This window comes from Oryzomicrobium sp., assembly GCF_036820405.1.
Classification (GTDB): Bacteria; Pseudomonadota; Gammaproteobacteria; order Burkholderiales; family Rhodocyclaceae; genus Oryzomicrobium.
Window position 1 is genome coordinate 169,252 of record NZ_DAISLS010000010.1, and the last position, 41,583, is coordinate 210,834.

32 protein-coding genes (1 of these 32 only partly in view) are annotated in these 41,583 nt (G+C 67.3%); 22 read left to right on the forward strand and 10 right to left on the reverse strand.

What is annotated here, in order from left to right; genetic code table 11:
- The 5 genes from V7Z98_RS11410 to V7Z98_RS11430 form a co-directional block, all read left to right on the forward strand.
- Nucleotides 1–637, forward strand: the 3' end of a protein-coding gene (locus V7Z98_RS11410; RefSeq protein WP_334158096.1) for a hypothetical protein. It extends 1,799 nt beyond the left edge of the window; the window shows 637 of its 2,436 coding nt (coding positions 1,800–2,436); the start codon falls outside the window, past its left edge; its stop codon occupies nucleotides 635–637.
- An 8-nt stretch (nucleotides 638–645) separates the two neighbouring features.
- Nucleotides 646–7,548: a contractile injection system tape measure protein gene (locus V7Z98_RS17885; RefSeq protein ID WP_442951836.1), complete on the forward strand. Its 6,903-nt coding sequence runs from the start codon at nucleotides 646–648 to the stop codon at nucleotides 7,546–7,548.
- The gene (locus V7Z98_RS11420) at nucleotides 7,545–8,930 is read left to right on the forward strand and encodes an ATP-binding protein (RefSeq protein ID WP_334158098.1); all 1,386 of its coding nucleotides are present in this window, start codon (nucleotides 7,545–7,547) and stop codon (nucleotides 8,928–8,930) included. Before V7Z98_RS17885 ends, V7Z98_RS11420 begins: the two co-directional genes overlap by 4 nt.
- Nucleotides 8,927–11,836 carry a hypothetical protein gene (locus V7Z98_RS11425; protein ID WP_334158099.1) on the forward strand — a complete coding sequence of 970 codons (2,910 nt, stop codon included), beginning with the start codon at nucleotides 8,927–8,929 and terminating at the stop codon, nucleotides 11,834–11,836. The genes V7Z98_RS11420 and V7Z98_RS11425 overlap by 4 nt, the downstream gene beginning before the upstream one ends.
- 72 nt (nucleotides 11,837–11,908) lie before the next feature.
- Nucleotides 11,909–12,688, forward strand: a complete 780-nt coding sequence (locus V7Z98_RS11430; RefSeq protein WP_334158101.1) for a DUF4157 domain-containing protein — start codon at nucleotides 11,909–11,911, stop codon at nucleotides 12,686–12,688.
- An 82-nt stretch (nucleotides 12,689–12,770) separates the two neighbouring features.
- Here V7Z98_RS11430 and pstB read toward each other — a convergent pair whose 3' ends face one another.
- The 4 genes from pstB to pstS form a co-directional block, all read right to left on the reverse strand.
- Nucleotides 12,771–13,553 carry a phosphate ABC transporter ATP-binding protein PstB gene (gene pstB / locus V7Z98_RS11435; RefSeq protein ID WP_293264989.1) on the reverse strand — a complete coding sequence of 261 codons (783 nt, stop codon included), beginning with the start codon at nucleotides 13,551–13,553 and terminating at the stop codon, nucleotides 12,771–12,773.
- A 21-nt stretch (nucleotides 13,554–13,574) separates the two neighbouring features.
- Nucleotides 13,575–14,417: a phosphate ABC transporter permease PstA gene (gene pstA, locus V7Z98_RS11440; protein WP_293264991.1), complete on the reverse strand. Its 843-nt coding sequence runs from the start codon at nucleotides 14,415–14,417 to the stop codon at nucleotides 13,575–13,577.
- A gap of 11 nt (nucleotides 14,418–14,428) precedes the next feature.
- A complete protein-coding gene (pstC, locus tag V7Z98_RS11445) occupies nucleotides 14,429–15,433 on the reverse strand; it encodes a phosphate ABC transporter permease PstC (RefSeq protein WP_293264993.1) in 1,005 nt (334 codons plus the stop codon).
- 72 nt (nucleotides 15,434–15,505) lie between these two features.
- On the reverse strand, nucleotides 15,506–16,546 hold the full coding sequence (gene pstS, locus V7Z98_RS11450; protein WP_293264995.1) for a phosphate ABC transporter substrate-binding protein PstS: 1,041 nt from the start codon (nucleotides 16,544–16,546) through the stop codon (nucleotides 15,506–15,508).
- Between the two features lie 623 nt (nucleotides 16,547–17,169).
- Between pstS and V7Z98_RS11455 the strand changes: the two genes are divergently transcribed.
- The 8 genes from V7Z98_RS11455 (at nucleotide 17,170) to V7Z98_RS11490 (ending at nucleotide 25,961) form a co-directional block, all read left to right on the forward strand.
- Nucleotides 17,170–19,581 (forward strand): ATP-binding protein, encoded by a 2,412-nt coding sequence (locus tag V7Z98_RS11455; protein ID WP_334158103.1) that lies wholly within the window; start codon nucleotides 17,170–17,172, stop codon nucleotides 19,579–19,581.
- 19 nt (nucleotides 19,582–19,600) lie between these two features.
- Entirely contained in the window at nucleotides 19,601–20,578 is a 978-nt protein-coding gene (locus V7Z98_RS11460; RefSeq protein ID WP_293264999.1) for a chemotaxis protein CheX, read from the forward strand.
- Nucleotides 20,579–20,635: 57 nt separating this feature from the next.
- Complete coding sequence (locus V7Z98_RS11465) at nucleotides 20,636–21,001, forward strand: response regulator (protein ID WP_293265001.1); 366 nt, start codon at nucleotides 20,636–20,638, stop codon at nucleotides 20,999–21,001.
- A gap of 3 nt (nucleotides 21,002–21,004) precedes the next feature.
- Complete coding sequence (locus V7Z98_RS11470; RefSeq protein WP_334158104.1) at nucleotides 21,005–21,802, forward strand: methyl-accepting chemotaxis protein; 798 nt, start codon at nucleotides 21,005–21,007, stop codon at nucleotides 21,800–21,802.
- The gene (locus V7Z98_RS11475; protein WP_334158106.1) at nucleotides 21,799–22,389 is read left to right on the forward strand and encodes a hypothetical protein; all 591 of its coding nucleotides are present in this window, start codon (nucleotides 21,799–21,801) and stop codon (nucleotides 22,387–22,389) included. Before V7Z98_RS11470 ends, V7Z98_RS11475 begins: the two co-directional genes overlap by 4 nt.
- Before the next feature lie 253 nt (nucleotides 22,390–22,642).
- Nucleotides 22,643–22,933: a co-chaperone GroES gene (locus tag V7Z98_RS11480; protein WP_293265007.1), complete on the forward strand. Its 291-nt coding sequence runs from the start codon at nucleotides 22,643–22,645 to the stop codon at nucleotides 22,931–22,933.
- A gap of 44 nt (nucleotides 22,934–22,977) precedes the next feature.
- Complete coding sequence (gene groL / locus V7Z98_RS11485; RefSeq protein ID WP_054621064.1) at nucleotides 22,978–24,621, forward strand: chaperonin GroEL; 1,644 nt, start codon at nucleotides 22,978–22,980, stop codon at nucleotides 24,619–24,621.
- 575 nt (nucleotides 24,622–25,196) lie between these two features.
- Nucleotides 25,197–25,961 (forward strand): sulfite exporter TauE/SafE family protein, encoded by a 765-nt coding sequence (locus tag V7Z98_RS11490; RefSeq protein WP_293265011.1) that lies wholly within the window; start codon nucleotides 25,197–25,199, stop codon nucleotides 25,959–25,961.
- Between the two features lie 198 nt (nucleotides 25,962–26,159).
- On the opposite strand, the gene V7Z98_RS11495 is transcribed toward V7Z98_RS11490, so the two are convergent.
- From V7Z98_RS11495 to V7Z98_RS11505, 3 genes are read right to left on the reverse strand one after another with little or no spacing between them, the layout of a single operon-like run.
- Nucleotides 26,160–27,497: a sensor histidine kinase gene (locus V7Z98_RS11495; RefSeq protein ID WP_334158109.1), complete on the reverse strand. Its 1,338-nt coding sequence runs from the start codon at nucleotides 27,495–27,497 to the stop codon at nucleotides 26,160–26,162.
- Nucleotides 27,498–27,505: 8 nt separating this feature from the next.
- Entirely contained in the window at nucleotides 27,506–27,670 is a 165-nt protein-coding gene (locus V7Z98_RS11500) for a hypothetical protein (protein WP_334158111.1), read from the reverse strand.
- Complete coding sequence (locus V7Z98_RS11505; RefSeq protein ID WP_334158113.1) at nucleotides 27,663–28,418, reverse strand: response regulator; 756 nt, start codon at nucleotides 28,416–28,418, stop codon at nucleotides 27,663–27,665. The genes V7Z98_RS11500 and V7Z98_RS11505 overlap by 8 nt, the downstream gene beginning before the upstream one ends.
- Before the next feature lie 52 nt (nucleotides 28,419–28,470).
- Here V7Z98_RS11505 and V7Z98_RS11510 point away from each other — a divergent pair, with 52 nt between their 5' ends.
- The 3 genes from V7Z98_RS11510 to V7Z98_RS11520 are packed head-to-tail and all read left to right on the forward strand — an operon-like array spanning nucleotide 28,471 to nucleotide 32,374.
- A complete protein-coding gene (locus V7Z98_RS11510; protein WP_334158114.1) occupies nucleotides 28,471–29,568 on the forward strand; it encodes an ABC transporter substrate-binding protein in 1,098 nt (365 codons plus the stop codon).
- 33 nt (nucleotides 29,569–29,601) lie between these two features.
- Nucleotides 29,602–31,311 carry an ABC transporter permease gene (locus tag V7Z98_RS11515; protein WP_293265017.1) on the forward strand — a complete coding sequence of 570 codons (1,710 nt, stop codon included), beginning with the start codon at nucleotides 29,602–29,604 and terminating at the stop codon, nucleotides 31,309–31,311.
- Nucleotides 31,304–32,374: an ABC transporter ATP-binding protein gene (locus V7Z98_RS11520; RefSeq protein WP_334158115.1), complete on the forward strand. Its 1,071-nt coding sequence runs from the start codon at nucleotides 31,304–31,306 to the stop codon at nucleotides 32,372–32,374. Before V7Z98_RS11515 ends, V7Z98_RS11520 begins: the two co-directional genes overlap by 8 nt.
- 112 nt (nucleotides 32,375–32,486) lie before the next feature.
- On the opposite strand, the gene V7Z98_RS11525 is transcribed toward V7Z98_RS11520, so the two are convergent.
- Together V7Z98_RS11525 and V7Z98_RS11530 are read right to left on the reverse strand one after the other, a co-directional pair.
- On the reverse strand, nucleotides 32,487–34,742 hold the full coding sequence (locus V7Z98_RS11525) for an arginine/lysine/ornithine decarboxylase (RefSeq protein ID WP_293265021.1): 2,256 nt from the start codon (nucleotides 34,740–34,742) through the stop codon (nucleotides 32,487–32,489).
- Between the two features lie 390 nt (nucleotides 34,743–35,132).
- Nucleotides 35,133–35,555: an OsmC family protein gene (locus V7Z98_RS11530; protein WP_334158116.1), complete on the reverse strand. Its 423-nt coding sequence runs from the start codon at nucleotides 35,553–35,555 to the stop codon at nucleotides 35,133–35,135.
- Nucleotides 35,556–36,083: 528 nt separating this feature from the next.
- Here V7Z98_RS11530 and rplM point away from each other — a divergent pair.
- The 5 genes from rplM to erpA all read left to right on the forward strand — a co-directional run bounded on the left by rplM (nucleotide 36,084) and on the right by erpA (nucleotide 38,748).
- Nucleotides 36,084–36,512 carry a 50S ribosomal protein L13 gene (gene rplM, locus V7Z98_RS11535; RefSeq protein ID WP_054621915.1) on the forward strand — a complete coding sequence of 143 codons (429 nt, stop codon included), beginning with the start codon at nucleotides 36,084–36,086 and terminating at the stop codon, nucleotides 36,510–36,512.
- Nucleotides 36,513–36,521: 9 nt separating this feature from the next.
- Complete coding sequence (gene rpsI / locus V7Z98_RS11540; protein ID WP_293265026.1) at nucleotides 36,522–36,914, forward strand: 30S ribosomal protein S9; 393 nt, start codon at nucleotides 36,522–36,524, stop codon at nucleotides 36,912–36,914.
- 186 nt (nucleotides 36,915–37,100) lie between these two features.
- Nucleotides 37,101–37,862 (forward strand): DUF6776 family protein, encoded by a 762-nt coding sequence (locus V7Z98_RS11545; RefSeq protein WP_334158118.1) that lies wholly within the window; start codon nucleotides 37,101–37,103, stop codon nucleotides 37,860–37,862.
- A 78-nt stretch (nucleotides 37,863–37,940) separates the two neighbouring features.
- Nucleotides 37,941–38,351, forward strand: coding sequence for a bactofilin family protein (locus V7Z98_RS11550; protein ID WP_293265030.1), 411 nt, complete (start codon nucleotides 37,941–37,943; stop codon nucleotides 38,349–38,351).
- 46 nt (nucleotides 38,352–38,397) lie between these two features.
- Nucleotides 38,398–38,748, forward strand: coding sequence for an iron-sulfur cluster insertion protein ErpA (gene erpA / locus V7Z98_RS11555; RefSeq protein WP_293265032.1), 351 nt, complete (start codon nucleotides 38,398–38,400; stop codon nucleotides 38,746–38,748).
- Between the two features lie 73 nt (nucleotides 38,749–38,821).
- Here erpA and V7Z98_RS11560 read toward each other — a convergent pair whose 3' ends face one another.
- Nucleotides 38,822–40,174 carry a M23 family metallopeptidase gene (locus V7Z98_RS11560; protein ID WP_334158120.1) on the reverse strand — a complete coding sequence of 451 codons (1,353 nt, stop codon included), beginning with the start codon at nucleotides 40,172–40,174 and terminating at the stop codon, nucleotides 38,822–38,824.
- Nucleotides 40,175–40,286: 112 nt separating this feature from the next.
- On the opposite strand from V7Z98_RS11560, the gene tyrS reads away from it, so the two are divergent.
- Nucleotides 40,287–41,489 (forward strand): tyrosine--tRNA ligase, encoded by a 1,203-nt coding sequence (tyrS, locus tag V7Z98_RS11565; protein ID WP_334158121.1) that lies wholly within the window; start codon nucleotides 40,287–40,289, stop codon nucleotides 41,487–41,489.
- The last annotated feature ends 94 nt before the right edge of the window (nucleotides 41,490–41,583 follow it).

A 41,583-nucleotide genomic window follows, 5' to 3' on the forward strand; every position in this document is an offset into this window, starting at 1 on the left:
CGTGCCCCACCTGCCGGAGTTGGCCGAGCTGCCGGGCGGCTCCGGGGATGAGGCCCCAGTGCCGCCCGTGCTATGCCGTTCCTTGTTGAACGGTGGGGGCGATCTGGGCAATTACCGCATCGTCGGCGACGATGGCGACGTGCAACTGTGCTTCGCCCTGGAAGGGGCGGAAGGGGGCTGCCTGCTTTCCCGCCATGACAGCCGGGCGGATGCGGCGCGAGTCGCCAACCGCTTTGCCCAACGGATGGCGGCGCTGGTGCATGGCAGCATCGGCTTCCATCTCGTCGAGCACCTGCTGCTGTATCCCGGGCATCCTGGAAATGGGCAGGCGGTTGCCGCGGATCGGCAGGAGTTCTACGCCTTCCGCATCAGCGCCGTGTTTCCCGCCTGGTCGCCCCGGCTGGACAACCCGGAGTTCCGCAAGCTGGTCGAGGAAAGCTTCGCCCTGTGCTGCCCGGCCCACCTTCAGGTCGACGTGTTGTGGCTCGATTTCGACCAGATGGCGATCTTCGAGGGCCTGCATGGCGATTGGCTGGCCCAGAAGCGCGAAGGCGACGCCGACAAGGCGGCCCGGGTGCTGGCCCTGTTTCTGCAACGCTGCGCCCGCAAGTCGGGCGAGCGGGGCCGGTGGATCTAGGGGGCAGGATGGGGCGCCGGCATTTCATCGACGAACTGCGCTTCGAAACCGGCATGGGGCCGGGCGTGGACGTGGACCAACCGCCCTGGAGCGACTGGCCCGGGCTGTGCCGCGACCGCCTGGCGGCCGTGATCGACAGCGTGTTCGACGGGCTGGATGTTCCCGCCGGCGCGATATGCGCGATCGACCGCCTGGAGGTCGATCTCGGTGAAGTGTCCGACCGGCTCACCCCCGATGAGCTGTGCACCCGCCTGGGGGATGCCCTGCGCCGCAGCCTGCGGGACAGGATCGCGACCCTCCTGGAAGGGAGCGAAGACGGGGCCAGGATCATCCCCGGCCATGCCGCCGAGTTCGAGCTGCTGGCCAGCTACCTGCAAAACGGCATGCTGCCCTGGAATGTCCCCGGCGACGAGCCGTTCGCGCTGGCGGCCACACTCCTGCGCCAGGCCGGACCGAACCGGCGGCGCCTGCTGGAGTTGCTGCGGCAGGACGCTGCGGTGCAGGAGCGGATGATCCGCCAGCTACAGGACCCGGAACTGGCGCAATGCCTGGCCCTGCTGTACCCCGGAAACCGGGCCGAAGGCTCGGCCCGCCACTGGGACCGGGTCGCCCAGCGAGCGGCCTCGGCGCGGCGCGGTGATACCCGCTTCCGCATCTGGCGCGAGGCGATGCGCCTGGCGATCGATGATGTGGCCGCCGTGGATGCCGCCGTGCCGGTGGCGTCCAGCGGTGTGGACGGTGTGGGAAGGTCGGAAGGGCCGAGCGGCGGCCCCACAGGCGGTGGCGCGCGGCGGGCGGGCGCAGGGGCAGGGGCCGGAAAAGCATCGATGGCGCAACCGCCCGTGCTGTCAGGGGACGGGCGTGAGGACGCCGCTTCTCGGGCCTTGGCCTTACCGTTCCGCGAGGTGGGGGCATCGTCTCCGGATGGCACCATGCCTCAGGGAGAGCCGCCATCGCCGCAGCGGGCCGCTACGAGCGGCTCCAGCCGGGAGCCAGTGGTGAAGCTGGGGACGGTGGTGGGTAGCGCTGTCCATGCCCAGGAAATGGGCAAGCCGCACAGCGGCGGCAACACGGTGCCTGGCGTCGTGAATGTCACTGCGGGCGAGAGCGCGGTTTCCCCGCCGGAGATGGCCGCCCTGTCTACGTCCCGTGCCGCGGAGGTCGTGGCACGGGAACAGGTGGATGCTTCACCGCCGCAGGGGCCAGGGGAGGTCGCACCGAGCCTTGCGGACCGTGCCGCAGATCTTCCCGTGGCCACCGGAACGGCGTGGGAGGGCGATAGCCGGCATGGTGCGCCGCTGGCACGGCCGGATGGTTCTCAAGTGGGGGCCTCCTTCATTGCCGCTGGAGAGCACGGCCAGGGCGAGGCCCTGGAGCGCCCGGCCTCCAGGGCCGTTGCTGCGCGGGAGAAAACACTGGAGTCTGGGGCGGCTCAACTCGCCACTGCCGCCGCCCCGGCCGCCAGCCGTCGAAACGATCAAGCTGATCCAGCCGGGCAGCCTGGCGACCAGGGCCCGGTAGTCGAGAGCGCCGATGTACGAGAGGAGCAGCGCACTCCTGTGGCAGAAGTGGTAGAGGCGCAGGGCGCGGAGGCATCGCCGTTTTCCGCCCCGGCGGCCTTGGGAGGGGGCCAGGGGCGGCTGGATGCGAAAGCGCTGGGGGCGCCGCTCGCGCCATCGAATCGGGGCGGAACCGATGTCCCGCAAGTGGTCGTAGGCACGACGATGGCTGTCCCCGTAGTTCCAGGACCAGAAACGGCGGCGGAGCAAGAAGCGGGGCAACCCGAAGGTCAGGGGCCTGGGCGCCCCCTCGGCATGGGCCGTGACGAGGATGGGGGCGGCGTCGCTGGCGTATCGAAAGCAGCCATTTCCGGTGGAGCGGCCCCCCTCGCCTCTGGGCAAGCCATGCCTCTGGCTGTCGCGGCGATTCTGCCCCTGACCGGATCGTCTGCCGTTGCCCGAGACGGGGCGTCCGGGGATTCCGCCGTTTCTGCATCGATGCGGCCTCTGCCGATCCACGACGTGGGCAATGAGGGGGAACTCCACCTCTCGGATGCAGGGCGCATGGCTTCGTCGGCGGAACGGGGCGCGGTGGGGAGTGGGCCTCGACAGGATTCCGCGCTGCCGATCGAGGCTGGAGCTGGGCTTGCTGCCCCGATCCTGCCTCCGTTCCAATCTCCATTCCGGCCGGCTGCACCCCAGTCGGACGTAGGCGGAGCCGGGGAGGGCGGTGCTCCGTGGCTCGCCGATTCACGGGTACAGACTCCTGGCGGCACGGGCTCCGCGTCAGCACACGACCTCGGCTCTCCGTCCGGTCATGCCTTGCCGGCTCCCTGCGTGGACGCGGCGCAGCGCCAGCGGTTTCTGGCGGCAGGAGGTGCAGCTACAGCATCCGGCCACGGGGCTGCCATGGCAAGCGCCCCGGTTCGGGCGGCGGAAGCGGGGGAGCGCGGGACGAACGCCGTTGGCGCCCGCGATGGTCAAGGATCGGTGCTGTCCGGCGAAATCGGGCGGCCCCCTGTTACCGTCCCTTCGCCTGGCGTTGAGTCGTTACCGGCGTTCAACCAAGGGGCGACGAGCACTACGCGTGGAGCGCCGTTACCGGCCAGGCCGGGCGATGGCGTCATCCCCGCAAGCCCGGCGCCGCGCGTTGCTTCCGGCGACATGGCGCTAGAAGAAGCGCCACGATCGGTCGGCGCAACCGCCAACCCGCCAGGAGCGACAACGGATGGCCTGGGGGGCGATCAAGCGCTGCTTCCCGGCGACGCCGCGATTCCCCCCGATTCTCTGCCCGGCCTTGGCCAAGGGCGCGATGGTGTGCTGCCCACGACTGGAGCTGGGTACCTGCCGGTAGGCGCCGCTGCGGCACATGGTGAGCCTGCGGTGGCGGGGGGGCAGCGCCCCGACCTTTCACCGGGCGAAGGCACTTTGCCGTCTGCGATGGGGCGCCCGAATGCCCCTGACCTCCCGATGCTCGGTGGCGCGCGCGCCATGCAAGGCGCCCCCCGAGCATGGGACGCTCCTTCTTCCGAGGGGCTGGTGAGAAAAGGGGAAGGCAAGGAGACGCGGCGGGGCGGCATGGCTGCCATGCCGGGCGATGTTGAGGGGGGCCAGGCCGCTCAGCAGCCCACGGCAAAGGTGCCCGGGGGGGCAGGCGCCGGTCCAAGGGAAGCAACCGCCGGCAACGCCGCTCCGGTGACTGCGGCCGGGCGGGGAATGCCGGAACCCGGGAGGGCGGACCGAGCGTCCGGCGGCCCTTCGTCTGGAGCCGCCGACCGCGCTGCTGCCGGTGCCGCTTTTCAAGCACCAGCGGATGAGTCCAGGCCCTTTGCACAAGGGGGCGGCGAAAAGCCGGGCGAGTCCGCCACCGGGAACGGGGGGGCGACGCCCCATGGCGATGCGCCGAGGAGTGCTCCGGCGGGAACTAGCGCGCCATCGTTTGCGCAACACGCGTTGCCCAGGACTGATGAGCACGCCACCCGACCACGGGATGTGAAGCCGCCGTCGGCAGGCGTGGCATTGCCGGGAGGGGCAGGGCGGCAATGGACCGCCCCTCTGGGCGCCGTGGAAGGGGAGGACACCCTTCCGCAGCAAGATCGGAGCACTGCTTCTGGAGCCGGGCGACCCGACGCGGCGGCTGCCGTGCCGGGTAGGGAAGTCCGTGCGCCGGAGGGGGTGGCACCTGCTGCTTCAGCGTCGATGCCGATGACGGCTCATGGTGATGTGGTGCCCACGCTACCGGAAACCTCGCTACCGGGAACCTCGCGGCCGCCTCCAGTGGAAAATCTCGGGGGTCCGAGGGAGGTTCCGGCACCTTGGCCGCCCGTGGCTGAGTCGCCGCCGGAGGACGTTGCCGCGACCGATGCGCCCGGGGCGCGACGAGACGATTCTCTCGGTGCAGCCGAGGAGCGCCTGCCCGTATTGCACGGGGAGGTGAAAGCATCGCTGGGCAGGGGAGCGAAGGAGGCGGAAGCGCGTACGGTCCCCACTCCCACGCAGGCGGGCGCGATGACGCATGGGCCAGGAAGGACGGAATCCGCGCCACCGGCCGCTACGGGCAGCTCGGAGGTTGGCTCAGAGGTTGGCTCAGAGGTTGGCGGCCATGCGCCGCCAGGGACGGCAATGCTGCTGCCGGAAGGCGGCGCGACGACCGGTTCGCCGGGGCAGCAACGCATCCCCCCTCCTGGTCCTCAGAAGGGGGATGCCGCCCTTCGACGGAACGGCGTTGAAGAACCGAATCCGAACCCTGCTTTCGGGCCGGGGCGGTCCGAAGCCGCGCCCGTATTGCCGGGCGTAACTGTGCGGGAGGTGGAAGGCTCGGCGCCTTCCGCCTCCGTGCAGGGTGCGGCGGCACGGACTGGTGCTGTGTCCGTACCCCCGGCCGGCCTGTTCCCGCCGTCGGCGGCAACGGGTGGGCCGGAGGAACCACGTCATGGGTCTCCGCCGCAGGAGCGCGCATCGCAGCCAGAGGGCGAGGCGGCGCCTGGGGAATTGGGGAGTGCCCCGCTGACGCATCGCACTGGCGGCGGGTTACGCCAGGAGGCTCCGGCCCCCGTTGCCCTGTCCCCGCTGACTTCGGCATCGGCATCAATGTCCGGCCGCGGCAGCGACAGTAAGGCGAGGCCAGGAGCGGCGTTATCGGATGTCGCGGAGCAAACCTCGCCGCATCCCGCGGCCGACGGCAAAACCGCGATGCCCTCGGGCACGCTTGCCGCCGAGGGGGACGCCTTAACGTTGCGGCCCCCATCGGACGGGACCACGGAAAGGTCCGCCGTAGCGCCGGGTGAGGAGCGGGATGAAACCTCGTCTGTGGCGGCGGGACCACGGGTCGGCCCGGCGGCGCTCATCCCCAGCGTGGGCGCCGTTGCCGCCATGGCGGGCGCTGTCGATCGACGCGGAGTGAAAGAGAAAGTGAGCCCGGCGGGTGGCGACGAAGCGGTGGAGCCGACAGCCCCGCTGTCCGTATCCGCCATGCCCGGCGATGCCGCATCGGGTACTGCGCCTGTGGAGCGCTCCATAGCGCGGCCCATGCGCAACCCCATCGGGGGGAGCGAGCGGCCTGCCGCCGTTTCTGCCGCGGATAGGGCATCCCCGGCTGGGGGAGCGGCAGAGGGGCATGGTGCCATTCCTCCTGATCCGGTTGGCAAAGGACTGTCTGCCGGGCCCGGAGTGGAAGAGAGAGTGAGCCCGGCTGACGGCGGCGGGGTGGCGGAGCCGACGGCCCCGCCGTCCGCATCCGCCATGCCAGGCGATGCCGCATCGGGTACTGCGCCTGTGGAGCGCTCCATGGCGCGGCCCATGCGAAACCCCATCGGGGGGAGCGAGCGGCCTGCCGCCGTTTCCGTCGCGGATAGGACATCCTCGGCTGGGGAGGCGGTAGAGGGGCATGGCGCCGTTCCTCCTGATCCGGTCGGTGACGGGCAATCTTTCGGGGTTGAACTTCACGCCGAGCGAAGGCTGCGGGATGCGGTACCTGGCGGTGCGCCGACGGCCAAATCCGTGGAGAGGCAGGAAGGTCAGCGCTTTACCCCGGCCGGTTCCGCCGCGTCCTTGGGAGCGGCCGCGGCGCTAGTTGGGGAAAACGCTGCACCGGCCGGTCCCCGGCAACCCCGGCAAGCGATGCCGGAAGCCGGGGCGTCCAGGGCGGAGGCGGGCCGAGGCGACGAACGCCATGCCGGCCTTACCGCAACCGCTGTAACTGCCGAAGGGCGCGCTGTCGCGCCAAGCCTGGGGCCAATCTCCTCGGCCGCTGTCTCGCCGGAGGGTGATGCGGCCATGCCGGAATCCGGTGCAGGATTGAGTGAGTCGGCCGGCGGAAACGCCACTGGGTCCGGGGTTGGAGCAGCCCCCGATTCCACCGGCCACCATCCCGCCCCATCAGCCACGTCTGCCGCTGCGCTGCCTGAACCGCTTCCAGACTGCGCCTGGATCGAGCACGCCCTGGAAAACGATCCGAACGGCCTCGAAGCCGTGCTCCTGCCCCTGCTGGAGAGCCGGGTTGGCGCGGCGCGATTGATCGAGGCGTGCCCGGATGCCCTGCTGTCCCGCCTGGCCCACTATTTCCGCGGGGCGGATTTTTCCCGGCTGCTGCCCTATGCCGAGGCGGTTACCGCGGCCAACCTGGGGATGGGCGAGGCCGAGCGCCGCCGCCGCCATTGGCGTTTCCTGCTGGGGACCTTGTTCCCGAAGGTGCGCTTCGCTTCCGCCGCGCCCTTCGTCAGCGCCTACATCGATTTCCTGGCGGCGGACTGGCCGGCGCCGGGCGATGCGCGCCAGGCCCTGCGTGCGTACCTGGAGTCGGCGGCGGCGCCGGGCATGGTGACGCGCCACATCCTGTTCTGGCTGGGGGGCAAGGGCGGCGCGTCGGCCCCCGGCGCGGTGCCATCGGCGCCGCCGGCTCCGCTGGCGGGGCGGGGCATCCAGGTGGCCAATGCCGGCCAGGTTTTGGCCTCCCCCTACCTGCCCCGGCTGTTCTCCATGCTGGGCTTGCTGGAACAGGGGCGCTTCATCGACGGCGAGCATGCCCGGCGGGCCTGCCATCTCCTCCAGTTCATGGTGGACGAGCGATGCGCTGCGCCCGAGCACGAGCTGACCCTCAACAAGCTGCTGTGCGGGCTGGAGTTGCACGAGCCCCTGGATGCCGGGATCGAGATCGACGAGCGGGAACGCTCCGCCATCGACGGCATGCTCGCCAGCATGATCGCGCACTGGAAGGCCCTGGGCGGCACCTCGGTGGCCGGGCTGCGCGAAGCCTTCCTGCAGCGCGGCGGGGGATTGTCCCGCCAGGACGACGCCTGGCGGTTGAAAGTGGAGCCAAAGACCATCGACGTGCTGATGGACCGGCTGCCCTGGGGATTTTCGGTGATCCGCCATCCGTGGATGGCGGCACCGGTAATGGTGGAGTGGCGATGACGGCCATCACGATGCAGAAACGGGAACCCCTGACCGCCTCCTGGCCCGGGGATGACAACGCGGCGATCCTGTCCGGGGAGCTGGACTGGTTCTCCAAGGTGCTCGAAACGCGCCTGACCGCCTATTTCGAGCAGCGCCCCTGGGGGCTCGACGACCTGCCCCCGCCGGACCTGACGGCGGCGCAGGGCGCCTACGCCGAACTGGTCCGGGAGCTGGACATGAGCGCCGAGGAGCGGCTGGTGCTGCTTTTGGCCCTCATCCCTCACGTTCGTCCCCAGACGCTGGACCCGCTGTTCACCCGCAACCGGGCGCTGGAGCGGGCCTTCACCGAGTTCGGCGGCTGGCCGGGGAAGAACCACGGCGGCTTTCTGCCGACCTGCGAGACGGCGCTGTTCGTTGCGGCCGGCACCGACCTGGAGCGGCGCTTCCGCATGATCCCGCTGTTCGAGAACGATCATTTCTTCGCCCGCCGGGGCATTCTGCGCCTGGAGCACGGCGAGCGGGCCGAGACCCTGTTCAGCAGCGCCCTCACCCTGAGCGGCGAATATCTGCATCTGCTCATCGCCGGCACCCGGCACAAGCCCGATTTCAGCGCCACCTTTCCGGCCAAGCTGATCACCACGCCCCTGGGGTGGCAGGACCTGGTGCTGGGGCCCCAGGTCCTCGAAGAGGTGGGACACCTCCAGACCTGGCTGGAGCGGGGGCCCGAGGTGATGCGCGAGTGGGGGCTGGAGCGCTCCGTCAAGCCGGGTTACCGGGCCCTGTTCTACGGGCCGCCGGGCACCGGCAAGACCCTGACGGCGACCCTGATCGGCGCCAGCGCCGGGGTGGACGTGTACCGCATCGACCTGTCCATGGTCGTTTCCAAGTACATCGGCGAGACCGAGAAGAACCTGGCCGGCGTTTTCGACCAGGCGGCGAACAAGAACTGGGTGCTGTTCTTCGACGAGGCCGACGCCCTGTTCGGGCGCCGCACCCAGACGTCGAATTCCAACGACCGCCACGCCAACCAGGAGGTGGCCTACCTCCTGCAACGCATCGAGGATTTCCCCGGCATGGTGGTCCTGGCCACCAACCTGCGCGCCAACATCGACGAGGCCTTTGCCCGGCGCTTCCAGTCCGCCATCTATTTCCCCCTGCCGGATGCCGAGCAGCGCCTGCGGCTGTGGCACGGCATGCTCGACCCTGCCACCCGCCTGGCGGACGACGTGGATCTGGCCCGGATCGCCGCCGACCATCCTCTGGCCGGCGGGGCCATCGCCAACGTGGCGCGCTACGCGGTGTTGCGCGCCTTGCAGCGCAAGCGGGCCCGCGTGTGCAGCGACGACCTGCTGGCGGGGATCGCCCGGGAACGCTTCAAAGAAGGAAAGTCCATCGCATGACCACGAACCGCCTGGCCCAGGCCATCGTCCTGCCACTGCTGGCCGCCGTGTGCTGCCTGCCGCTGCCGCTGGCCTCGGCACCCGATCCGGCCCGTCCCGCCGCCGCGCCTGCCGCCGCAAAACCCGCTCCCCCCGCAGGCCAGCCGGGATGCGAGGTGGGGCGCGACACCTTTGCCTACCTGACCCCGGACGACGCCCGCCAGGTCCAGATCGCCCTGGCCTACTTCGGCCTCTATGGCAACCGCATCGACGGCATCGTCGGCATCGACACCCGGGCAGGGCTGGCCGCCTATTGCGGCCAGCAGGACATGACCATCGGCCGGGATATGGCCTCCCGCCAGGCCCTGGTGGCCGAACTGCTGCGGGATGCGGCCATCGACCGGGTGTTCCACAAGTGGCGGGGCATCGTCGCCAGCCGGGCGTTCGCCATCTGGCAGACCGAGCAGAAGGACGCGGACCAGATCCCGCCCCAGATCAAATCGGGGTCGGCGGCCCAGGTGATCGACATCATCGACCGCTTCCTCAAGTACCAGCCCGCGCCCGGCACGGCCGGGCGCCAGCGCTGGCTCGACGATCAAGGCATCTCCTACCAGTTGCTGGCCGACGACTTCCAGGCCCTGGCGAGCCGGCAGGAGGCCCTGGCCGCCCTGGCGGTCATGAAGGACGCCGGCTTCCAGGAGCAGGAGGCCTTTTCCGCCCAGGTGCGCGAACTGCTCCAGGCCCAGGCCGGGGCCTGGTCGGGCGTGGTGCAGCGCTATGCCGAGTCCATGTCGGTCTTCTCCCTCACGCCCCAGGGCATGGCCCGGCTCAAGGCGGCGCGGGTGCCGGCCTACCTGCTCGACCAACTGGGGGAGCTGGAGGACCCGGGCTATCCAAGCCGGGCGGCCGTCGAAAAGGCCTTGCAGGAGGTCTTGGCCGGCATCGACCAGGAACTGGCGGCCTATCGGGCGAAGAAGCTCGCCGTGCCGGCCGGGGCGCCGAAAACGGCGGCCGCCCCCGCAGCCCCAGCAGTCCCCACCCCTGCTGCTGCCGCCGGAGATGGCGGCGCGTCCCTGCCCGGGGCCGGTGGCGGCTCGGGGCTGGCGGACGAGGTCAGCCTGCGCCTGCAAGGCAAGCCCATGGGCACGGCCAAGGAACGGGCCGATTCCCTGTCCCAGGCGTGCCAGGAGGTCATGGACGAAGCGCGGAAATGGCTTCCCCTGATCCTGGCACAGGTGGACGACAGCACCGCGTACCGGCTTTCCACCGCCTCGTGGAACCGGCTGCTGGCGGCGGCCGGCGCCGTGCCGAGCTATGCCCTGCCCATGCTCGACGGCATGGAGGGGGTGGACTATCCGCTGCGCGGCATATTCCTTTCCGCCGTCCAGGGACGCATCGGCACCGGGCTGAAGGGATACGCCAAAACGATCCAGGGCGAGGTCGCCGGCAAGCGCCTGACCCAGCTGGACGACAAATTCTTCGCCTGGCTGAAGGCCAACAAGATTCCGGAGGACCTGGCCGGGACGTTGCAACCGCTCAAGGGCCGGGATTTCGCCACCCCCCGGGATCTGCTGGCCGAGATCGACACCGTGTTCCAGGCGCAGCGCGCCAGGGTGGCGGACTATCAGGATTTCCTGGCCGACCAGGCGCGCAAGCGGCACGTGCCGGACCCGGCCAAACCGGTCGAGTGGCAGCCGGTCCCGGACTGCAAGTGCCGGCCCAAGAAGATGGAAAAGCAGGTGTACGGTTTTTATCCCTTCTGGTTGGCGGGGGAGAGCCAGTCGGTCGATTTCAGCGTGCTCAGCCGCATCGGCTATTACGCCGTGGGCTTCGACGATTCCGGCACCGTGAGCAATGCGGCCCACTGGAACGCGGCCAGCAGCCAGGTGTTCGAAACCGCGCGCAAGTACCGCACCCAGGTCGACCTGGTCGTCCGCCGCAGCGACTGGTCGTCCTGGGCGTTGCTGAACCGGGAGAAGCGGGTCGCGGCCTTCGCCGCCCTGGCAGGCGAGCTCGACCGCCTGCTATTCATCGCGCCGACGGGGGCCATGGCGGCCATCCGTCCTTACCTGAGCCTGGGCACGGACCGGCCCAGCCTGGGCAACGGCGTCACCCTGTTCTTCGAGCATTACCCGGAAGACCCGGAATTCATCGAGGACTTCAAAGGCTTCCTCGTCCAGCTCCATGGCCGGTTGGCCGGCCGAGGGCAGTTCGTGAACCTCATGCTGCCGTCGGACGCCCTGGGCCAGGGCATCTTCAACCACGCCAAACTGCTGCAATGGGCCGATCTCTACGACGCCGACGCCCGGGGCAAATATGAGGCGGACCGCATGCTGATCCTGGTGCTGCTGCGGGAGCCCACCACGGACGACAAGAAGCTACTGCGCCGCAGCCTGGAGGAAAACCTGAAGGGCGACGACCGGCGCAACCTGCAACGCATGACGGTGCCGGTGATCGTTCCCGACGGCCGCGCGCGGATCGACGACGACGTGATCTACATGGGCGACAACTTCAACGGCATCGGCTTCTGGCGGCTGCCGACGGGGACGTCCGGGCTGCCGGCGGACGAGGTGCTGAAGAACGAGTTCTACCCGACCCAAACCAACCAGAGCTCGGCGGTGTGCGGCATCGTCTGCCCCAACCGCTGGCTGTTCCGGCTGGCCTTCGACTGCTTCCTGGTGGTGTCGCTGGCCTTCCTGGTGGCCTTCGCCGGGTGCTGCGAATGCCGGGGCACCTTCCGCCGCCATTTCCTCTGGTTCCTCGGCGGCACCGTCGTGCCCCTGTTCGTCATCGGCATGGCGATGCTCTATTGCGACCCTGCCCTGGAGAGCATTGCCGAAGGCAATGGCCTGCTCTTCCTGGTGCTCCTGGGCATCATCGTCTATGCCGTATGGGACTACCAGCAGAAAAAGCAGCAGATCCCCTGACCCGGCAAGCGCTTCCTTGTCCTTTTACCACCTGTGCCATCCCATTCACGCCTCGAACCCTGGAGTAACGCCATGCGGGCCTACAGCGAAAAACCGACGACATCCTCCGTTTCTACCGAGCATGAGCGCCGCCAAGGCGACAGCCACGTTTCCGCTGGCGGCGGACGGGAGGCGGGGGCGCTCTCCGGCCTGGACGGCGCGGCGGCCAACGGCGCCCAGGCGGCGGGGCTCCAGGCTTTGCAGGCCAAGGCCGATGGGAGCCTGGCGGTAAGGCAGCTGGCCGCCCTCCAGCCGGATGGGGTGTCGCAGCGCCAGGCCGAAGAAGAGGACGAGGCCCCTATGCAGGCCAAGACCGCCCAGTTGCAGGCCGACGACGAGGAGCCGCTGCAGGGCCGCTTCGATCCGCTGCAACGAGTGGCGGCGGACGAGGACGAGGTCCAGCGCAAGGCGGCTACGGGCGCCAGTCAGGCCCCCGTAGCTACAGGTGCCGCCGGCAGGAATGAGACGGGGCTGCCCGATTCCCTGAAAACGGGGATCGAGGCCCTGTCCGGCATTTCCCTGGATTCGGTGCAGGTGCATTACAACTCCTCCCAGCCGGCCCAGCTCAATGCCTTGGCTTACGCGCAGGGCAGCGACATCCACGTCGCCCCGGGCCAGGAGCGCCACCTGCCCCACGAGGCTTGGCACGTGGTACAGCAGGCCCAGGGGCGGGTGAGCCCCACCCTGCACACCGGCGGCGTACCCGTGAATGACGAGGTGGCCCTGGAACAGGAGGCCGACGCGATGGGCGGGCGGGCCAGCCAATACAAGGGGCCGGCCGTGCAAGCGAAGCGGGGCGGGCAGGACCGGTGATCCGGAAACCCACGGGCCTCGGCCGTGAATGAAAAACGGCAGGGAATCCCCTGCCGTTTTTGTTGGGCGATGACGCGTTTTCTCAGCCGTAGCGCCCGGTGATGTAATCCTCGGTTTCCTTGCGCGACGGCTTGACGAAGATTTCGTCGGTGACGCCGAACTCGATCAGCTCGCCCAGGTACATGTAGGCGGTGAAGTCGGAAATCCGCGCCGCCTGCTGCATGTTGTGGGTGACGATGACGATGGTGAAGTCGTCCTTCAGCTCGCCCACCAGTTCCTCGATCCGGGCGGTGGAGATGGGGTCGAGGGCAGAGGTCGGTTCGTCGAGCAGCAGCACCTCGGGCTTCACGGCGATGCCCCGGGCGATGCACAGGCGTTGTTGCTGGCCGCCGGACAGGCTCATGCCGCTCTGGCTCAGCTTGTCCTTCACCTCGTCCCACAGGGCGGCCTTGCGCAGGGCCCATTCCACCCGGTCCGCCAGGTCGGCCTTGCCCAGGCGCTCGTGCAGGCCGACGCCGAAGGCGATGTTGTCGTAGATCGACATGGGGAAGGGGGTGGGCTTCTGGAACACCATGCCCACCTTGGCGCGCAGCGAGGCCACGTCCACCTTGGGGTCGAGCAGGTCGATGCCCTTGAACATCAGGGTGCCTTCGGCGCGCTGCTCGGGGTAGAGGTCGTACATGCGGTTGATGGTCCGCAGCAGAGTGGACTTGCCGCAGCCGGACGGGCCGATGAAGGCGGTGACCTTGTTCTTGGCGATGTCGAAGGTCACGTTCTTCAGGGCGTGGTACTTCCCGTAGTAGAAGTTGAAATCCTTGAACTGGATCTGCGGGACGTGTTTTTGCGAGTCGGTAGTGGTTTGCACGGTCTGGATTCCCAAAACGACTTAGTTAGTCTTTTCGGCGCGGAAAACCACCCGCGCGAGGATGTTCAACAGCAGGACACCGACGGTGATGAGCAGCACGCCGGCCCAGGCCAGGCGCTGCCAGTCCTCGAAGGGACTCATGGCGAACTTGAAGATGGTCACCGGCAGGTTGGCGATGGGCGCGTTCAGGTCCAGGCTCCAGAACTGGTTGGAGAGCGAGGTGAACAGCAGCGGCGCGGTTTCGCCGGAGATGCGCGCGATGGCCAGCAGCACGCCGGTGACGATGCCGGAACGGGCCGCCCGCAGCGTGATGCGGCGGATCACCACGTTCTTCGGTGCCCCCAGGGCGAAGGCCGCCTCGCGTAGGGAGTTGGGCACCAGTTGCAGCATGTTCTCGGTGGTGCGCACCACGATGGGCAGCACCAGCAGCGCCAGGGCGACGCCGCCGGACCAGGCGGAGAACTTGCCGGTGTGGGCCACCACCAGGGCATAGACGAACAGGCCGATGACGATGGATGGCGCCGACAGCAGCAGGTCGTTGACGAAGCGGGTGACCCGGCCGAGCAGGGTGTGGCGGCCGTATTCGCACAGGTAGATGCCGGCCAGGATGCCGATCGGCGTGCCGATCGCGGTGCCCAGCACGACCAGGATCAGGCTGCCGACGATGGCGTTGAGCAGGCCGCCTTCTTCCGCGCCCGGCGGGGGCGTCATCTGGGTGAACAGGTCGAGGGAGAGGGCGCTGAAGCCCAGGTCCAGCACCGTCCACAAGATCCAGGTCAGCCAGAACACGCCGAAGGCCATGGCCGACAGGGAGAGTCCGAGGGCCAGGCCGTTGATGGCTTTGCGTTTGACGTAGAGATTCATGGCCGTTCCCCTCATTTCTTGCCTTCACCCACGGCCAGGCGCATCAGCAGCAGCTTGGAGAGGATGAGGACGATCAGGGTGATGACGAAGAGGATCAGGCCCAGCTCCATCAGGGACGAGGTGTGCAGGCCGGGGGAGGCCTCAGCGAACTCGTTGGCCAGGGCAGAGGTGATGCTGTTGCCCGGCATGAACAGGGACGGCGAGGTGAGGAAGTTGGTGTTGCCGATGATGAAGGTCACCGCCATGGTCTCGCCCAGGGCGCGGCCCAGGCCGAGCATGACGCCGCCGATGACGCCGGACTTGGTGTAGGGCAGGACCACGCGCCAGATCACTTCCCAGGTGGTGCAACCCAGGCCGTAGGCCGATTCCTTGAGCATGGTCGGGGTCAGCTCGAAGACGTCGCGCATCACCGAGGCGATGTAGGGAATGATCATGATCGCCAGGATGATGCCGGCGCTGAGCAGGCCGATGCCCAGGGAGGGGCCGGAAAAGAGCGGGCCGATCAGGGGCAGCACCCCCAGGGTCTTGGCGATCAGGGGCTGGACGTGGGTGGCGAAGAGGGGGGCGAAGACCAGCAGGCCCCACATGCCGAAAACGATGCTGGGAATGGCGGCGAGCAGCTCGACGGCGGTGCCCAGGGGGCGGCGCAACCAGACCGGTGACAGTTCGGTGAGGAACAGGGCGATGCCGAAGCTGACGGGAACGGCGATCACCAGGGCGATCAGGGAGGTCACCAGGGTGCCGTACATGGGCACCAGGGCGCCGAAGCGCTCGGCCGGCGGGTTCCACTCGGTGCTGACCAGGAAACGGGCGCCGAAGGTTTCGATGCTGGGCCAGGAGGCCACGGCCAGGGCGATGATGATGCCGGCCAGCAAGGCCAGGGCAAGGAAAGCGAAGCCGCGGGCCATGCCGGCGAAGACCAGGTCGCCGAACTTGCTGTGCGGCTTGCGCTGCAACTCGGGTGACTCGAGGGCGGCGGTAGAGAATGCCGCGGCGGGATTGGCTGGCTGACTCATGGGAAGGGGCTCGTGTATGAACGGCGTTGGGGGCCGCAGCCCCCAACGCCGTATCGCCGATGGGGGGGCGGATTACTTCCCGGAGAACACCGGCTTGCCGGCGGTGTCACCGATGTGGTTCCACGACTGGTGGATCAGCTTGACGGTAGCGTCGGGCAGGGGCACGTACTCCATGTCCTCGGCCATCTTGTCGCCGTTCTGGTAGGACCAGGCGAAGAACTTCAGCACTTCGGCGGCCTGGGCCGGCTTGGCCTGCTGCTTGTGCATCAGGATGAAGGTGGCGCCGGTGATCGGCCAGGAGTTCTTGCCCGGCTCGTCGGTGAGGATTTCGTAGAAGGCGTTCTTGCTCCAGTCGGCGCTGGCGGCGGCGGCCTTGAAGGTGGCGTCGTCGGGGGCGACGAACACGCCGTCCTTGTTCTGCAGCTGGGCGTAGGTCAGCTTGTTCTGCTTGGCGTAGGCGTACTCGACGTAACCCAGGGAGCCCGGCAGACGCTGCACGAAGGCGGATACGCCCTCGTTGCCCTTGCCGCCCAGGCCCAGGGGCCATTGCACGGCGGTGCCTTCACCGACCTTCTGTTTCCACTCGGTGCTCACCTTGGACAGGTAGTTGGTGAAGATGAAGGTGGTGCCGGAGCCGTCGGCGCGGCGCACCACGCCGATGTCCTGGCTGGGCAGGGCCAGGCCCGGGTTCAGGGCGGCGATGGCCTTGTCGTCCCACTTGGTGATCTTGCCCAGGTAGATGTCGGCCAGCACGGCGCCGGTCAGCTTGAGTTGGCCGGGCTTGATGCCGGGAACGTTCACCACCGGCACCACGCCGCCGATCACGGTCGGGAACTGCACCAGGCCGTCCTTGTCCAGGTCGGCGGGCTTGAGGGGCATGTCGGAGGCGCCGAAGTCGACGGTCTTGGCGGTGATCTGCTTGATGCCGCCACCGGAGCCGATGGACTGGTAGTTCACCTTGTTGCCGGTGGCCTTCTGGTAAGCATCGGCCCACTTGGCGTAGATCGGGGCGGGGAAGGAGGCGCCGGCGCCGGTGATTTCGGCGGCGAAGGCGGTCTGGGCGGCAAAGGCGATGGCCGTGATGGCAGTCGTGCGCAGGGCAGTCTTGAACATGGATGCTCCGTGTGTGGGATGACCCGTGCAAAGTAGTCTGGAATTGTTACAGCGCTATTGCAAATCCGAGACATGCCCGGGCGAAGAAACCCGTGCCGTGACGTAGTGCCGCTTTTCCACAGCGGGGTCAAACCCTTGCCGGACGGGGGTTTCCGGGGCATGGACGGCAAAGGCGGGCGAGGCGGTGGCGCCAGTCAGTAAATTTCACTGAACCTGACGCGGGGCTGAGGTCTGGGTCGATCTGGCCCAGTGGGCAGCCAGCCGGGGGACGTTTCCCGGTCTCGGCTTCGCGCTGCCTGAAGATTGCCCCGAACCGCGCCGCGGCGCCTGCCCACCGGCCATTGCCGGCGACTCGCCGGTTTTCGTGACGCCGTCGTGGCGGGTCCCGCCGCCGCGGACGGGCCGGCGTGCCGGCTGCCGGAAGCGCCGGAGCGTGGGTTTGCCGCTTGGCGGTGCCGTCATCCTGCCGTCACCTACATCGCGGTTTCATGACTGTAATGCGGCTATAACTTTCGACTTAGATAATCCCGCCCGTTCTCCCGGTCATGTCCGGAATCCCCCGCAGCAGGCCTTATCGGGCCGCCGGCGGGGCCTCGCTTACCACCTCAGGCGGGTATCTCAAGATGACTATTCGAAGCCGCATCATATTGCTGGTTGCCCTGACGTTCGTCGCCCTGTCCCTGATCGGCGGCTATTCGGTGATCCAGTCCCGGTCCAACGCCAAGGAAGTGCGGGGCGTCACCGAAGGCGTGGTGACCAGCGCCCTGGCCTCGGCCGACCTGGTGTCGCTGCTCAAGGAAGTGCAGCTCACCACCATGGCCCTGGTGTCCGCCCCGGACACCACCATCGCCGCCCAGGCCCGCGACAAGCTGCTCAAGCAGCAACTGCAACTCAAGGAAAGCCTCGACTTCCAGGCCCACCAGGCCACGGGGAGCGCCCAGACCGGCCTGGTGGACCAGGCCAAGGAAAGCCTGGCCAACTACTTCGGCGAGATCGACCAGACCGCCCAGCTCAAGCTGGCCGGCCAGACCTCCCTGGCCGAGGCCAACCTGTTCGCCAACGTGGCCCAGTACCAGCGCGAGATGGAGCAGATCGTCGATGCCCTGCGCGTCGAGAAGAACCGCTCCAAGGACAGCGCCATCGCCGCCCTGAACGACAGCCTGTCGAACACGGTCACCACCATTTCCGCCGTCAGCCTGGCCACCATCCTGGCCCTGGGCGTGGTCGGCTACCTGCTCTACCGCCAGGTGGTCCTGCCCATCGGCCGCATGCAGGCGATGATGAGTGAGATCGCCGACAGCCAGGACTTCAGCCGCCGTCTGCCGGTGGGGGGCAAGGACGAGATCGGCCGCTCGATCGGTGCCTTCAACGTGATGGTGGCCAAGATCGAGGAAAGCTCCGGCCTGCTGCGCCAGAAGACCACCGACATCCAGACCATGTTGCAGCACATGCCCCAGGGCATCCTGACCATCGCTGCCGGCAACCGGGTGCATCCGGAATACTCGGCCTTCCTCGAAAGCATCCTGGAAACCGCCGACATTGCCGGCCGGGACGTGATGGAACTGGTGTTCGCCGACACCGACCTGGGGGCCGACGCCCTGTCCCAGGTGGAGGCCGCCGTCGGCGCCTGCATCGGCGAGGACGCCATGAACTTCGAGTTCAACGCCCACCTGCTGGTTGGCGAGATCGAGAAGCGGCTGGCCGGCGGCCGGACCAAGGTGCTCGACCTCAACTGGTCGCCGATCGTGGACGACAACAACACGGTGGTCCGCCTGCTGCTGTGCGTGCGCGACGTCACCGAACTGCGCCGCCTGGCCGCCGAGGCCCGGGAGCAGAAGCGCGAGCTGGAGCTGATCGGTGAAATCCTCGCCGTCAGCCAGGAGAAGTTCCACGAATTCATCGCCAGCGCCCTCAAGTTCATCGACGAGAACGAGCAGTTGATCCGCGCCACGCCCAAGCAGGACGCCGACGTGGTCGCCCAGCTGTTCCGCAACATGCACACCATCAAGGGCAACGCCCGTACCTACGGCCTGCGCCACCTGACCAACACGGTGCACGGGGCCGAGCAGATCTACGACGAGTTGCGCAAGCCGCGCCCCACCGTGGCCTGGGATTCGGCCGCCCTGCTGGAGCAACTGGCAGCGGTGCGGGCCGAGGTGGAGCAGTACGCCAAGATCAACGAGGTCAGCCTGGGCCGCAAGGGGCCCGGGCGGCGCGGCGGCGAGCGCTACCTGCTGGTGGACCGGGAGCAGATCCAGGAAACCCTGCACCGCCTGGAAAAGGTCAATCCGGGCAACCTGCACGAGCTGGTGGCGGCCCGGGACCAGGTGCAGCGCGTGCTGCGCCTGCTCGGCACCGAATCCGTGGCCCAGATCCTCTCCGGAGTGTTCGATTCCCTGCCTTCCCTGGCCAAGGAGCTGGGCAAGGTGGCACCGGTGGTGAGCATCGAGGACAACGGCTACTTCCTGCACAACCAGGTGTCCGGCGCCCTCAAGAACGTGTTCATGCACCTGGTGCGCAACGCCATGGACCACGGCATTGAAACACCCGACGTGCGCCGCGAGTCCGGCAAACCCGCCGCCGGCGAGATCACCCTGCGCCTGGCCCTGGTCGGGGACGGCCTGCAGCTGGCCCTGAGCGACGACGGCCGGGGCCTGGCCCTGGCGCGTATCCGCCGCATCGCCCTGGACAAGCAACTGATCGGTGCGGACGACGTTCTGAGCGACGAAGAGGTGGCCCAATTGATCTTCCGCCCCGGCTTCTCCACGGCCGAGGCGGTCACCGAAGTGTCCGGCCGCGGCGTCGGCATGGATGCGGTGCAAGACCTGATCCGGCGCGAGGGCGGCAAGATCGCCGTGCGCTTCCTCGACGATGCCGCCGGAGCCGACTTCCGGCGCTTCGAGACGGTGGTGACCCTGCCCGAGAAGGTTGCCGTGCGCGGCGAGGAAATCGCCGTGACGGCCGATGCGCCGGCCGGCAGCGAGGACGGGGCGGCGGCCGGTGGCTCGGCGGATGTCGCCCGTGCCATCGCCTGAGGCCGGAGGACCGCCCAGCGTGGATACCCGGACCCAGGTGGCCAGCAAGATGCTGGTGCTCGACGACGCGGGCACCTATGTGAACAGCCTCAAGGCCTTCTGCGAGGAATGCGCCCTCCTGGGCATCCGCCCCAACGTGGCCGGCAACGGCGACGTGATGGCGGTGCTGCGCGCCAACGTGGACCTGGGCGGCATCCTGCTCTACGAGAACTACGGTGGCCGGCCGGGCAACGGCCTGGTCATGGCCCGGGAGATCCACGCCCTGCGCCCCGAGCTGCCCATCTTCCTGCGCCGCGACGCCGTCTCCAGCGTCGCCGGCCTGGGGGAGCGCGACGCGGCCATGTTCCGCTGCGCCTACACCCTGGCGACCCTGCAACAGCTGCGGGAGTCCCTGGACGCCTCGATCTTCAGCCGGATCTACCCCAACGCCCTGGTGCGGGGCATTGCCGAGATCACCCGGGCCTCTTTGGAAAGCCTCTTCCACGGCTGCGAGGTGGATGCCGAGACCCCCTACCTGGTCAAGGACCGCATCATCTACGGTGAGGTGTTCACCCTGATCGCCATCGAGAGCCACTGGTGCCGGGGCTACATGATGCTGCAATCGTCCGAGGGCAGCGTGCTCGACCTGTTGCGCGGCCGGCCAGGCGGCGGGGACGGGCTCACCTTCCGCGATCTCAACGGCACCCTGGGCGAGGCCACCAACCTGATCTGGGGCGCCTTCAAGAACCGCTACGTCGGCCACGGCACGGCGGCCTCCGCGCCGCTCCAGACCCAGGTGCCCATCGTCATCAACCACCAGCGCCGCTACATCTCCTTCGGTTCGGACGATCCCCAGCTGTGCCTGAAATACACCCTGCGGCTGCGGCAGTCCCCGGACGGCCCGGGCGTGCCGGTCTACCAGCGCTTCGTCTTCAACCTGGACTGGTCCCCGGACGAGTTCAGCGAAAACCCCACGGTGGAGTCCTTCGTCGAGTCCGGCGAATTGGAACTCTTCTGACCCCGCGTTCGATCTTTTTTCCCCTTCCCGTTTGATAACCAATAACAAGGAGTTCCCATGGCCCAGGTTCTGGTCGTCGATGATTCCAGCACGGTGCGTAACGAGGTCTGCGATTTCCTCAAGAACAACGGCCTCGCCGTCACGGCAGCGGTGGACGGCAACGACGGGCTGGCCAAGCTCAAGGCCGACCCCGCCATCAAGCTGGTGTTGAGCGATGTGAACATGCCCAACATGGACGGCCTGACCATGGTCGAGAAGATCCGCGGCGACCTGAAGAACGCGGCGGTCAACGTCATCATGCTCACCACCGAGAACAGCCCGGCGATGAAGGAGCGGGGCAAGGCGGCCGGCATCAAGGGGTGGATCGTCAAACCGTTCAACGGCGCCGCCGTGATCGCCACCCTGAAGAAGCTGGTGGCCTGATCGATGGCCCTGACCACTGGCGCCACCCCGATCCTGCTGGCTCTCGCCGTATTGCTGGCGCTGCTCGCCCTGGCCAGCTGGTGGCGCGTCGCCGTCCTGCGCCGCGAGGGGAGCCGCCGGGAGGCGGCCCTGCGCCGCGAGATCGATGCCCTGGCCGGGCACATTCCCCCCGAGGTCATGGCCGGGCGGCTGGCCGATCTGCAAGGCGAGGCCGACGCCCTGCGCGAGGCCCTGGCCCGGCTGGCCGAGGCGCACGAGCAGGCCGCCCAGGAGGCGGCCCAGAGCGCCGCCGCCGAGCAGCAGGCCGTACTGGCCGAGGCCGCCGCCGGCTACGGTGCGGCCCTGGCCGACCTGCGCCAGCGGGTCGCGGCGGACCATCACGAGTTGAAAGGCGGCATCGACGCCCTGCTCGACGTGGTCAAGACCCTGGAGCGCTGGCATGACCAGATTCAGGGCATCCTGGCCAACAACCAGGCGCTGAAGCGGGAAAACGAGGAATTCGCCAACATCAACAAGAAGATCGTGATGCTGGCGCTCAACGCCTCGATCGAGGCCGCCCGGGCCGGCGAGTACGGCCGGGGCTTCGCCGTGGTGGCCGACGGGGTGCGCGACCTGGCCCTGACCTCCACCAAGCTGGCCCAGAGCTTCAAGGAAAACCTGGACAAGAGCGACCTGGTGGCCACCGCCACCTTCCTCGACCTGCAAGCCAGCAGCAACATGATCCGCACCGCCGTGTTCGGCCTGGGTGCGAGCGAGAGCCGCATTCTGTCCCATCTGTCCGAGGAGGGCGCCCTGCCATGATCACCACCGAAGCCATCGCCTCCGTCCAGTGGCTGTTCGACAAGGCCATCCGGGAAAATGCCGGGGCCGGCGCCGCCTGCGAGGTAACCGTTTCTCCCGGCCTGGGGCCGGCCATGGCGGACGATGCCCGCCGCCACCTGGTGGTGATCGGCATCTCGTCCTACCTGTTCCGCATGGTCGTCCTGTTCGACTTCGACGCGGCCCCCCGGACCCTGGACTATCTGTCCCGCCGTGCCGGCGGCGAGCCGGGGGCGCTCCAGGGGCAACTGCTCGCCGACGCCTACGGCGAGCTGGTGAACATGATCTGCGGCGCGGCCAAGCGGACCTTGCACGAGGTCTTTCCCCACACCGGCCTGTCCACCCCGTTCACCCTGGAAAGCTCCTGCGCCCGCTACGTCTGCGCCCTGGACCCGGCCCACAGCCTGACCTTCGCGGTGAATATCGGCGATCAGGGCGACGGCCAGCTTGGCTTCCGCATGACCGTCTGCCTGTGCGTGGCCCCGGGCACCACCCTGGACTTCACGGTGGCGCGCACCGCCCCCGCCAATGCGTCGTCCGACTCCTGCGGCGAGATCGAATTCTTCTGATCCGGCGCGGCCTGGACGGCCCTGGGCGGCGGCCCGGCGCAGCCCCGGGAGACATCGCCCGCATAAATAATTGGCGGGGCGCCCTTGAAAACCCCGGGGGGCGTCCCTATTATTAGCACTCGTCGCCGATGAGTGCTAACAACCTCCCGGTGACCGGCAGCCGCGGCGGGTGCGAGCTTCGCTCCCCGAGTCCGGCGGCTCCCCATTCGTGTCATCCGTGTTTATGTCCGCAACTTTGTCAGGAGCCCACTCCATGAAAATCCGTCCCTTGCACGACCGCGTGATCGTCAAGCGCGTCGAAGCCGAGCGCACCACCGCCTCCGGTATCGTCATCCCCGATTCCGCCGGCGAGAAGCCGGATCAGGGTGAAATCCTCGCCGTCGGTCCCGGCAAACGCGACGATTCCGGCAAGCTGATCGCCCTCGACGTCAAGGTCGGCGACCGCGTCCTGTTCGGCAAGTACGCCGGCCAGACCGTCAAGGTGGATGGCCAGGAACTGCTGGTCATGCGTGAAGAAGACATCATGGGCGTGGTGGAAGCCTAAGGCTTTCCGACCCCCTCACCTTTCCCAGAATTCAGGAGCAAACAATGGCTGCTAAAGAAGTCAAATTCGGTGACGTCGCCCGCGAGCGCATGGTCGCCGGCATCAACATCCTCGCCAACGCCGTCAAGGTGACCCTGGGCCCCAAGGGCCGCAACGTGGTGCTCGAGCGCTCCTTCGGCGCCCCCACCGTGACCAAGGACGGCGTGTCCGTCGCCAAGGAAATCGAACTGAAGGACAAGTTCGAGAACATGGGCGCCCAGATGGTCAAGGAAGTCGCTTCCAAGACCTCCGACGTGGCCGGTGACGGCACCACCACCGCCACCGTGCTGGCCCAGGCCATCGTCCGCGAAGGCATGAAGTACGTGGCCGCCGGCATGAACCCGATGGACCTCAAGCGCGGCATCGACAAGACCGTCGCCGCCCTGACCGACGAACTGCGCAAGATTTCCAAGCCCTGCTCCACCACCAAGGAAATCGCCCAGGTCGGCTCCATCTCCGCCAACTCCGACACCAACATCGGCGACATCATCGCCAATGCCATGGACAAGGTCGGCAAGGAAGGCGTGATCACCGTCGAAGACGGCAAGTCCCTGGACAACGAACTCGACGTCGTCGAAGGCATGCAGTTCGACCGCGGCTACCTGTCCCCCTACTTCATCAACAACCCGGACAAGCAGATTGCCGCCCTGGACAATCCCTTCGTCCTGCTGTTCGACAAGAAGATCTCCAACATCCGCGACCTGCTGCCGGTGCTCGAGCAAGTGGCCAAGGCCGGCCGCCCGCTGCTGATCATCGCCGAAGACGTGGACGGTGAAGCCCTGGCCACCCTGGTGGTGAACAACCTGCGCGGCATCCTCAAGACCTGCGCCGTCAAGGCTCCGGGCTTCGGCGACCGCCGCAAGGCCATGCTCGAAGACATCGCCATCCTGACCGGCGGTACCGTGATCGCCGAAGAAGTCGGCCTGTCCCTGGAAAAGGCCACCCTGGCCGAGCTGGGCCAAGCCAAGCGCATTGAGATCGGCAAGGAAAACACCACCATCATCGACGGCGCCGGCGATGCCGCCACCATCGAAGCTCGCGTCGGCACCATCCGCAAGCAGATCGAGGAAGCCACCTCCGACTACGACCGTGAGAAGCTGCAAGAGCGCGTGGCCAAGCTGGCCGGCGGCGTTGCCGTGATCAAGGTCGGCGCTGCCACCGAAGTCGAAATGAAGGAAAAGAAGGCTCGCGTCGAAGACGCCCTGCACGCCACCCGCGCTGCCGTTGAAGAAGGCATCGTCGCCGGCGGCGGCGTGGCTCTGCTGCGCGCCCGCGCCGCGGTGTCCGTCAAGGGTGACAACGCCGACCAGGAAGCCGGCATCAAGATCGTCCTGCGCGCCATCGAAGAGCCCCTGCGCCAGATCGTCGCCAACGCCGGTGACGAGCCCTCCGTGGTGGTCTCCAAGGTCCTGGAAGGCAAGGGCAACTTCGGCTACAACGCCGGCTCCGGCGTGTACGGCGACATGGTGGAAATGGGCGTGCTCGACCCCACCAAGGTGACCCGCACCGCCCTGCAGAACGCCGCCTCCGTGGCCGGCCTGATGCTCACCACCGACTGCATGGTCGGCGAACTGCCCGAAGACAAGCCCGCCATGCCCGGCGGCATGGGCGACATGGGTGGCATGGGCGGCATGGGCATGGGCATGTAACACCGCCAGGCCGTCCAGGACTCGTTCCTGGCGCCCTGCCGGCCGGCCGTTGGCAATTCGCCAGGGGCCGGCCCGAAAAACCCCGCACTCCGGTGCGGGGTTTTTCTTTGCTCGGCGACAACGGGACCGCCGGTGCCTGGACCAACAAGCCCTTTGAACCGCCAGTGCAACGGCGCGGGCCGGGAGCCAGGGGAGTGGGGCCTGGGCGGGCAGGGAAATACTTGAATTTTATTAATGTATTTTTCTTTGAAAATGCCAAGGTCCAATACTGGCGCGGACTTTGAATTTTTCCCAGGCTAAATACATTAATTTTTTTCATGTATTGCACAGGCAGGCATTCGGGGAGCCCGGGCGGGGCGGCGGCCGGGGCCGTGGCGCTTGGCCGGCATTGCCGCGCTGTGCGCCCTGTTCTGTCCCGGCCATGCTTCCCCCTGGCCGCGCCTGCCCGGCAGCGCGTCGCCCGTCGTTACGGCAGTCGTTCTTAGAACAGATATGGATTTGCAAATAGCGATTCCGTATAAAACCGTTATAAGCGGATCGTTTAGCATGGCCGTCATTCATCGAGGGGCGACGGCGTGGAAATCGGATTCGTGGTGGCGGGACTGGCGGTGGGCTTCGTGGTCGGCCTCACCGGCGTGGGCGGCGGCTCCCTGATGACGCCCATCCTGCTCTGGTTCGGCATCCCGCCCTCCACCGCCGTGGGCACCGACCTGCTCTACGCCGCCCTGACCAAGGCTGGCGGCGTGGCGGTGCACCACCGCCGCGGCCACGTGGACTGGCGCCTGGTCGGCTGGCTGGCCGCCGGCAGCGTTCCCGCCTCCCTGCTCACCCTGGGGCTGATTTCCCACATCGGTCCGTCCCACGCTCTGGACGGCCTGTTCCGCTTCATGCTCGGCGTGGCCCTGATCCTCACCGCCGCCGCCATCCTCGGTAAACCCTGGCTGCTGCGCCATGTGCCGACCCGCTGGCGCGACGCCCCCTTCGCCGCCATGCGCCCGGCCCTGTGGGTCACCGGCGCGGTGCTCGGCGTGCTGGTCACCTTGAGTTCGATCGGCGCCGGCGCCCTGGGCACCTTGGCCCTGTTCCTGATCCTGCCAGCCCTGCCCACCACCCGCCTGGTGGGCAGCGAGATCGCCCACGCCGTGCCCCTTACCCTGGTGGCGGGCATCGGCCACGCCGGCCTGGGGCACATCGACTGGAGCCTGCTGGTGAACCTGCTGGCCGGCTCCCTGCCCGGCATCTGGCTGGGCAGCCACCTGAGCCACCGCCTGCACGACGGCTGGCTGCGCCCCGCCCTGGCGGTGATGCTGGCCTTCATCGGCGCCCGGCTGGTGGCCTGATCTGGCCTGACGCGGCCTTTCCCCCGCGCGATTCCGGCGCGTTGGTGCGTGCTGGCGCGCCGGGGTGCGATTCACGATTCATCTATCCCTCGTTGTTCTGCCGCCCGCGGGGCCGGCGGGGCAATCTCCCCCCGTTCCGGGTGAGGCTTTCCCGCGTGCCGCTCGTTTAGAGCCGCCTAGGGCCGCCCCGGCCCGTCCTCAGGCGGCGCCGGGCAGACGGACCTCGACCCGCAGTCCCCGGCCCTGGGGGCCGTCGTCCAGGCGCACGTCGCCGCCGTGGCGGCGGGCGATGGCGCGCACGATGGCCAGGCCCAGGCCGTTGCCCGGGGCGCCGCTGCCGGCCGGTCGGTAGAAGCGGTCGAACACCCGCTCCCGCTCCGCCGCCGCAATGCCCAGCCCGCTGTCGTCCACCCGCAGTACCACGTCCCCGGCTACGGCCATGGCCGCCACCGTCACCACCCCCTCGGCCGGGGTGTAGCGCAGGGCGTTGTCGATCAGGTTGGCCACCAGTTCCCGCAGCAGCACCGTGTCGCCCGCTACCTTGCAGGGCGCCTCGCCCTCGAAACCCAGGTCGATGCGCCGGGCCAGGGCCTGGGGCAGCCAGTCGAAGGTGGTCTGGCGGGCCAGTTCGGTCAGGTCGGCCACCTGGTCCGCCGGCGGCGCCGCGTCGCTGCGCGCCAGGGTGAGCAACTGCTGCACCAGCCGGGCGGTGGCCGTGGCGGTCTGGCCGATGTCGCCGACCATGCGTTGCAGGCGCAGCGGGTCGGTTTCGCGCTGGGCCAGGTCGGCCTGGGACTTGATGATCGCCAGGGGCGTCTTCAGCTGGTGGGCGGCGTCGTCGATGAACTGGCGCTGGGCCTCGGTAAGCTGGCGCACCCGGGCGGTGTGGGCATTGACCGCCTCGACCAGGGGCATCACTTCGCTGGGCACGTTGTCGGCGGCCAGGGGCGACAGGTCGGCCGGGTCCCGGGCGGCCACGTCGCGGCGCAGCCGGCGCAGGGGGCCGAGGGCGTGCAGCACGCCGAAGGCGATGAGCAGGGCGCCCAGGACGATCAGGGCCCCTTCCTTGACCAGGGATTCGACCAGCAGCTGGCGGGCCAGTTGGTTGCGCGCCCCCAGGGTTTCGCCGATCTCGATCAGGAGAGGGCCGCGGATGCCCGGGTAGAAGAGGGGGCGCCACATGGCCGCGATGCGCAGGCGTTCGCCGTGGTAGGCCGTCTCGAAGAAGAAGGGCTTGCGGTTGTGCACCTCGTCCAGGCCGTCGCCGGAAATGGCCCGGCCGATGCCGAAGCGCTTGCCCGGCGGCGGCTCGGGCAGGTCCGGGTAGCCGGTGATTTCGCCCTGCTGGGGGTGGCTGACCCGGTAGTAGATGCGGTCCTGGAAATCGTTTTCGAGCATTTCCAGGGAGGCGTAGGGCAGGTCGATGCGGATCAGCCCCTCGTCCACCGCCACCCGCTCCGAGATCGCCAGCAGGGCGCCCTGGAGCGTCCGGTCGTAGGCCTGGTTGGCCGAATCCAGGGCGGTACGGTAGGTCACCGCCGTGTTCAGCGCCAGGGCGGCGCCCAGGGGGCGAGCAGGTAGATGAGCAGGGTGCGGCGCAGGCTGCGCCGGCGGCGCGGCAGGGGCGTGTCTTCCGCTTCGGCCTCCGGCGCCGCCGGGGATGGCAGGGATGGGCCGGGGGCGCCGATCGGCGCGGGCAGGTCAGGCATCGCCGGACCCGGCTTCGAGCAGGTAGCCCAGGCCGCGCAGGGTGCGGATCGACAGGGCGGTGCCGGCCAGCTTCTTGCGCAGGCGGTGCACGTAGATTTCCACCGCGTCCGGGGTCACCGCGTCGTCCAGGTTGCACAGGCGGTCGCACAGGGCCTGCTTGGCCACCGGCTGGCCGGCCTTGAGCAGCAGGGCTTCGAGCACCGCGTGCTCCCGGGGCGTCACCTCCAGGGGCGCCTCGCCGAGCTGGTAGCGGCGGCTCACCGTGTCGTAGCGCAGCGGGCCGAGTTGCAGCACCGGGGCGGGGCGGCCGTGGCGGCGCCGCACCAGGGCCTTGATGCGGGCTTCCACCTCGGCCAGTTCGAAGGGCTTGGCCAGATAGTCGTCGGCCCCCTCGTTGAGGCCCTGGACCCGGTCCAGGGTGCTGCCCCGGGCGGTGAGCACCAGCACCGGCACGTCGTCGCCCCGGGCGCGCAGGCGGCGCAGCACTTCCAGGCCGTCGAGGCGGGGCAGGGTGAGGTCGAGCAGCACGGCGTCGAAGCGCTCGCTCTGCAACAGCTGGTCGGCGTGCAGGCCGTCCCCCACCAGGTCGGCGACGATGCCCGATTTCTTCAGCCCCTCGGCCAGGGCCCGGGCCAATTGGGGGGTGTCTTCGACGATCAGCAGGCGCATGGCGGGAGCGGGGTACGGGTTGGCGGCGGCGGGATTGAAAGCAATCTGAAAGCTGCGGGCCACTAGTGTAGCGGCCACGCGGTGGTCGTGCGCCACCGCAATGCGTCCACAACGATATGAGGAGACAGCCATGCAACGCTGGATTCGCACCCTGACCGCCACCGTCGCGGTCACCGCCGCCGCCCTGGCCCAGGCTCAGGCCCCTGCCGGCTATCCGGCCGACTACGCCAACCTGATCGCCGCCGCCCGCAAGGAGGGCAAGGTGATCGTTTACGGCGCCACCGACACCAACGCGGTGAACCCGCTGATCAAGGACTTCGAGGTCCTCTACCCGGGGGTCCGGGTCGAATACAACGACATGAACACCACCGAGCTGTACAACCGGGTGGTGAGCGAGAAGGCCGCCGGCGGCACCTCGGCCGACGTGCTGTGGAGCTCGGCCATGGACTTGCAGATCAAGCTGGTCAACGACGGCCTGGCCCTGGCCTACAAGTCCCCCGAGACGCCTAAGCTGCCCGACTGGTCGGTGTGGAAGGGCGAGGCCTACGGCGTCACCTACGAACCCATCGTGTTCGTCTACAACAAGCGCCTGCTCAAGCCGGACGAGATTCCCCACAGCCACGCCGACTTCGCCCGCCTGCTGCGCGAGAAGGGTGACCGCTTCAAGGGCAAGGTGACGTCCTACGACATCGAGAAGTCCGGCGTCGGCTTCATGTTGATCACCCAGGACAGCAAGGTGAATCCGGCCTTCTGGGATCTGGCCAAGGCCGTGGGTGGCGTCAGCCCGCGCTTCCAGTCGAGCAGCGGCACGATGATGGAGCGCATCGGCTCCGGCGAGAACCTGCTCGGCTACAACGTCTTCGGCTCCTACGCCATGCTGCGCGCCAAGAAGGACCCGGGCATCGGCTGGGTGGTGCCCACCGACTACGTGCTGATCATGTCCCGGGTGATGTTCATCGCCAAGACCGCCCGGAACCCCAACGCCGCCAAGCTGTGGCTCGACTACATCCTCTCCAAGCGCGGCCAGACCATCATCGCCAACCAGTCCGAGCTGGGCTCGGTGCGCGCCGACGTGGAAGGCGAGCTGACCGCCGCCGGCCTGGCCAAGACCCACGGCAACGCCTTGAAGCCGATCCCGGTCGGCCCCAGCCTGCTGGCCTTCCTCGACCAGAACAAGCGCCTGGAATTCATCAAGCAGTGGCAGCAGGCCATGGGCGCGCGCAAGTAAGCGCCGCTCCTGCGATTCTTACGGAGTCTTGCCGTGACCACGCCCGTTCCTTCCCTCGCCGCCGCCTCCGGGTGGCGGTTTTTCCCCACCCGGGGGCTGGTGATCGCCCTGACCGCGATCACCGTGCTGGTGCCCCTGGGCCTGATCTTCTACCAGAGCCTGCTCAACGCCCCGTTCTTCGATAGCCAGGCGTCGCCGGGGCTGGCGGCCTACGCCTTCATCTTCGACGACCCGGACTTTTGGGACGCCACCAAGAATTCCCTGATCATCGCCGGCAGCATGGCCCTGATCGCCGTGCCCCTGGGCGGGGCCCTGGCCTTCATCATGGCCCGCACCGACCTGCCCGGGCGGCGCTGGATCGAGCCCTTGCTGCTGGTGCCGGTGTTCGTCTCGCCGATGGTGCTGTCCTTCGGCTACGTGGTGGCCGCCGGGCCGGTGGGCTTTTATTCGATCTGGGCCAGCCAGCTGTTCGGCACCGTGCCCTGGAACGTCTATTCCCTGCCCAGCATCGCCATCATCGCCGGCCTGACCCACGTGCCCCACGTGTATCTCTACTCGTCGGCGGCGTTAAAGAGCCTGGGCTCGGACATCGAGGAGGCGGCGCGCATGAGCGGCGCCGGCCCCCTGCGGGTGGCCCTGGACGTGAGCCTGCCGATGATCACCCCGGCGCTGCTGTATTCGGGCGTGCTGGTGTTCTTCCTTGGTTTCGAGATCTTCGCCCTGGCCCTGGTGCTGGGCGATCCGGAAGGCCACCTGGTGCTGGCCACCTACCTGTTCAAGCTGACCAACAAGCTGGGCACCCCGTCCTACCACCTGATGGCGGCGGTGGCGGTGTGCATCATCGGCATCACCTTCCCCCTGGTGATGCTGCAACGGCTGCTGATGAAGAACGCCAGCCGCTTCGTCGCGGTCAAGGGCAAGGCCGGCCGGCAGCGGCCCCTGGCCCTGGGGCCGTGGCGCTGGCTGGCCATCGGCCTGATCGGCCTGTGGCTGTTCGTCTCGGTGTTCGTGCCCCTGTCCGGCGTGGCCCTGCGTTCCTTCGTCACCTACTGGGGCGAGGGCATCCAGCTCTCCGAGGTGCTGACCCTGGAGCATTTCCGCACCGTGTTCGGCCAGCCGGCCCTGATGCGCGGCATCTTCAACACCATCGCCATCGGCGTCATCGGGGGCCTGCTGTCGGTGGTCTGCTACGCCGCCATCGGCCTGGCCATGCACCGGCGCAACGACCGCTGGAGCCGCTTCATCGACTACCTGGCCCTGGTGCCCCGGGCGGTGCCCGGCCTGCTCGCCGGCCTGGCCTTTCTGTGGGTGTTCCTGTTCTTTCCGCCCCTGGCGCCGCTGCGCACCACCATCTTTGCGGTGTGGCTGGCCTATACCGTGGTGTGGCTGGCCTACGGCATGCGCCTGATCCAGAGCTCCCTGCTCCAGGTGGGGCCGGAACTGGAGGAGGCGGCGCGCAGCGTCGGCGCCAGCGCCGCCCGCACCAGCCGGGACGTGACCCTGCCCTTGATCCGCCACGGCTTGCTGGCCAGCTGGCTGCTGGTGTTCATGATCTTCGAGCGGGAGTACTCCACCGGCGTGTACCTGCTCAACCCGGGCACCGAGGTGATCGGTTCCCTGCTGGTGTCCCTGTGGGCCACCGGCGGCGCCGACATGGTGGCCGCCCTTTCCCTGATCAACGTGGTGCTGGTGGGCTGCGGCCTGGCCATCGCCCTTCGCTTCGGAGTGAAGCTCCATGATTAAGCTCGACGTTTCCGACCTGCACCTGTCCTACGGCACCAATCCGATCCTGAAGGGGGTGTCGATGCAGCTCAACCAAGGCGAGGTGGTGTCCCTGCTCGGCCCTTCGGGCAGCGGCAAGACCACCCTGCTGCGCGCCGTGGCCGGCCTGGAACAGCCGCACCAGGGCACCATCCGCATCGGCGAGCGGGCCGTCTTCGATGGTGCCGGCAAGGTGGAGGTGCCGGCGGAAGGGCGCAACCTGGGCCTGGTGTTCCAGTCCTACGCCCTGTGGCCGCACAAGACCGTGGCCGCCAACGTGGCCTACGGTCTCAAGCTGCGCAAGGTGCCCGGGGCCGAGATCGGCGAGCGGGTGGCGGCGGTGCTCGGCCAGCTCGGCCTGGGCCACCTGGTCGAGCGCTACCCGCACCAGCTGTCCGGCGGCCAGCAGCAGCGCGTGGCCATCGCCCGGGCCCTGGTCTACAACCCGCCGGTGATCCTGCTCGACGAGCCCCTGTCCAACCTGGACGCCAAGATGCGCGAGGAGGCCCGGGCCTGGCTGCGCGAGCTGATCCTCAAGCTGCAACTGTCGGCCCTGGTGGTGACCCACGACCAGGCCGAGGCCATGGCCATGTCCGACCGCATCCTGCTGCTGTCGCAGGGGCGCATCGAGCAGCAGGGCACGCCCCAGGAGATGTACGGCCAGCCGGCGTCCCTGTTTACCGCCGAGTTCATGGGCAGCAACAACCGCCTGGCCGGCAAGGTGGTGGAGCGGCGCGACGCGGCGGTGTGCGTGGCCGGGGAGGGCTGGTGCCTGTGGGGCACCTGCCGCGACCGCGCCGACCTACAACCGGGCAGTGCCGCTACCGCAGTGATCCGCCTGGAGCGCATGCGCCCGGCGGCGGAGGGGCAGCAGGACAATTGCCTGGAGGCGGATCTGTCCACCTCCATGTTCCTCGGCGACCGCTGGGAGCACTTGTTCCACGTCGGTCCCCAGGCCCTGCGCACCCATTCGCCCCAGCCGGCGGTACCGGGGCGCACCCGGCTGCACCTGCCGGCCAGCGACCTGTGGGTGTTCGCCGGATAAGGCAAGGCTGCATCCGGCTGTCGGCCCGTGCCGACGCGTCAACGCAAAACGGGCAAGGTATTCACCTTGCCCGTTCCGTTTTGGGGATGCCGCCTCGTGGCCTGATGCGCGGTCAGCGCACGCAATCCACCGCGTAGCGGCTCTTGCCGTCTTCGCCCACTTCCTTGACCAGGCCGTGGATGTCGGTCTCGAAGCCGGGGAAGCGCTCGTTGAATTCCCGGGCGAATTGCAGGTACTGGACGATGGTGGCGTTGAAGCGCTCGCCGGGGATGAGCAGGGGGATGCCCGGCGGGTAGGGGGTGAGCAGCACGCTGGTGATGCGGCCTTCGAGCTGGTCCAGGGGCACCCGCTCGATCTCCCGGTGGGCCATCTTGGCGAAGGCGTCGGAGGGGCGCATCGCCGGCACCATGTCCGAGAGGTACATCTCGGTGGTCAGGCGCGCCACGTCCTTGGCCCGGTAGACGGCGTGGATCTCCTTGCACAGGTCGCGCAGGCCGACCCGCTCGTAGCGCGGGTTCTTGGCCACGAATTCGGGCAGCACGCGCCACAGGGGCTGGTTCTTGTCGTAGTCGTCCTTGAACTGCTGCAGCTCGGTCACCATGGTGTTCCAGCGGCCCTTGGTGATGCCGATGGTGAACATGATGAAGAACGAGTAGAGGCCGCACTTCTCGACGATCACGCCGTGCTCGGCCAGGTACTTGGTGACGATGGCCGCCGGGATGCCGCGCTCGGCGAACTCGCCGTCCACGTCCAGGCCCGGGGTGATGATGGTGGCCTTGATCGGGTCGAGCATGTTGAAGCCTTCGGCCAGATTGCCGAAGCCGTGCCAGCGCTCGCCGGCCTTCAACATCCAGGCGTCGCGCTCCTCGATGCCTTCCTCGGACAGGTCGTCCGGGCCCCATACCTTGAACCACCAGTGGCCGTTGGCCTGGCTGGCCCATTCCTCGCCGACCTTGCGCATGGCGCGGCGGAAGTCGAGGGCCTCGGAAATGGATTCTTCCACCAGGGCGGTGCCCCCCGGGGCTTCCATCATTGCCGCCGCCACGTCGCAGGAGGCGATGATCGAGTACTGGGGCGAGGTCGAGGTGTGCATCAGGTACGCCTCGTTGAACACGTCCCGGTCCAGCTTGTTGTTCTCCGCGTCCTGCACCAGGATCTGGGAGGCCTGGGAGAGGCCGGCCAGCAGCTTGTGGGTGGACTGGGTGGAGAACACCATGGATTCCTGGCAGCGCGGCCGGTCTTCGCCAATGGCGTGGTAGTCGCCGTAGAAGTCGTGGAAGGCAGCGTGGGGCAGCCAGGCCTCGTCGAAGTGCAGGGTGTCGATCTTGCCGTCCAGCTCGGCCTTGATCGCTTCCACGTTGTAGAGCACGCCGTCGTAGGTGGATTGGGTGATGGTCAGTACCCGGGGCTTGCCCTGGCTGTCCTTGGCGAAGGGGTGGGCGGCGATCTTCTTCTGGATGTTCTCCCAGGCGAATTCGCTCTTGGGGATCGGGCCGATGATGCCGTAGTGGTTGCGCGTCGGCATCAGGAAGACCGGGATCGCACCGGTCATGATGATGGCGTGGAGGATCGACTTGTGGCAGTTGCGGTCCACGATGACGATGTCGCCGGGGGCCACGGTGGAGTGCCAGACGATCTTGTTGGACGTGGACGTGCCGTTGGTGACGAAGTACAGGTGGTCGCAATTGAAGATGCGCGCCGCGTTGCGCTCCGAGGCGGCCACCGGGCCGGTGTGGTCGAGCAGCTGGCCCAGTTCTTCCACGGCGTTGCAGACGTCGGCGCGCAGCATGTTCTCGCCGAAGAACTGGTGGAACATCTGGCCCACCGGGCTCTTCAGGAAGGCGACACCGCCGGAGTGGCCCGGGCAGTGCCAGGAGTAGGAGCCGTCCGAGGCGTAATGGGTCAGGGCACGGAAGAACGGCGGCGGCAGGGAATCCAGGTAGGCCTTGGCTTCGCGCACCACGTTGCGGGCGATGAACTCCGGCGTGTCCTCATACATGTGGATGAAGCCGTGCAGCTCGCGCAGCACATCGTTGGGGATGTGCCGGGAGGTGCGGGTCTCACCGTGCAGGAAGATGGGGATCTCGGCGTTGCGCAGGCGGATTTCGGTGACGAAGGCGCGCAGGTCGTCGATGGCCTTGGCTGCCGCCTCGGCGGACGAGAATTCCTCGTCGTCAATGGACAGAATGAAGGTGGAGGCCCGGCTCTGCTGCTGGGCGAAGGACGACAGGTCGCCGTAGCTGGTCACCCCCAGCACCTCCATGCCCTCGGCCTCGATGGCGTCCGCGAGGGCGCGGATGCCCAGACCCGAGGCGTTCTCGGAACGGAAATCTTCGTCGATGATGACGACGGGGAAGCGGAACTTCATCGGGCGGCTCCTCAAGGCAAAGGGAGTTTCCGCGTCGGGCAGGGGAGGCGTGGGATACGCGGCCGGGGCGAGGGGCGCCGGAGGGGCGGATCGGTTGCCGGGCCTGGCGTGGCGGGGCTGGCCGGGGGTTGAAAAAGAAGCGGATTATACGCACACCCCGAGGCGCTTGCGGGGTGGAAATTCGGGCCGTTTACAAGGGCTTGGCCGAGGGCCAGGCCAGCGCGTTTTCCGCATGGCGATCCACGGGGATCGCGGCCAGCAAGGGCCGGGGCGACGGGAATGCTGGCGGCGGTTTGCGACACGCGTATTAAGGCGGCGCGGAGAGGAGCAGTAAGGAAGGACGAGCGCCGCGATGCAGAGGCGGCGCCCGCCGGAAGGCTGGGGGCGGGGTCAGGCCGCGTCGACGATTTCCACGCTGTGGGTCAGCTCGGCCGTCTTGGCCAGCATGATCGAGGCGGAGCAGTACTTGTCCTTGGACAGCTTGACGGCCCGCTCCACCACGTCGGCCTTCAGGTTGCGGCCGGTCACCGTGTAGTGAAAATGGATGCGGGTGAACACCTTGGGGTCGGTGTCGGCCCGTTCGGCCTTGAGAGTCACCACGCAGTCGGTAACGTCGTGCCGGCCCTTCTGCAGGATCATCACCACGTCGAAAGCGGTGCAGCCGCCGGTGCCGGCCAGCACCATCTCCATGGGGCGGGGGGCCAGGTTGCGCCCGCCGGCGTCCGGGGGGCCGTCCATCACGATGGCGTGGTTGCTGCCGGTCTCGGCCACGAACGACATGCCGTCGCCGCTCCAGCGGACTTTGCATTCCATATATGTAGCTCCTTGGGGATGAAGCGGCGATTGTACTTGCTCCAAGGCAGAGCGTTGCCGCGCGGTGTGCCGCCGCTGCTCTTGTGCGTTGCAGCAAATTTTGCCGGGCGCACCAGGGTAGGGCGAGTCGTTTCAAGAATTATCGTATGGTTGATCAATTACGGAAATGTTTTTTTATATGTTTTAAAACAAGTTGTTATATTTTGTTTCTGGAAAGGGTGTGAGCTTCGCGGCGGCCAAAAAAAACCGAAAAAAATCTCTTGCGCTGCACAATCTTTTGTCCCATAATGCACTCAACCCAGCGATATCGCAGTGGGTCGTGAGTCTCCCGATCCGGTGTCGCTACGATGTCTCCTCCACCCTCCTCCTTTGGTGTGGATTTAGCGCGACTCTCGCGAGTCGCGCTTTTTTTTACCCCTTCATTTGTCCGCGGCGATAGCGGGGGTTGTGTTCGCGTTGACTGCTGGCACCGATTTGCAATAGAATCCGCGGCTTTCCGTAATCTAGGCTCACTAAGGACGGCGCAGAATGAAAACCTTTTCCGCCAAACCGCATGAGGTGAAGCGCGAGTGGTTCGTGGTGGATGCCACTGACAAAGTGCTCGGTCGCCTCGCTAGCGAAATTGCCCGCCGTTTGCGCGGCAAGCACAAGCCCGAGTTCACTCCGCACGTGGATACGGGTGACTTCATTGTCGTCGTTAACGTCGAGAAGCTTCGCGTCACCGGCAACAAGGCTGAAGACAAGAAGTACTACCGGCACTCCGGCTACCCCGGCGGCATCTACGAGACCAACTTCCTCAAGATGCAGCAGCGTTTCCCCGGCCGTGCCCTCGAAAAGGCGGTGAAGGGCATGCTGCCGAAAGGCCCGCTCGGCTACGCCATGATCAAGAAGCTGAAGTGCTACGCTGGCGATGCCCACCCGCATACTGCCCAGCAGCCCAAGGCTCTGGAAATCTAAGGGACTGACATGGCTGAAAACTTCTTCTACGGCACCGGTCGCCGCAAGAGCGCCGTTGCTCGCGTGTTCATCAAGCGTGGCTCCGGCAACATCGTGGTGAACGACAAGCCCCTCGACGAGTACTTCTCCCGTGAAACTGGCCGCATGGTCGTGCGTCAGCCGCTGGAACTGGTCGAGCACACCAGCACCTTCGACATCAAGGTGAACGTTGCCGGCGGCGGCGAATCCGGCCAAGCCGGTGCTGTGCGCCACGGCATCACCCGTGCGCTGATCGAGTACGACGCTGCCCTCAAGTCCGCTCTGTCGGCTGCCGGCTTCGTCACTCGCGACGCTCGCGAAGTTGAACGTAAGAAGGTCGGTCTGCACAAGGCCCGTCGCCGCAAGCAATTCTCCAAGCGCTAAGCGGACGACACTCGAAAAAAGCCGGCACTCGTGCCGGCTTTTTTCTTTACTGCGGTCGCTACGTATTTGCGCAGCGGCCCGGGATTGAACAGAATGCGGGGTCATGCCCGCAACCGCCCGAAGAGGCGCCCCGGTTTTTCGGGGGAGACAGAACACCATGAACGGATTGAAGGAGGCCGTGGCGCCATGGCACTAGCCGGAGCAGCCCAGATTCGCCGCCGACTGCGGGAGCGCTTCTCGATCAAGGCGCCCCGGGTTGCGGTCAGACCCCATATTCCCTGGCACTGGCACGCCAGCAGCCTGCTGGCGGCCTTCGTCGTCGGCCTGGTTGGTGGCGCCCTTGCTTACCAGCAGTACGTGCGTAGCACGGCGCCGGAGGTGGCGTTGTCGGCCGATTTGCAGGCCTGGCAGGGCCGCGTGGCCGAATTGGAGCGTGAGGTCGAGCAGTTGCGTCACAGTAGCGGCACGGCCGAGAGCAGCCTCAACATCGAGCGGGGTGCCCAGGCTCAGCTGGCCGAGCAGTTGCGCAAGGCCGAGGGTGAGAATGCGGCACTGAAGGAGGACTTGGCCTTTTTCGAAGGCCTGATGCCGGGAGCAGCAGGGGCCGAAGGCGGGCCGACCCGCATCACCCGGCTCAAGGTCGAGCGCGATGGGGTGTCCAACCAGTACCGCTACCGCATGATGATCGCCGTGCAGACGGCGCGGGGGCAGGCACCATTCCGGGGCAACCTGGAGATGAGCGTGCAGCTACGTCAGGATGGGCGGGATGTTATGATTAAAATCCCTTCCGCCGAGACGCCCGATGCCGCCAAGTACCGCTTGGAAATTCGGAATTTCCTGCGCAAGGAAGGCGTTTTTGCCGTGCCGTCCGGCGCCGTGGTGACCAAGGTCCAGGCCCGGCTGATCCAGGATGGGACCGTCAAGGCCCAGCAGGATGTCACCCTCTGACAATGCCGAATGCGGCAGCCATCGGATGGCTGCCCGTCCCGGCGCATGCGATAACACGATAACGTTTCGGGAGTCCGTATGTTTTCCAGCAAGCGCAAGAGCGGTCAGCCGCAGAGCCGCATCGACAGCCTGATCGGTGCCGGCACGCGGATCGAAGGGGATGTGAAATTTACCGGCGGGCTGCGCATCGACGGCGAGGTTAAGGGCAACGTGTATGCGGAAAAGGGCGCGGACAGCACCCTGGTCATCAGCGAGCAGGCCCAGGTTGAAGGGGAGATCTGCGTGGCCCACGTGGTGATCAACGGCACGGTGGTCGGACCAGTGTTCGCCGCCGAAACTTTGGAACTTTTGCCGAACGCGAAGGTCACCGGAGATGTCGAATACTCAACGTTGGAAATGCAGCAGGGGGCGGTGGTCCAGGGGCGCCTGATCCACCAGGCCGGTAAGGCCGAACCCGTGGAGCTCAAGTTGGCGGCGTCCGCCGGCTGAGTCCGCACCCACCTGTCGCGCCATTTTTTGTTTTAAGGAGTTTTGTATGAACGCTGTTACCGAGATGCCGGCCCCCCTCAATTTCACCGATGCCGCCGCGGCCAAGGTGAAGGAACTGATCGACGAAGAGGGCAACCAGGCGCTCAAGCTGCGCGTGTTCGTCACCGGTGGCGGCTGCTCGGGCTTCCAGTACGGTTTCACCTTCGATGAGGAGGTGAACGAGGACGACACCTCCATGGAGAAGAACGGCGTCACCCTGCTGATCGACCCGATGAGCTACCAGTACCTGGTGGGTGCCGAGATCGACTACACCGAAGGCCTGGAAGGTTCCCAGTTCGTGATCAAGAACCCGAACGCCACCTCCACTTGCGGCTGCGGATCGTCCTTCTCGGTCTAAGTCTGGTTGCGTCAACGAAAAAAGCCGGAGCAGATGCTCCGGCTTTTTTCGTTTACATGGCCCGCGTGGTGTATTAACGCGCAGCGGCTAGGGCCGGAGCATCGTCACGCTTGATCAGGGCCAGTTGTTCCTGAAGCGGCGCCGTTTCCTTGCGGAAACGGGCGAGCTCGGCGGCGGCCAGGGGCGGTGTGCCGGGAAGATTGACCGACAGCGGGTTGACCTGCTGGTCGGCGATGCGGAATTCGTAGTGCAGATGCGGCCCGGTGGCCCAGCCGGTTTGGCCGGTGAAGGCGATGATGTCGCCCTGGCTGACCCGGCTGCCGACCTTGAGGCCCGGGGCGAAACGGCTCAGGTGTCCGTAGGCGGTGCTGTAGTTGCCGGAGTGGCGCAGCACCACCAGATTGCCGTATCCGCCCTGGCGGCCGGCAAAGGCCACGACCCCGTCGCCCACCGCCCGGACCCGGGTGCCCACCGGGGCGCCGTAGTCCACGCCTTTGTGGGCGCGCATCTGGTGGAACACCGGGTGCATGCGGGCATTGGAAAAACCGGAGGTGACCCGGGAGAACTCCAGGGGCGAGCGCAGGAAGGATTTGCGCAGGCTGCGGCCATTGGGCGTGTAGTAGCCGCCCTTGGCGTCATGGCTCGCCTGATAGTAGACGGCGCTGTAACGCTTGCCGGCGTTGATGAACTCGGCGGCCAGGATGCGCCCAGCTCGGATGGGCTGGCCCTGGTGGTAGAGCATTTCGTAGACCAGGTGGAAGCGGTCGCCCCGTTGCAGGTCGCGGTGGAAATCCACCTCGCTGCCGAAAATGTCGGCCAGCTGGCTGGCGATGCCGTCGGGGATGTCCGCGGCGTCGGCAGCGGCGAACAAGGACGTGCGAATTTCCCCCGAGCCCTGCTGGACGTGGGTGGTCAGCTTGAGAGCCTCGGTGCGGGTGGAAAAAGTCTCGCCGCGACGCTCGACGATCAGGACCTGGTCCTGGCTGTTGAGCGGGAAGTAGAGCATCAGCAGGCGCCCGGCATCGTCGCTGCGGGCGCTGACGATCTTGCCCGGGGCCAGTTGGCGATGCACCGGGGCGCTTTCCGGGGCGGTGCGCAGATAGGCGGCGGCTTGGCCGTCGGCTACGCCGAGGCGACTCAAGAGGGCGGCGATGGTGTCGCCGCGCTGGACGCGCTCTTCGCGCAGGTAGCCCCAGGTGCCGGTGTCGATGGCCTGGGTGGCGTTGACGGCCAGTTGTTCGATGACGGTCTGTTGCAGGACCGGGGTGGTGTCTTCACCCGGTGCCAGGCCGAACACGGCTGCCGCGGCGGTCAGGGAGACCAGGCCGAGGGCGATACTGGCGCGTGGGTGGCGGGTGAGGTGGCCTGCCTTGGGGGCATGGCGGAGAAGGCTTTGCGCTAGAATGCGGCTCTTTTGCAGGGACATCGGACGAGCTTGGATGGACTTTCAAAGTTCGCCAGTATACCCAACCTCGCCGAATGCCCAAGTCAGTTTTCCGCCTGTCCTATCAAGGACTTCCGGAATGTGAGAGAGCGCCATGAGTCATCACGTTGAAGAGAGTCTGGGTCTGATCAAGCGAGGCAGCGATGAGCTGCTGGTAGAAGCCGAGCTGGTGGAAAAACTCAAGGCGGGGCGTCCCCTGCGCATCAAGGCCGGCTTCGACCCCACGGCTCCCGACCTGCACCTGGGCCACACGGTGCTCATTAATAAACTGCGCCACTTCCAGGATCTGGGTCACCACATCATCTTTCTGATCGGCGACTTCACCGGCATGATCGGCGACCCCACTGGCAAGAACACCACCCGTCCGCCCCTGTCGCGGGAACAGGTGCTGGAGAATGCCCAGACCTACCAGTCCCAGGTATTCAAGATCCTCGACCCGGCCAAGACCGAGGTGGTGTTCAACTCCACCTGGTTCAACGACCTGGGCGCTTCGGGGATGATCAAGCTGGCCGCCCATTACACCGTGGCGCGCATGCTGGAGCGGGACGATTTCGCCAAGCGCTATGGCAATGGCCAGCCGATCGCCGTGCATGAGTTCCTCTACCCTCTGTGCCAGGGCTACGACTCCGTGGCCCTGAAGGCGGACGTGGAACTCGGCGGGACCGACCAGAAGTTCAATCTGCTGGTTGGGCGCGAACTGCAAAAGCATTATGGCCAGGCCCCCCAGTGCGTGCTGACCATGCCCCTGCTCGAAGGGCTCGACGGCGTAAATAAGATGTCCAAGTCCCTGGGCAACTATGTAGGCATCACCGACGAGCCCCGGGAGATGTTCGGCAAGCTGATGTCCATTTCCGACGTCCTGATGTGGCGTTACTTCGATCTGCTGTCGTTCCGCAGCAATGGTGAGATCGCCGGTCTGAAGCGCGAGGCTGGTGAAGGGCGCAATCCGCGCGACATCAAGGTCGAGTTGGCCAAGGAAATCGTTGCCCGCTTCCATTCCGCCGCTGCGGCGGATGAAGCCCTGGCCGAATTCGAGTCGCGCTTCCGCCAGGGCGTGCTGCCCGAAGACATGCCGGAGGTCCATCTTGAATGCGGCACCGAAGGCCTGGTTGTGGCGCAATTGCTCAAGCAGGCGGGGCTGACCGCCTCCACCTCTGAGGCGCTGCGCATGATCGACCAGGGCGCGGTGAAGATCGATGGCCAGCGTGTCGAAGACAAGGGCCTGACTATTATTGCGCCCGCGTCGCTGGTGGTACAGGTGGGCAAGCGCAAGTTCGCCCGGGTGGTCTGCGCCTGACGGCCAAAAAAGAGATTTTTGATAAAAACGGCGAGAGTGGTTGACGTCCTGGATTTGGTGCGTATAATTCGCCCTCTCGCTGCTTGGGCGGTGA

Bases quoted from the DNA above. Each gene is read 5' to 3' on its own strand.
- V7Z98_RS11475 (WP_334158106.1), top strand. From the start codon at position 21,799: ATGATCACCACCGAAGCCATCGCCTCCGTCCAGTGGCTGTTCGACAAG.
- erpA (WP_293265032.1), top strand. From the start codon at position 38,398: ATGAACGCTGTTACCGAGATGCCGGCCCCCCTCAATTTCACCGATGCC.
- V7Z98_RS11420 (WP_334158098.1), top strand. From the start codon at position 7,545: ATGACGGCCATCACGATGCAGAAACGGGAACCCCTGACCGCCTCCTGG.
- groL (WP_054621064.1), top strand. From the start codon at position 22,978: ATGGCTGCTAAAGAAGTCAAATTCGGTGACGTCGCCCGCGAGCGCATG.
- V7Z98_RS11455 (WP_334158103.1), top strand. From the start codon at position 17,170: ATGACTATTCGAAGCCGCATCATATTGCTGGTTGCCCTGACGTTCGTC.
- V7Z98_RS11500 (WP_334158111.1), bottom strand. From the start codon at position 27,670: ATGCCTGACCTGCCCGCGCCGATCGGCGCCCCCGGCCCATCCCTGCCA.
- V7Z98_RS11425 (WP_334158099.1), top strand. From the start codon at position 8,927: ATGACCACGAACCGCCTGGCCCAGGCCATCGTCCTGCCACTGCTGGCC.
- V7Z98_RS11430 (WP_334158101.1), top strand. From the start codon at position 11,909: ATGCGGGCCTACAGCGAAAAACCGACGACATCCTCCGTTTCTACCGAG.
- rplM (WP_054621915.1), top strand. From the start codon at position 36,084: ATGAAAACCTTTTCCGCCAAACCGCATGAGGTGAAGCGCGAGTGGTTC.
- V7Z98_RS11530 (WP_334158116.1), bottom strand. From the start codon at position 35,555: ATGGAATGCAAAGTCCGCTGGAGCGGCGACGGCATGTCGTTCGTGGCC.
- pstA (WP_293264991.1), bottom strand. From the start codon at position 14,417: ATGAATCTCTACGTCAAACGCAAAGCCATCAACGGCCTGGCCCTCGGA.
- pstC (WP_293264993.1), bottom strand. From the start codon at position 15,433: ATGAGTCAGCCAGCCAATCCCGCCGCGGCATTCTCTACCGCCGCCCTC.
- pstS (WP_293264995.1), bottom strand. From the start codon at position 16,546: ATGTTCAAGACTGCCCTGCGCACGACTGCCATCACGGCCATCGCCTTT.
- V7Z98_RS17885 (WP_442951836.1), top strand. From the start codon at position 646: ATGGGGCGCCGGCATTTCATCGACGAACTGCGCTTCGAAACCGGCATG.
- rpsI (WP_293265026.1), top strand. From the start codon at position 36,522: ATGGCTGAAAACTTCTTCTACGGCACCGGTCGCCGCAAGAGCGCCGTT.
- tyrS (WP_334158121.1), top strand. From the start codon at position 40,287: ATGAGTCATCACGTTGAAGAGAGTCTGGGTCTGATCAAGCGAGGCAGC.
- V7Z98_RS11520 (WP_334158115.1), top strand. From the start codon at position 31,304: ATGATTAAGCTCGACGTTTCCGACCTGCACCTGTCCTACGGCACCAAT.
- V7Z98_RS11480 (WP_293265007.1), top strand. From the start codon at position 22,643: ATGAAAATCCGTCCCTTGCACGACCGCGTGATCGTCAAGCGCGTCGAA.
- V7Z98_RS11525 (WP_293265021.1), bottom strand. From the start codon at position 34,742: ATGAAGTTCCGCTTCCCCGTCGTCATCATCGACGAAGATTTCCGTTCC.
- V7Z98_RS11545 (WP_334158118.1), top strand. From the start codon at position 37,101: ATGGCACTAGCCGGAGCAGCCCAGATTCGCCGCCGACTGCGGGAGCGC.
- V7Z98_RS11470 (WP_334158104.1), top strand. From the start codon at position 21,005: ATGGCCCTGACCACTGGCGCCACCCCGATCCTGCTGGCTCTCGCCGTA.
- V7Z98_RS11510 (WP_334158114.1), top strand. From the start codon at position 28,471: ATGCAACGCTGGATTCGCACCCTGACCGCCACCGTCGCGGTCACCGCC.
- V7Z98_RS11465 (WP_293265001.1), top strand. From the start codon at position 20,636: ATGGCCCAGGTTCTGGTCGTCGATGATTCCAGCACGGTGCGTAACGAG.
- V7Z98_RS11560 (WP_334158120.1), bottom strand. From the start codon at position 40,174: ATGTCCCTGCAAAAGAGCCGCATTCTAGCGCAAAGCCTTCTCCGCCAT.
- V7Z98_RS11550 (WP_293265030.1), top strand. From the start codon at position 37,941: ATGTTTTCCAGCAAGCGCAAGAGCGGTCAGCCGCAGAGCCGCATCGAC.